Source organism: Kitasatospora sp. DSM 101779 (assembly GCF_025655475.1).
GTDB lineage: Bacteria > Actinomycetota > Actinomycetes > Streptomycetales > Streptomycetaceae > Kitasatospora.
Genome location: NZ_JAHTIK010000001.1, coordinates 3497640 through 3541042, shown reverse-complemented (window position 1 = coordinate 3541042; position 43403 = coordinate 3497640). Strand labels below are relative to the sequence as shown.

Genomic DNA, 43403 nt, shown 5'->3' with positions numbered 1-43403 from the left:
CGGCTGTTCGTCCCGGCCGCGCCGCCGCCGACCCCGGTGCCCGGCAACCCGTACGCCGCCGGCGGCTGAGCCCGGACGGGCCCGCACGCCCGTCCCGGCGGCGGGGGTCTGGGCAACGCGCGGACGGCTCCCTATTGTTCACTCCAGTCAGGAGAACCACCGGGCGCCGGCCGCGCCCCACGCACCGGACCCGCACAGCCCCACCCACCGCACGGGAGGCACCACGTGATCCGCACCCGCTCCGTCCCCCGCCCGGCCCGGACGGCCGCCGGGATCCTGCTCGCGGCCGCCGTGCTGACCGCGTGCGGCGGCTCGCCGGCCCACCAGGGCGCCGCGGCCGTGGTCGGCGGCGAGCGGATCGAGATCGCCTCGGTGCAGGCCAAGGTCGGCGCACTGCGCGATGCGACGGCCGCGGCCGCCCCGGGCGGCACCGGCACCGAGCAGGCCGGGCTGGTCCGGCGGACGGTCGCCGAGCTCGTCCTCGACCGGGTGATCGCCCGTGCCCTCGCCGACCGCGGCCTGACCGTCTCCGAGGGCGAGATCGCCCGGGCCCGGCAGACCGACGCCCAGATGCTCGGCGGCGACGCGGCGCTGGAGCGCCAGCTGCTGCTCCGCCAGGGCGTCGCCCCCGCCGACGTCCCCGGCTTCTACCGGCAGCAGATCGGCATCAAGAAGATCGCCTCGGCAGCCGGTCAGGACGCCCGGACCGAGCAGGGCGACACCGTGGTCCGCAAGGCCCTCGCCGACGCCGGCCGGGAGCTCAAGGTCGACGTCAACCCCCGCTACGGCCGCTGGGACCCACAGAAGATCGCCCTGGTCGACAGCACCACCGACTGGCTGCCGCAGCGCGCGCCGTCCGCCTGACCGGCCCGACCGCGACGCCACGGGGACGCCCCGGGGCCCCGCCGCGGGACGGTAGGTTCGGGGTGTGGAGACTCCGAAGCTGATCCTGCTGACCACCACCCACCGGGTCGCCCCCGGCCTGCTGTCCTGGCCGGCCTGGGAGGCCCTGCGCTCGGCCAGCCGGGTGCTGGCCGCCGACCCGGAGCACCCGCAGCTGCCGGCGCTGCGGCAGGCCGGCGTCGAGGTGGAGACGGTCGAGCGGACGTCCGCCCCGGCGCTCGCCCGGATGCTGACCGAGGCCGCCCCGGTGGTCTGGCTGGGCAGCCCGGACGGCGACCCGGGCCTCACCGACGCCCTGGCCCGGCTCGCGGTGGAGGAGGCGGGCAGCGCCCCCGAGATCGAGCTGCTGCCCGGCTCGTACGACCTGCCGGGGGCGCGGCTGCTCGACCTGGCCTCGGTGATGGACCGGCTGCGCTCGCCCGGCGGCTGCCCCTGGGACGCCGAGCAGACCCACGAGTCGCTGGTGAAGTACCTGGTCGAGGAGGCGTACGAGCTCGTCGAGGCGATCGAGGAGGGCGACCGGGAGACGCTGCGCGAGGAGCTCGGCGACGTCCTGCTGCAGGTCTTCTTCCATGCGCGGATCGCCGAGGAGCACCCGGAGGACCCGTTCTCCGTCGACGACGTGGCCGGCGACATCGTCGAGAAGCTCATGTACCGCCACCCGCACGTCTTCGGCGACGTGGAGGCGACCGGCTCCGCGCAGGTCGAGGCCAACTGGGAGCAGCTCAAGGCCGCCGAGAAGCAGCGCGAGTCGGTGCTCGACGGCGTCCCGGCGGGCCTGCCCGCACTGGCGTACGCGGCGAAGCTGGTGTCCCGGGTGCGCCGGGCCGGCTTCACCGCCGTGCCGGACGCCCCGTACGAGCTGCCGCAGGAGCTGACCGCCGAGAACGCCGGTGAGCTGCTGCTGGCGGTGGCGCAGCGCGCCTACGACGCCGACGTGGACGTCGACGCGGCGCTGCGCGGGGCGGCGCGGCGCTACCGGACGGCCGTGCGGACGGCCGAGGGGCTGTCGGACTGACGCTGCGGCGGGACGACCTCGCTGATCGCCTCGCCGACCAGCGCGAGCAGTTCGGCCAGCGGGGCGAGGTTGTCGTCGAGGTCGGCGAAGGAGACGATCCGCTCGCCGTGCGGACCGGCGACGGCGAAGAGGTCGATCCGGCCGAGGTGCTTGCTCGCCGTGTCGACCAGGGCGGCGACGTCGCTGGGCTGGTGGACGTCGCCGCTGACGCCGACGACCGGGCAGCCGGGGCGGTCGAGCTCGGTGGCGAGGTCCTCCGCGACGCCCGGGCGCAGATCGGCGACGAGCATGCCGGCGGCGCCCGCGGCGGCGAAGCGGCGGGCCAGATCCGCCCCCTCGCCCCCGCTGAGTACGGCGATGACGACCACTGCCCCGGCTACTCGCACGGCCTGCTCCTCTCTGAGCACGACACCCCGCGGGCGGCTCCGCACGTCCGCCCTCACGGTTATCGGAGGATCGTAGGCACCTCGCGACCCTCCGCAACAGGGATTACCCCCCAGGTGACCAGGCTCACGCCCGTCCGGGCCGATCGGATCCGGCCGTCCCGCACGGCCGCTGTGCACGGCCCCTCCGCGCGGCGTCCCGGCGGCCGGAGCGGGCCGGTCCGAGGGGCGCCCGCCAGCGGATACGGTCGGGGCATGCCGGAGACCCCCCGACCCGACGACCGACCCGAACTCTTCACCTGGGAGTTCGCCGCCGACCCCTACCCCGCGTACGCCTGGCTGCGCGAGCACGCGCCGGTGCACCGCACCACGCTGCCCAGCGGGGTGGACGCCTGGCTGGTGACCCGGTATGCGGACGCCCGGCAGGCCCTCGCGGACTCCCGGCTCTCCAAGAACCCGGTGCACCACAGCGAGCAGGCGCACCGCTCCGGCCGGGTCGGCATCCCGGGCGAGCGGCAGGCCGACCTGATGACCCACCTGCTGAACATCGACCCGCCGGACCACACCCGGCTGCGCCGGCTGGTCTCCAAGGCGTTCACCCCGCGCCGGGTGGCGGAGTTCGAGCCGCGGGTGCAGCAGCTCACCGACCGGCTGATCGACGAATTCGCCGGGCGCGGTACGGCCGACCTGATCCACGAGTTCGCCTTCCCGCTGCCGATCTACGCGATCTGCGACCTGCTCGGCGTGCCGCCCGAGGACCAGGACGACTTCCGGGACTGGGCCGGGATGATGCTGCGACACACAAAGCCGGGGCACCCCGGCGGGCAGCGCGGCGGCGTCGGCCGGGCCGTGAAGCGGATGCGCAGCTACCTGGCGGAGCTCATCCACCGCAAGCGGGCCGACCTCGGCGACGACCTGATCTCCGGGCTGATCCGGGCAAGCGACCACGGCGAGCACCTCACCGAGAACGAGGCCGCGGCGATGGCCTTCATCCTGCTGTTCGCCGGCTTCGAGACCACCGTCAACCTGATCGGCAACGGCTTGTACGCGCTGCTGCGCAACCCCGGGCAGCGGGCGCTGCTGCAGGAGTCGGTGGCGCGCGGCGAGAGCGGCCTGCTGGAGACCGGGATCGAGGAGCTGCTGCGCTACGACGGCCCGGTGGAGCTGGCCACCTGGCGGTTCGCCACCCGGCCGCTGGCGATCGGCGGGGTGGATATCCCGGTCGGCGACCCGGTGCTGGTGGTGCTGGCGGCGGCCGACCGCGACCCGGCCCGGTTCCCGGACGAGAACACCCTCGACCTCGCCCGCACCGACAACCCGCACCTGGGCTTCGGCCACGGCATCCACTACTGCATCGGCGCCCCGCTGGCCCGGCTCGAGGGCCGGACGGCGCTGGCGACCCTGCTGACCCGGCTGCCGGACCTCGCTCTCGACGCGGACCCGGCCGACCTGCGCTGGCGCGGCGGCCTCATCATGCGGGGGCTGCGCGAGCTGCCGGTCACCTTCACCCCGGTGGGGCCGTCCGGGCGGCGCGACACGGTCTGACGGTGTGTCGTACCGATCGAAATCGGCCGGATCTGAACACTCGTCAATCAGGGCTCACCTGCATCGTTCGTGCGCGATAATCGGTTCTCCGTAATTCCTCCGTGATACCCGCGATATGAGCTTGTGATCGCTCGTTCGATCTGCTTACTCTCCCGAACAGTCCGCAGCAGCGGACCCCGGCACGGCAACGCCGAATCCTGTCCGCCGTGCCCGGGCCTCACGACCGAGACCAAGGACAGGGGCGGGGGAACCACGTTCGTCGCCGTCCCCACGGCTAGGGGTGAAGCCGCGTCAGCAGGGCCCCTCCTGCGGCCGCGGCCGGGCCAAGCCTCCCGGTCCGAACCCGACAGCTCACCTCGCAGGCGTTCGGAGAGGGACAACCCATGCTCTTCACCGGACCTGGCCGCCACCGCCGCAGGACGTCCGCCGAGAAGGCGGTCGCCGTCGCGGGTGTCACCGGAGTCGGCCTCGCCCTGCCGCTGCTCACCGCGGGCGGAGCCCATGCCGCCCCGGTCTCGATCTGGGACAAGGTCGCCCAGTGCGAGAGCGGCGGCAACTGGAAGATCAACACCGGCAACGGGTTCTACGGAGGACTGCAGTTCACCGCCCGCACCTGGAAGGGGTACGGCGGCGCCCGGTACGCCCCGCTCGCCCACCAGGCGAGCAAGGCCGAACAGATCGCCGTCGCCGAGAAGGTGCTGGCCTCCCAGGGGCCCGGCGCGTGGCCGGTGTGTTCCAAACGCGCCGGCCTGACCCGCGCGTCCGCCGCGAGTACCGGCGGGACGCGCAGCGGCACCGGGCAGGGCCCGGGTCCGTCGGCCCCCTCGTCTCCGGCGCCCCGGTTCCCCGGCCGCGGCGGCTTCGACGCCGACTCCGGCGTGTACTGGTACCAGAAGGACGACCAGTGGTACTGGACGGCGCACGAGGAGATCTACCAGCGCCATCTGCCGCCCGTGCCCACCGAGCCGGCCGGCGGTGACGACGGGGTCGCCGACGATGACGGGGCCGCCGCCGACGACGGCGAGCGCACCCTGCAGGCCGTCCCGGTGCCCGCCCTCGGCCGCGAGCCGTACACCGTGCAGGCCGGCGACACGCTGTCCGGCATCGCCGCCGCGCACGAGCTGCCCGGCGGCTGGGAGCAGCTGTACGCGAACAACCGGCAGGTCGTCGGCGCCGATCCGGACCTGATCCTGCCCGGCCAGCAGCTGCGCCTGGCCTGACGGGCCGGCACGGTACGAACGATCCGTCCGCCCGTGGGGCGACACCCGCGGGCGGACGGCCGGTTCTGTGGTCCTTCAGGTGAACTACCGGCGAGTAGTCCGGTCACACGGTGAGACAGGGCCATGCGCGGCACGGCCCGGCGGGCCCGTGCGGTTAGGCTCTGGTCGTAACGACCCTCATCCGCTTCCGCTAGGAGATGCCTCGTGCCGTCCATTGATGTCGTCGTAGCCCGCGAAATCCTCGACTCCCGCGGCAACCCCACGGTCGAGGTCGAGGTCGGCCTCGACGACGGCAGCACCGGTCGTGCCGCTGTCCCGTCCGGTGCCTCCACCGGTGCCTTCGAGGCCCTGGAGCTTCGTGACGGCGACAAGAACCGCTACTTCGGCAAGGGCGTGGAGAAGGCCGTCCTCGCCGTCATCGAGCAGATCGGCCCCGAGCTGGTCGGCTACGACGCCACCGAGCAGCGCCTGATCGACCAGGCCATGCTCGACCTGGACGCCACCCCGGACAAGTCCTCGCTCGGCGCCAACGCGATCCTCGGCGTCTCCCTCGCCGTCGCGCACGCCGCCTCCGAGGCCAGCGACCTGCCGCTGTTCCGCTACCTCGGCGGCCCGAACGCCCACGTCCTGCCCGTCCCGATGATGAACATCCTCAACGGCGGCTCCCACGCGGACTCCAACGTCGACATCCAGGAGTTCATGATCGCCCCGATCGGCGCGGAGTCCTTCTCCGAGGCCGTCCGCTGGGGCGTCGAGGTCTACCACACCCTCAAGGGCGTGCTGAAGGAGCGCGGCCTGTCCACCGGCCTCGGCGACGAGGGCGGCTTCGCGCCGAACCTGGACTCCAACCGCGAGGCGCTCGACCTGATCGTCGAGGCCATCAAGAAGGCCGGCTACACCCCGGGCAAGGACGTCGCGCTCGCCCTGGACGTCGCCTCCTCCGAGTTCCACAAGGACGGCGCCTACACCTTCGAGGGCAAGGCGATCTCCTCCGCCGAGCTCATCGACTACTACGCCGAGCTGGTCGCCGCGTACCCGCTGGTCTCCATCGAGGACCCGCTGGACGAGTCGGACTGGGACGGCTGGAAGGCCATGACCGACAAGCTGGGCGACAAGGTCCAGCTGGTCGGCGACGACCTGTTCGTCACCAACCCGGAGCGCCTGCGCCGCGGCATCGAGACCGGCACCGCCAACGCGCTGCTGGTGAAGGTCAACCAGATCGGCTCGCTCACCGAGACCCTGGACGCCGTCGAGCTGGCCCAGCGCAACGGCTACCGCTGCATGATGTCGCACCGCTCCGGCGAGACCGAGGACGTCACCATCGCCGACCTCGCCGTCGCCACCAACTGCGGCCAGATCAAGACCGGCGCCCCGGCCCGCTCCGAGCGCGTCGCCAAGTACAACCAGCTGCTGCGCATCGAGGAGATCCTCGACGACGCCGCCGAGTACGCCGGCCGGGGGGCCTTCCCCCGCTACAAGTACGAGGGCTGAGGGCTGACACCCGCGGGCTGACACACGGCCGCTGGACCGGTGCCCCGGCAACCACCCCGTAGGGTGGGGGCCGGGGCACCGGCGTGAGCAGGAGGGGTACGAGCGATGTGGAAGATCCCGGGACTGGCGGGGCGTCCGCGCTTCACCAGCCGCGCGACCGTGCTCGTGCTCGTCCTGTGCTCGCTGGTGGCGATACTCGCCTACCCCACCCGGCAGTTCCTGACGCAGCGCTCGGAGATCGCCGACCAGCGGGCCCGGGCGGAGAACGCCCGGCAGCAGGTCGACGAGCTCCGGCGGGCGAAGGCCCGCTGGCAGGACCCGGAGTACGTGAAGGCCCAGGCCCGCGAGCGGCTGCACTTCGCGATGCCCGGCGAGACTCCGTTCGTCTCGGTCGACCCCTCCGCGCCCCCCGGCCCGGCCTCCGCCGACGCGCTGCCCACCGGCCCGGTCAGGGCGGCCAAGCCCTGGTACACCACCGTCCTCGAGTCGGTCGACCTGGCCGATTCGACGCCCGCTCCTCACGAAGACAGCACGCCATGACCTCTGAACAGCACCCCGCCACCGACGGCACCGTGTCGGACGCCGACGTCGCCGCCATCGCCGCCCAGCTCGGCCGGGTCCCGCGCGGGCTGCGCGGGGTGGCCCACCGCTGCCCCTGCGGCAACCCCGACGTGGTCGAGACGGCACCCCGGCTGCCCGACGGCACGCCCTTCCCGACGCTCTACTACCTGACCTGCCCCAAGGCGGCCTCGTTGATCGGCACCCTGGAGGCCGACGGCGTGATGAAGGATCAGAGCGCCCGCCTCGCCGAGGATCCGGAGCTCGCCGCCGCCTACCGCGCGGCCCACGAGGACTACATCGCCCGCCGCGACGCCATCGAGGTGCTGGAGGGCTTCCCGAGCGCCGGCGGCATGCCCGACCGGGTCAAGTGCCTGCACGTGCTGGTCGGCCACTCGCTGGCGGCCGGCCCGGGCGTCAACCCGCTCGGCGACGAGGCCATCGGCATGCTGGAGGACTGGTGGGCCAAGGGCCCGTGCGTCTCCCCGGCCGAGGTCGAGGCGGCCGGCGAGCGGGTCGTCCGCAACCGGGCCAAGGACCAGGACCACGCCGCGGTCATCGCGGCCAAGGAGCAGAAGACGGCGGAGCGCGCGGCCAAGCGCGCCCGCGCCGAGGAGGAGGGCCAGTGACCGTCACCCGGGTCGCCGCGATCGACTGCGGCACCAACTCGATCCGGCTGCTGATCGCCGACCTCGACCCGGCCACCGGGGAGATCGCCGACCTCGACCGTCGGATGATCATCAACCGGCTCGGCCAGGGCGTCGACTCCACCGGCCGACTCCACCCGGACGCCCTGGAGCGCACCTTCGCCGCCTGCCGCGAGTACGCGGAGATCATCGCGGCGCACGGCGTCGGCCCGGAGCGGATCCGCTTCGTCGCCACCAGCGCCTCCCGGGACGCCGAGAACGCCGCCGAGTTCACCGAGGGCGTGCGCGGCATCCTCGGCGTCACCCCCGAGGTGGTCAGCGGCGACGAGGAGGCCCGGCTCTCCTTCACCGGTGCCACCAAGGAGCTCACCGGCGGCTCCCTCAAGCCGCCGTACCTGGTCTTCGACCTCGGCGGCGGCTCCACCGAGTTCGTGCTCGGCGGCGAGGAGGTGCAGGCCGCCCGCTCGGTCGACATCGGCTGCGTCCGGATGACCGAGCGGCACTTCGGCGGCGCCGAACTGCCGACCGAGGATCAGATCGCCCGGGCCAAGGCCGACATCCTCTCCGCGCTGGACACCGCCGCCGAGGCGGTGCCGCTCACCGAGGCGGCCACCCTGGTCGGCCTGGCCGGCACCGTCACCACTGTGGCCGGCATCGTCCTCGGCCTCCCGGAGTACGACTCCGCGAAGATCCACCACGCCCGGCTGGGCGTCGAGCAGGTCCGCGAGACCGCGACCCGGCTGCTGCACTCCACCCACGCCGAGCGGGCGGCGATCCCGGTGATGCACCCGGGCCGCGCCGACGTGATCGGCGCCGGCGCCCTGGTGCTGCTGGAGATCATGGAGCGCACCGGCGCCGCCGAGGTGGTCGTCAGCGAGCACGACATCCTCGACGGCATCGCCTGGAGTATTGCCCGCTGAGGCATGCGGGGGCTTACCCGAGCGGCCCCGGAGCGCCGAGATGCCACCCGGCAGGCGCCCGGGGCCGCCCGCTGCGCGGCGTGTCGCCAGAACCTTCGTGAATTTCTTCACATGGCCGACCAGCCTTTCGACGCACTCCGGTGTCCGCTCCGTCCGTTATGTGGGACCGAAGGTCGCCCTCCGTGTTCGACCAGCGGATCGCAGGCAGGGCTCGCCGATGGGCGATGGATTCGAAATTTCACGCGGGAACTCCGGTGCCACCGGGATCGTTGCTGCTCAGCAGGGCCGTGACCGCCCACCGGCTCACCCCGCACCCCCCGCCGCCGTGAACGGACGGCCACACCCCCGAAATGCGGGCGCGCAGTGTAGCAGAGGGTGTCCAGAGGCTTGTGACGGGCCTCACGAAGTGCCCGTCAGATGGGGGTGGATACTTTCCGATATGAGCACCACGGAGCGTCCTCGCATCCTCATTGTCGGCGGTGGTTACGTCGGCCTGTATGCCGCGATGCGCATCCTCAAGAAGATGCGTTACGGCGAAGCGACCGTCACGGTCGTCGACCCGCGGTCGTACATGACGTACCTGCCCTTCCTTCCCGAGGCGGCCGGCGGCAACGTCGCGCCCCGCAACCTCGTCGCGCCGCTGCGCAGCGCCCTCAAGAAGGCGGAGGTGCTCACCGGTGCGGTCACCGGTGTGGACCACGCCCGCAAGGTCGCCACCATCCAGCCCGCGGCCGGCGACTCGTACGAGCTGCCCTTCGACTACCTGGTCGTCGCCACCGGCTCGGTCTCGCGCACCTTCCCGATCCCGGGTCTCGCCGAGCACGGCATCGGCATGAAGACGGTCGAGGAGGCGATCAGCCTCCGCAACCACGTCATGGCGCAGCTCGACAAGGCCGAGTCCACCACCGACGCGGACGTCCGCCGCAAGGCGCTGACCTTCGTGGTCGTCGGCGGCGGCTTCGCCGGTGTCGAGACGATCGCCGAGATCGAGGACATGGCGCGCGACGCGGCCAAGATCTACAAGACCGTCAGCCGCGACGACATGCGCTTCATCCTGGTCGAGGCGGCCAACCGCATCCTCCCGGAGATGGGCCCGGACCTCGGTCTGTGGACCAAGGAGAAGCTCGAAGAGCGCAACATCGAGATCTACATCGAGACCTCGATGGACTCCTGCGTCGACCAGCACGTCGTCCTGAAGAACGGTGTCGAGGCCGACGCCTCCACCATCGTCTGGACGGCCGGCGTCAAGCCGAACCCGGTGCTGGCCAACTTCGGCCTCCCGCTCGGCCCGCGCGGCCACGTGGACACCGCGCCGACCCTGCAGGTCCAGGGCTTCGACTACGTCTGGTCCGCCGGCGACAACGCCCAGGTGCCGGACCTCGCCGTCGGCGAGGGTGCCTGGTGCCCGCCGAACGCCCAGCACGCGGTGCGTCAGGCGCTCGTCCTCGCCGACAACGTGGTCTCCGGCATGCGGGGCTTCCCGCAGAAGGAGTACAAGCACAAGAACCTCGGTGCGGTCGCCGGTCTCGGCCTGCACAAGGGCGTGGCGATCCTCTTCGGCAAGTACAAGCTGAAGGGCCGTCCGGCCTGGTGGTTCCACCGCCTGTACCACGGCAGCCGGGTGCCGACCATGAACCGCAAGATCCGCGTGTTCACCGACTGGACCCTCGCGATGTTCCTCAAGCGCGAGACCGTCGGCCTCGCCGAGATGGAGAAGCCGTTCGAGGCGTTCCAGGAGGCCGCCGGCCCCGCCAAGCCGATCCCGGCCCAGGCGAAGCCGGCCGCCGAGAAGGAGCTGGCGGCCAGCAAGTAAGCGACTGTGGCCCCGGCCGAGCAGGTCGGGGATGAGTCGGAGGCCCTCCGCCCGGCAACGTCGCCGGACCACGACCTCCGTGGTGCTCAGCCGGCCGTGCGAGCCGGGCGGAGTACAGAAGTGACCGAAGGCCCCCGCCGTAACCGGGCGGGGGCCTTCGGCGTGCCCGGGGCCGTCCGTGAGGCCTGCGGGGCGGCCCGGGGCAAGCCGCTCCGGGGAGGCGTCCGGGCTCCTCCAAAGGCCCCGGGAACACCGCAGGGCCCCCGGCACCGACGGGGTGCCGGGGGCCCTGCGGACGGTGCGTCAGTCCGTCTTGATGGCGCCCAGGATGTCCAGGCGGGCGGCCCGGCGGGCCGGCCAGATGGCCGCCACCATGCCCACCAGCCCGGCCAGCGCCAGGAAGACCAGCAGCTTGCCGTAGGGGAGGACCGTGGTGAGGCCCGGCAGGCTGGACTCCAGGGTGCCGTTGACCGCCCAGGCCAGGAAGCAGCCGAGCAGGACGCCGATCACCGCGCCGAACATCGAGATCACCACGGACTCCAGGCGGACCATCCGCTTGACGCCCCGGCGGTCCAGGCCGATCGCCCGCAGCATGCCGATCTCCCGCTTGCGCTCGAAGACCGACATCGCCAGCGTGTTCACCACGCCGAGCACCGCCACCAGCACCGACATCGCCAGCAGGCCGTACATCAGGTTCAGCATAAAGGTGATGATCTTGCTGAACTCGTCGCGGATGTCCTGCTTGGTCTTCACGTCGATCACCGGGTTGCTGCCGGTGGCGTCCTTGATGGCCTTGCGCAGGCCGTCGTTGGGGCCGTCGGCGGCCTTCACCAGGATCTGGGTGACGTACGGGTCCTCGCTGTGCTTGAAGACCTCGGTGTTGGCCATCACGACCGGGGAGAGCAGCTCGTTCTTCTTGAAGACGCCGCCGACGGTGACCTGGGCGGTGCTGCCGTCCGGGTACTCGACCGGCAGCACCGAGCCGACCGCCCAGTTGTTGCTCTTCGCCGTCTCCGCCTGGACGAGGACCTGCCCCTGGCCCAGCGCGGCCGTGGAGCCGCTGTCCAGGGTGAGCGCGACCACCTTGTCGACCGCGGCGGCGTCGACGCCGCTGATCGCCCGCTGGGAGCCGCCGAGCTTCCAGTAGACGTCCGACATCGGGCTGACTGCGGCGACCCCGGGGACCTTGGCGACCGCGGTGGCCAGCTTCGGGTCCGGCGAGATGCCGTTGGCGGTCTTGATGCTGTAGTCCGCCGTCATGCTGCTGGTGACCGACCGGTCGACGGCGTCGCCGACCGAGGCGCCCAGCACCGTCAGCGAGCTGACCAGGGAGAGGCCGATGGTGAGCGCGGCCGCGGTGGCGGCGGTGCGGCGCGGGTTGCGCACCGCGTTCTGCTGGGCCAGCCGGCCGGCGGTGCCCGCGGAGGCCCGCAGCAGCGGGCCGACCAGCGCGATCACCGGGCGGGACAGCAGCGGCAGCAGGATGAAGATGCCGATCAGGGCGAGGCCCGCGCCGGCCGCCACCGGCACCCGGCCGGAGGAGTTGCCGGACGCGGCGCCGAGCGCCACCAGGCCGAGGCCGCCGGCCGCGATCAGACCGCCGATGATGTTCCGGACGATCAGGCTCTTCTGCGCGGCGGGCTGGTCGCCGCTGCTCATCGCGGCCACCGGGGCGATCCGCGAGGCGCGGACGGCGGGAAGCAGCGCGGAGAGCGTCGTCACCACGACGCCGACCACCAGCGAGACCACCACCGTCGCGGGCGCGACCACCAGGGGGCCGGCCGGCAGGCCCGCGTCCAGCGCGTCGAGCACCGCCCGCATGCCGGCGCCGATCCCGATGCCGGTGGCGAGGCCGGCCGCCGAGGCGATGACGCCGATCAGCAGCGCCTCGATCAGCACCGAGCGGGTCACCTGGCCGCGGCCGGCGCCGACCGCGCGCAGCAGTGCCAGCTCACGGGTGCGCTGGGCGACCAGCATGGTGAAGGTGTTGGCGATGATGAAGATGCCGACGAAGAGCGAGATGCCGGCGAAGGCGAGCAGCGCCGTCTTCATGCCCGTGGTGCCGTCGGCGATCATCCTGGTCTGGCGGTCGGTCAGCTCCTGGCCGGTCTCGGCCTGCATCTGGTCCTTGCCGGGCAGCACGGCGGTGATCTTCTGCAGCAGCTCGTCCTGCGAGGTGCCGGGCTTCGCGGTGACCGCGACGGTGCTGTACTGGCCGGGCGCGAGGAGCAGCTTCTGCGCGGTGGCCCGGTCGAAGAGGGTCAGCGTGCCGCCGGACTCGACCTCGGGGTCGTCGGTGGTGAAGACGCCGACCAGGGTGCGCTCGGTGGCCGGGCCGTCGGAGGCGATCCGGACGGTGTCGCCCAGGTGGTAGCCGCCCTTGTCGGCGGTGCGGCGGTCGAGCGCGATCTCCCGCTCGGCCTGCGGGCCGCGACCCTCGGCCATCGGGTAGCGCGGGTCCTTGCCGGAGGCGTCCGGGGCGAAGTTGCCGCCGCGGGAGCTCCAGCCCTGGCCGATCAGGTCGCCCTTGCGGTCGGCCACTCCGACGAAGCCGCTGACGTTGCCGCGGGCCCGCTCGGTGCCGGGCAGCGCGGCGATCTTCGCGACGGTGTCGTCGGTCAGCTTGCCCCGGTTGGGGCCGCTGCGGTCCTTGGCACGGAAGGGGGAGTCCGCCACCGGGTCGGTGACCAGGACGGAGATGTCCGAGTAGCTCTTGGAGAGGCTGTTCTTCATGGCCTCGCCGAGCGTGTCGGAGAAGACCATGGTGCCGGCCACGAAGGCCGTGCCGAGCAGGACGGCGAGCGCCGTCATCAGCAGTCGGCCCTTGTGGGCCAGCACGTTGCGCAGTGCGGTGCGGTACATGGCTGTGTGAGTCCTGGAGGTGTGGGTGCGGGCGGGCGGCGGACGCCGTGTCAGCTGGTGCGGCCCTTGGCGTCGAAGCGGCGCATGCGGTCCAGGACGGAGTCGGCGGTCGGGGCGGTCAGCTCGTCGACGATCCGGCCGTCGGCGAGGAACACCACGCGGTCGGCGTACGAGGCCGCGACCGGGTCGTGCGTCACCATCACGACCGTCTGGCCGAGCTCGCGCACCGAGTTGCGCAGGAAGGAGAGGATCTCCGCGCCGGAGCGGGAGTCGAGGTTGCCGGTCGGCTCGTCGGCGAAGATGATCTCCGGCTTGGAGGCCAGGGCGCGGGCGCAGGCCACGCGCTGCTGCTGGCCGCCGGAGAGCTGGGACGGACGGTGCGAGAGCCGGCCGGAGAGGCCGACGGTGTCGACCACGCGGTCCAGCCACTGACGGTCCGCCTTGGTGCCGGCGATGTCCATCGGCAGGGTGATGTTCTCCAGCGCGGTCAGCGTGGGCAGCAGGTTGAACGCCTGGAAGATGAAGCCGATCTTGTCCCGGCGGAGCTTGGTCAGCTGCTTGTCGCGCAGCCCGACGAGCTCCGTCCCGCCGATCGTGGCGGAGCCCGAGGAGACCGTGTCGAGGCCCGCCATGCAGTGCATCAGGGTCGACTTGCCGGAGCCGGAGGGGCCCATGATCGCGGTGAACTCGCCCTGCCCGAAGGCCACGCTCACGCCGTCGAGGGCGACCACGCGGGTCTCGCCCTCCCCGTAGACCTTGCTCAGACCGGTGGCGCGGGCGGCCGCCTGGCCGGTGCGGGCGGCGGGTGCGGTCGTCGTGGTCACGGGGGACTCCTGTCGGGAGGGTACGGGCTCGTCCACTCGATCCTCCCGTGCGTGATCATGGAATCTGTCGCCCCGTCGAACGGTTGCACCCACCACCGCCAGACGTATCCGGAGGTCACCGTTCTCCTCCTGCGGTATGACACCGACCCTGAGGGCCGGTGGCCGGATATCGCTGCGCCGATGGCCGAATCACGGACTGTTCGTCAGATGGCAAGGAAACATGACAACTTCCGGGGGTCGGAACATGCGAAACCGGGACCTCGGCGACTAGGCTCGGGGGCAGCCCGCACGAGGGCGCGCGGTTCACGCCCGGGTGGTGGAACGCAGACACGGGCAGCTTAAAACTGCTTGGCCGCGAGGCCGTGCCGGTTCGAGTCCGGCCCCGGGCACCAGCGCCACCTCGGCGCCGCAGGAGATCCTCCTTACGGCGTACGCGCATTCCTTTGCCAAACCATTACCCTGGTCCCGTGGGCAGCGCCGTGCCGCCCCGGAGGGAATGAGATGAGAAGCAGCAACCCGGTCTTCTCGCGGGAGGGGTCCTTCACCCGCGAGGCCGGATACGCGGGGTTCGACACCACCCGGCAGCCCCACGCCGCCGACCCGTACGCCAACAACCCCTACGCGGCCAACCCCTACGGCGCCAACCCGTACGCGCGTCCCGAGGGCGCCCAGCTGACGGACGACCAGCTCGTCGAGATGTACCGGGCCCCGTCCGCGGGCCCGGCGCAGACCGGCCGGATGACCATGGACGACGTGGTCGCCCGGACGACGCTCACCCTGCTCGCCCTGGTCGGCGCCGGCGCCGTCGCCTGGTTCGCGCTGCCCGACGAGGGCTACGCCTTCGCCGCCGGCGCCGCGTTCGCCGCCTTCGTCGTCGGCCTGGTCATCACCTTCAAGCGCAGCGTCAGCCCGCCGCTGATCCTCGCCTACGCCGCCCTGGAAGGCTTCTTCCTCGGCGCGATGACCAAGGTCTTCAACACGATCTGGCCCGGCATCGCCGTCCAGGCCGTGCTCGGCACCGCCGTGGTCTTCGGGGCCATGCTGATCGCCTACAAGAGCGGCCGGATCCGGGTCACCCCCCGGTACACCCGGATCGGCCTCGCCATCGCGATGGGCTTCCTCGGCCTGCTCCTGGTCAACATGATCGCCTCGATGTTCGGCGCCGACTTCGGCCTGCGCTCCGGCCCGCTCGGCATCGCGGTCGGCCTGGTCGGCATCGCCCTCGGCGCGTTCTTCCTCTCGCTGGACTTCGCCGAGATCGAGAACGCGATCCGGTACGGCGCCCCCGAGCGGGAGGCCTGGCGTGCGGCCTTCGGCCTCACCCTGTCGCTGGTCTGGATCTACCTGGAGATGCTGCGCCTGATCGCCATCCTCCGCGGCGACGACTGACCCCGTCGCCCCCGCGCGCCGCAGCCCCCGGAAGCACCGCTCCCGGGGGCTGCCGCACGTCCGGGCGGCCCGGCCCGGCCGGGTGGACCGGCAGTGCCCGATACCCTCGCTGCATGTCCGAAGCACCCCCGCTGTCCGCCGCCGCCCTGGTCGAGGCCGTCGACCGCCTCGCGGACCGGTTCCGCTCGATGCCGCAGAGCCGGCTGCTCGCCGGGGTGCCCGGCCACCCGTCCCGGGCAGGGGCCGGTCTGGCGCTGGCCCGCAGCCTGGCCGCGGCCGCCCTGGAACTGGAGGGCGAGCCGCCGCGCGAGGTCCCGGACGCCGGCCCGTTCGCGGTCGGCGACCAGCTTGCCGTCGCCGGGCACGACCTGGTGATCGCCGCGCATGACCGCCCGGAGGCCGTGGCCGCCGCACTGGCCGCCGTCCGCGAGACGGAGCGGCTCACCAACTGAGGCACGGAGAACGCCGAGGGCCGGTCGCACGGCCCGGAGGCCGTACGACCGGCCCTCGGCCGGTGTCCCGTCGTCAGGTGGCTCAGATGCTCGCGACCACGCGGTCGGCCAGCACGTACACCGCGTCGTCGTCGGTGGAGAAGGTCAGCGAGTACGAACCGGAGAACCGGGAGCCGCCGAGCAGCCGGACGTCCTCGCCGGCCTGGACGGCGTCGATCAGGCGGTAGGCCGCCTCGCGGTCGCCGGGGGCCACGCAGAGCGTGGTGCCGTCGGCGAAGGCGTACACGTCCAGCGTGCCGAGCGGGCCGGGACGGACGTCGGTGAGGGCGATCTTCTCGTCGGCCAGCACGGCGAGCCGGGTGTCCGTCCACTCGCGGGACGGGGTCTGGCTCGGCACGAAGTCGGGGTGCGAGGGGTGGCGGCGCGGGTCCGGCGCGACGGCCGGCTCGGCCTCGGCCTCGGCGTCCAGCAGGCCGGCCTCCAGGCCGGTCGCGATCAGGTCGGCCTCGCGGCGGGCGCGGGCGTCCGCACCGGCCTCGGCCGGCACCGGCGAGCCGCCCTGCGAGGGGTGTCCGGGGTGCACGCCGCCCTCCGGGCCGCCCTCGTTGATGATGTCCTCGAGCGCGCTGCGCAGCGCCTCGCCGAATCCCGGGTCCATCGTCCCGTTGTCCGGGGCGTTCTCCGGACCGGTCGGCCGCGGGAAGAACAGCGGCCATTCCTCGCCGACGCTCAGGAACGGACCCTCGAACATCGGGGCGTCCTCCGCGGCGCGCGCCTCCTGCTCGGCCCAGAACGCCCGGGCCTCGGTGATCTCCCGCTCCCGGTCCGCCGCGAGCGCCTCGGTGACCGCCCGGCGTATCGCCGCCTCGTCGAGGGCGGTGCCGGCCGGTGCGGTCCGCCGCTCCTCCAGCCGGCGTGAGAGCGCCCGGACCTGGAGCAGCACGACAGTGGCGACGACGATCAGGATCAGCAGCAGAGAGATGTAGACGACGCTCACGGAATGTACTCCTTGCGAGGAGTGGAACGGGGTTGCACGTCCACACTGCCGCATGAGGGGCGGTTACTGCAGTGGTGGATGTCCCATTAATGCTGAACTTCCGCTCTTGTCCCCAAATTGTTAGGTAGTACCTGTCGACGGAGCGGAGTCGAGCCATTCCGCTCCGTCGACGAAACGCCCCGGAAATGCAAAATCGAGGGCCGGACCACGTTTCGCGTGTGATCCGGCCCTCAATTACGGAGTGTCACTCCGAACGGGTGGTTCCCCACCCCTCGTACGGCGTGTCGCGCAGGGCGGACTCGCCTCGCGTGATCAGCTCAGCCGCTCGTGTCCGCGGTCGCGCTGAGCTTCGCCTCCGCTCCGGGCGGATGCCGCCTCCCTCGTTCCTCGGTCGGCGGCCTCCACCCTGCGCTGCGACTCAGCTCAGCCGCTCGATCACCATCGCCATGCCCTGGCCGCCGCCGACGCACATGGTCTCCAGACCGAACTGCTTGTCGTGCCACTGCAGGGAGTTGATCAGGGTGGTGGTGATGCGCGCGCCGGTCATGCCGAAGGGGTGGCCGACCGCGATGGCACCGCCGTTGACGTTCAGGCGGTCGATGTCGATGCCGAGGTCGCGGTAGGAGGGGATCACCTGGGCGGCGAAGGCCTCGTTGATCTCGACCAGGTCGATGTCGCCGATCGACATGCCGGCGCGGGCCAGGGCCTGCTTGGTGGCCTCGACCGGGCCGTAGCCCATGATCTCGGGGGAGAGGCCGCTGACGCCGGTGGAGACGACCCGGGCGAGCGGGGTGATGCCCAGCTCGCGGGCCTTGGTGTCGGACATGATCACCAGGGCGGCGGCGCCGTCGTTCAGCGGGCAGCAGTTGCCGGCGGTCACCGTGCCGTCGGGGCGGAAGACCGGCTTGAGGCCGGAGACGGCGTCCACGGTGACGCCGGCGCGCGGGCCGTCGTCCTGGGAGACGACGGTGCCGTCCGGGGTGGTGACCGGGGTGATCTCGCGCTGCCAGAAGCCGGCCGCGATGGCCTGCTCGGCGAGGTTCTGCGAGCGGACGCCGAACTCGTCCTGCTCGGCGCGGCTGATGCCCTTGAGCGCGGCCAGGTTCTCCGCGGTCTGGCCCATCGCGATGTAGGCGTCCGGCAGCAGGCCGTCCTCGCGCGGGTCGTGCCACTCGCCGCCGCCCTCGGCGGCGCGCTTGGCGGTGCGGGCCTGGGCGTCGCCGAAGAGCGGGTTGGGGGTGTTCGGCATGCCGTCCGAGGTGCCGTTGATGCTCCGCGAGACGGTCTCGACGCCGGCCGAGATGAAGATGTCGCCCTCGCCGGCCTTGATCGCGTGCAGCGCCATGCGGGTGGTCTGCAGGGAGGAGGCGCAGTAGCGGGTGATGGTGGTGCCGGGCAGGTAGTCCATGCCCATCTGCACCGCGACGATCCGGCCGAGGTTGTGGCCCTGCTCGCCGCCGGGCAGGCCGCAGCCGAGCATCAGGTCGTCGATCTGCCGCGGGTCGAGCTCGGGCACCTTGGCGAGGGCGGCGCCGATGATCTGGGCGGTGAGGTCGTCCGGGCGGACGTCCTTCAACGAGCCCTTGAAGGCCCGGCCGATCGGCGAACGGGCGGCGCTGACGATGACGGCTTCGGGCATGGTGGGCTCCTCGCAGATCGGCCGGCTAGCGCGCATTCACTTGAGGGCGCGTATCGGCTCCCGATGACACTCGGGAGGAAAATTACCGCTTAGTAGCCCCGGCGTCACCCGATCCCGGGTGTGAGCTGGCCGACGCCGCCTCGGGCTCCGGCGTGCCCGGCAGGCCGAGCCGCAGCCGGTGCCGCATCAGCGCCCAGCGCCGCGCCGCGGGCCCGGTGCCGGCCGCCGCGACCTCGGTGCCGGAGCGGCCCGCCGCCGCCGCGGCCGCGACCTCGACCGGCAGCACCGCCTGCGCGGCCGGTGCCTCGCCCGAGGTGTCGTCCTCCTCCTCGGGCCACAGGTCCAGCGTCGCGCACAGCGAGGGCAGCATCGCCATCGCCGCCGTCGCGTAGCCCTGCGCCGAGGGGTGGTAGCGGTCGGCCGCGAAGAGCTCCGGCCGGGTCGCGAACTCCGGCCCGAGCAGCGAACCCAGCGACACCGTCCGCCCGCCGGCCTCCACCACCGCGATCGTCTGCGCCGCGGCCAGCTGTCGGCTCAGACGCCGGGCCACCCAGCGCAGCGGCGGCCGCACCGGCTTGATGGTGCCGAGATCCGGGCAGGTGCCGACCACCACCTCGCACCCGGCCGACCGCAGGATCCGCACCGCATCGCCCAGCTGTCGCACGCACTGCGCCGCCGGGCTGTGCCGGGTCACGTCGTTGGCGCCGATCATGATCACCGCGAGGGCCGGGCGGTGCGGCAGGGCCAGCGCCGCCTGGTCCACCAGGTCCTCCGAGCGCGCCCCCGACTTGGCCACGTTCACCAGCCGCACCCGGCGCTCGGCCACCGAGGCCAGGCCCGAGGCCAGCAGCGCGCCCGGGGTCTCCCGGCCGCGGTTCACGCCGAGGCCCGCCGCGGTCGAGTCGCCGAGGAAGGCGAGCACCAGCGGCGGTTCGCCGGAGGCCGGGGCGATCGTCCCGGCATCGGTGAAGGCGTCGCCGTACACGCCGTCCGCGCGCGGCGGATCGCCCTCCAGCAGCCCGATCGCCCGGATCGCCATCCTGCTCTCGGTCAGCAGCAGTCCGGCGAGCCCCACGCCCAGCAGTCCGATCCCGCCGCCGCCGTACGCCGCCGCGGTCGCGATCCGGCGGGCCACCCTGGCCCTCGACGCCTGTGCCCCTGGCATCCTGCACCCCCTTGTGCGGTCTTCCAGAGTCCTCGTAACCCCGTAGTACCCCTCCCGGCCGTGCCGCTATCGGCGGCCGTCGGCCATCCGTGGCCATACCCTTTAGACACCCACAGTCACACGCGCCACTACCGGGAGGACCCCCGTGCGGTACAGCAATTCGATCATCGAGCTGGTCGGCGACACGCCGCTGGTGAAGCTGAACAAGGTCACCGAGGGCATCAGCGCCACCGTGCTCGCGAAGGTCGAGTACTTCAACCCGGGCGGCAGCGTGAAGGACCGGATCGCGCTGCGCATGATCGAGGCCGCCGAGGCCTCGGGCGCGCTCAAGCCCGGCGGCACCATCGTCGAGCCCACATCCGGCAACACCGGCGTCGGCCTGGCGATCGTGGCCCAGCAGAAGGGCTACAAGTGCATCTTCGTCTGCCCTGACAAGGTGTCCACCGACAAGATCAACACGCTGCGCGCCTATGGCGCCGAGGTGGTCGTCTGCCCGACCGCCGTCGCGCCCGAGCACCCGGACTCCTACTACAACGTCTCCGACCGGCTGGTGCGCGAGACCCCGAACGCCTGGAAGCCGGACCAGTACTCCAACCCGGACAACCCGGCCTCGCACTACCACTCCACCGGCCCGGAGCTGTGGGAGCAGACCGACGGGAAGATCACCCACTTCGTCGCCGGCGTCGGTACCGGCGGCACCATCTCCGGCACCGGCCGGTACCTCAAGGACGTCTCCGGCGGCAAGGTCCAGGTCGTCGGCGCCGACCCGGAGGGCTCGGTGTACTCCGGCGGCACCGGCCGCCCCTACCTGGTCGAGGGCGTCGGCGAGGACTTCTGGCCGACCGCCTACGACCGCACCGTCGCGGACGAGATCGTGGCCGTGTCCGACAAGGACTCCTTCCAGATGACCCGCCGCCTCGCCAAGGAGGAGGGCCTGCTGGTCGGCGGCTCCTGCGGCATGGCCGTGGTCGCCGCGCTGGAGGTCGCCAAGCGGCTCGGTCCGGACGACGTGGTCGTCGTGCTGCTGCCGGACGGCGGCCGCGGCTACCTCTCCAAGATCTTCAACGACGACTGGATGGCCGACTACGGCTTCCTGCCCACCGCCACCGACGAGGCGCACATCGGCGAGGTGCTGGCCCGCAAGGACGCGCTGGAGCACGAGGGCATCCCGCAGTTCGTCCACATGCACCCCAACGAGACCGTCGCCGAGGCCGTCCAGGTGCTGCGCGACTTCGGCGTCTCCCAGATGCCGATCGTGTCGCCGGGCGCCGGCCACCCCGACGTGATGGCCGGCGAAGTGATCGGCTCGATCGTCGAGCGGGAGCTGCTGGAGGGCCTGTTCTCGCAGCAGATCAAGCTGACCGACAGCCTCGACAAGGTGATGTCCAAGCCGCTGCCGGTGGTCGGCTCCGGCGAGTCGGTGACCAACCTGATGACGGTGCTGGAGAAGGCCGACGCGGTGGTCGTGCTGGTCGAGGGCAAGCCGCAGGGCATCGTCACCCGGCAGGACCTGCTGGCCTTCCTCACCAGCCGGGCCGGCCACTGACCCTCGGTCACCGGGCGCGGCGGGCCGATCGGGTGAAGGTGCGCCGTCCCACCAGTTGGTACACCGACGTCACCTCGGCGCATCAGGCCGTTAACAACGGTCGTGCATCGTATTGGTCAACGGCAAGACGCCGAGCATGGTGACAGCGGAGGTCGGGAGCGGCTCCCCGGTCCCGCAGTCACCACGGACACGTCGGTCGGCCCTGACCCGGCCCTCCGTGTCCCGCCCGCGGGGGTTGCCGTCGTCCCGCCCCTGTTCGGTTCCGACCGATCAACAGGGTGCGGCGGCCCCCGCGGCACCCATCGCGCCGAAAGGCGCGTCTCCGCGGCTCCCGGGTGGGGGAGTCCCGGCGGAGGCGGAAGGGCCGGTCCCCGGTACGGGGGCCGGCCCTTCCGTGTTTCCCCGCCGACCGTCGCGCGTGCCGGCACCGGCCTGCGCGCGTTCCGGCGCACCGGTTTGGGTCCGCCCGCCCGCTGACCTAGGCTCGCCGCCATGACCAGCACTGACCTGCCCGCGCAGGACGCACCGCGTTACGTACGGCTCAAGATCGAGCTCATTGCCGAGATCACCGACGAGCAGGCCCTCAAGACCGCCGCCCTTGCCCAGGTCGAGAACGACGAGTACCTCGACGACGAGGAGCGCGCCCAGTCCGTCGAGGCCATCGAGGTGGACCCGTCCGGCTCGCTCGCCCACTTCATCGACCCGGTGGCACTGCTCGGCGACGTCCCCGGCATCGAGCTGACCTCGGCCACCTGGGAGTCGGCGCACACCGACTTCGACCCGGACGAGGAGAGCTGGGACGAGTACAGCGTCGAGTAGCCCTCGTCGCGCCCGCGCGGCACCGCCGCACGGCGGCAAGGCCCGGTCCGGATCCCTCCGGACCGGGCCTTTTGTCCGATATGGAGGTATGGCAAGTACTCTCGTACGATCTGGAACATGTGCGCCGAACGGGTGTATTCGCCCCGTTGTGCCGTGCTCACGATCCGTACCGGGCGCCGGGCGCCCCGCCGAGCAGCAGGGAGAACCACGTGACCGCACCCGAGAACCAGCAGGCCGGGAGCAGCAACTGGACCCGGCGCGGCGTCCTGGGCGGCCTGCTCGCCGCCCCCGCCCTGCTGGTCGCGGCCTGCAACGGCGACACCGGCGGCGGGAACGGCAACGCGGCCGGCAAGGCCGGCGCAGCGCCCTCCGGAGCGGCCACCACCAAGGGGGTCGACACCCCGAAGACCTCGGCCGCCCGAATAACCGTCACCCCGGCAGACGGCGCCACCGCGGCCCCCTTCACCCGGCCGATCAAGGTCGCCGTCACCGGGGGCACCCTGACCTCCGTCACCGCCACCGACGAGAAGGGCCGGGCGGTCGCCGGCACCCTCTCCGCCGACCGGCTCGGCTGGGCCTCCACCGACCCGCTCAGCAGCGGCACCCGCTACACCGTGGCCGCCGTCGCCACCGACCCGGACGACCTGGAGGCCGACGCGCACGCGGCCTTCGCCACCGCCGCCCCCGCCAACACCTTCGTCGGCCACTTCACCCCGGAGAACGGCGCCACCGTCGGCGTCGGCATGCCCGTCTCGATCAACTTCAGCCGGCCGATCACCAACCGGAAGGCCGTCCAGGAGGCGATCACCGTCACCGCGCGGCCCGGTGTCGAGATCGTCGGCCACTGGGTCTCCAGCACCCGGCTCGACTTCCGTCCGCAGGAGTACTGGGCCAAGGGCACCGCCGTCACCCTCAGCCTGCGGCTCAAGGACGTCGAAGGCGCCAAGGGCGTCTACGGCACGCAGTCCAAGGACGTCGGCTTCACCGTCGGCCGCAGCCGCACCAGTGTCGCCGACCTCTCCGCCGACACACTCACCGTCACCACCGACGGCGTGGTCACCGCCACGTACCCGATCATCGGCGGCGCGCCCGCCACCCGGACCTGGGGCGGCAAGCTCGTCATCGCCGAGCAGTACCTGCAGACCAAGATGGACTCCCAGACCGTCGGCCTCGGCGACGAGTACAACATCCCCGACGTGCCGCACGCCCAGCGCCTCACCACCTCGGGCACCTTCATCCACGGCAACTACTGGTCGCCCGAGAGCGCCTTCGGGGCGCAGAACCTCAGCCACGGCTGCATCGCCCTGCGCGACGTCAAGGGTGCGGGCGACCCGCAGACCGACGCCGCCGTCTTCTTCAAGGACTCCCTGGTCGGGGACGTGGTCGAGGTGGTCAACTCCGGCGACCGGCCGGTCGACCCGGCCAACGGCCTGAACGGCTGGAACATGAGCTGGGCCGACTGGAAGGCCGGCAGCGCCGTCTGACGGGCCGACGGCGTCCCACGGGGCCCACGGAGCCCGGTGGGGCGGGGCTCCGTGGGACTGCTCTGCCCGTCAGGACCGCTTGGCGTAGTCGGCGAAGCCCTGCCAGTCGATCGCCACGAACGCCTCGTCGCCGAGCACCCACGCGTCGTGCCCCGGCGGGCAGATCATGAAGTCACCCGGGCCGAACTCGTCCTCCTGGCCGTCGTCCATCACGATCTTCATCCGGCCGGAGATGACGTACCCCATGTGGGAGGCCTGGCAGCTCTCCGTGCCGGCGATCGGCTTGACGTGCTTCGACCACTGCCAGCCGGGTTCGAAGGTGCCGCGGCCCACCGCGCCGCCCTCCAGGTTGACCAACTCCACCTGGCCGCGGCCGTCCTCGAAGGGGCGGACCTCCTCGGGCGAGTCCAGGCTCATGCGGACAAGACCGGCCATCGCGCATCTCCTCCGAACGGGGGCGACCACCCGGTCCACCGCCCCTTGCGGCCTCCGGGCCACCCTGCCGACACCATCAGTCTCCGCCGCCCACCCGCCCCCCGCCACGGAGCCGGAGGCGGCCACGGGCCCGGGACGAACCGCGAGGGCGGTGCCGCCGCGCGGCACCGCCCTCATCGGTCGCTCAGCCGTTGGTCCTCGCGACGCCGATCGGGCAGGAGGCGCCGGTGCCGCCGAGGCCGCAGTAGCCGTTGGGGTTCTTGGCCTCGGAGAGGTACTGCTGGTGGTAGGGCTCGGCCGGGTAGAAGGCGGCGGCGGGGGCGATCTCGGTGGTGATCGCGCCGAAGCCGAGGGCGGTGAGCTCGGGCTGGAAGGCGTCCCGGGAGGCCTCGGCGGCGGCCTGCTGGGCCGGCGAGTGGGTGTATACCGCCGAGCGGTACTGGGTGCCGACGTCGTTGCCCTGCCGGAAGCCCTGGGTCGGGTCGTGGGCCTCCCAGAAGGTCTTCAGCAGCGTCTCGTAGGAGATCCGGGCCGGGTCGAAGACGACGCGGACGGCCTCGGTGTGCCCCGTGAGGCCGCTGCAGACCTCCTCGTAGGTCGGGTTCTCGGTGTGGCCGCCCTGGTAGCCGACCAGCGTCGTCCAGACGCCCGGCAGCTGCCAGAAGGCGCGCTCGGCGCCCCAGAAACAGCCGAGGCCGAAGTCGGCGACCTCCAGGCCCTCCGGGTAGGGGCCGGTGAGCGGGGTGCCGAGGACGGTGTGCAGGTCGGAGACGGTGAACAGCGGAGTCGTGCGGCCGGGCAGCGCCTGGTCGGCGGTGACGAGAGCGCTCTTGTGGCGGTTGAACAGCAAGGCCTGCTCCAGGGGTCCGGCGGGTCGGGTTGCGGTGGGTTCAACGCGCGCCGGGGCCGTCGGATTCCGTGGTGGACGCCGGCGGCAGCCACACCGCGCGGAGCTCCTCCTCGCTGCGGCCGCCGAAGGTCGGGGCGAGGGCGGCGAGCAGCCGCTCGCCGTACTCCTCGGCGGTGCCGACCTGCGGGTGCTCCTTGAGGAACTCGTCCCACTCGACGCGCTCCAGCGGCTCGGCGACGTCATCGGTGACCAGCGGCCGGGTGGCCCACCACGGGTGGGACGTGAGGAAGACGTCCCGCAGCAGCTCGTAGCGGAGCGGGGCGGACTCGGCGAGCAGGACGGCGTCGTACAGGTCCTTGCCCTGGGCGAAGCCGTCGCTGACCAGCCAGAGGATCTTCCAGGCGAGCGAGAGCTCGCGGTCGGCGGTGCGCAGTTCGGCGGGCGTGCCGGAGCCGGAGAGCGGAGGCACGGCGGTGCGGACGGGCTCGGTGGCCAGCGGCTCGGTGAAGACGAAGTCCAGCTGGACGGTGCCCTCGGGCAGGCCGTCGGCGCTCCACGGCAGGACGAGGCGGCGGCCCGGGACGCGGTCGTACGTCCAGATCTCGTCCCGGACGGCTCGGTCGGCGTGCAGCCGGACGGTGCCGGAGAGCCGTTCGGCGGCGGCCGCCAGTCCGGTGAGCAGGCCGTCGGTGCGCGGGTCGTCGAGCTCCCAGTCGGTCGGCGTCACGACGAAGTCGAGGTCGCCGGGCTCGCGGGCGTCCGCCCCGAACCAGGCGGTGAGCAGCACCGATCCGCGCAGCACCAGGTGCCCGGCCCAGGGTGAGGCGGCGACGGCGGCGAGCACGGTGTCCAGGGCCTCCCGCCGGGCGGCGTACCAGCGGGCGCCGGTGGCCGGGTCGGCGAACTCCGGGTCGCCGGCCCGCATCGCCTTGACGTAGCCCCGCAGCGAGGGGTCGAAGACCGCCCGCTGGACGACGCCCTCGCCGGCCACCGGGCGGATCGAGCGCGGGAGTTCGAGCTCGGTGAGTTCGCTGTCGGTGGGGCGCGTGTGCGGCAGGCTGAGCTGCTCGCTCCAGGGGCCGTAGCCGAGGTTCTGCCAGGAGGAGTCGGTCATCGGGCGGTCCTTTCACCGGTGTCCGGGGAGGGCTGGGCTTCCGCGGGGCGGGCTTCCGCGATCCAGCCGGCGTCGAGTGCCTCGGCGGTGTCGAGCACAGCGAACTCCCGCTCGACGGAGGTGATCCGGTGGCCGGCGAGGGCGGCGAGCAGCGCGTCCAGGCGGCGGCCGGCGGTGTCGGCGCCGACCAGGCGGCAGCGCTGGGTGACGAAGAACTCGGTCCGGCCGTCCGGCCGGGTGCGGCGCGCGTTGCGGGACAGGTGGGCGTCGTGGCGCTCGGCGGCGGCGGCCAGCTCGGGCCCGGGCGGTGCGTCCAGCAGCAGTTTGACGTGGTGTTCGAAGTAGTAGGCGGGGCCGAGGGCCCGGGCCCGGCCGTCGGTGGCGGGGACGCCGGCCGTCCAGGGCGCGGCCTCGATCTTGGTGCGGAGCACGGGGAACCCGGCGGCGCCCGCTTCCGCACCCGTCCGGGCGGCGAGTTCCTCGGCTTCGGCGAGCGTGCCGGAGACAGTCAGGGTGAGCATCGGCTGCCGGGGGACGGCCCCCCGGGCGAGCTCGATGTCGACGACCTTGAGACCGCGCCCCGCGGCCCAGGCCGCGAGCGCCGGGCCCTGCTGCGGGGCGACGGTCAGGTGGATCTCGAAGTCGCCCCGGAAGTCGGGGCGGACGGGTGTACGGGTGTCGGGCACCCGCGCATCCTGTCAGGCGGCTCCGACAGCGCCGCCGCGGGCCTCGGCGGCGGGTGCGGCCGGTCGGCCGGCCTTCTCCCAGCCGACCAGGGCGCGGTTGCGGACCTCGCAGAACCGGGCGACCGGGTCACCGCTGTAGGACCACGGCTGGCAGCCGATGTGCCGGCCGGCCAGCCGGAACTGCTCGACGGCCTCGGCGTACCGCTCGTCGAAGGTCAGTGCGTAGGCGAGGAGGTGCCGCATCTTCGGGACGCGGCGGTCGTCGGCGGGCACCGTCTCCAGGGCGGCGAGCAGCCGGTCGGCGGCGGCCCGGGCCGCGGGGGTGCGCCAGGCCGCGTAGGTGTCCTGGGTGAGCTCCAGCTCGTGCACGGCGAGCAGCGGCAGGCCGGCGAGCAGGCTCTCCGGGGGCGCCGCGGCGGCGGCGCGCTCGGCGAAGCCGGTCATCAGCTCGTGGGAGCCGCGCCACTTGGCGCACCAGTACTGCAGGGCGTTGAGGTGCGCGGTGAACAGGTGCGGCGAGCGCCGGACGACCTCCTGCCAGATCTGCCCGAACCGCTCGTGGTCCCAGCCGAGGCCCATCGCGACCGGGATCCGCTCCGCCCACGGGGCCGGGTCCTCGGGGGCGAGCCGGGCGGCCCGGTCGAAGGCCTCCTCGGCCTCGGCCAGGATCCGGTGGAAGGCGGCGAACTGCTCGCGGCTGACCTCCGAGGCCCGCAGCGAGCTGCGGACGTTCCAGGCGAGCGCGACCAGGGCGGTGGCGTGCACGACCGCGGCGTCCGGGGAGTCGGGCTGCTCGGTGCGCCAGGCGCGCAGCCAGCCGTCCTCCTCGGCGGCGTGCTCGGCGAGCGTGCGGATGCGCACGTGCCGCAGTTCGTGGTCGTCGCCGGCCTCCGCCAGGTGGGCCGCGAACGGGCGCCAGTCCCCGCCGTCGGCGGCGGCCGAGGCCCGGGCGGCGGCCTCGTCCGCAGCGTCGGGGGCGGTGCTCCGGGAGGCGTCGAGCTCGGAGCGGGCGGGCAGCCCGTAGGCGGCCGGGTCGAGGTGGGCGGCGCCGTTGCGGGCGTCGGCGATCCTCCGGTTCAGCTCGGCGGTGCGCCGGTTGGTGTACCAGGTGACCAGCTTGGCGGCGACGAAGATCAGCACCGGGATCAGCAGGATGAGGCGGGCCATGGGGCGGGGGCGGTCCTTGCGGTCGAATCGGATCGGGGCACGGGCGGCGGCGCTCGCGCCGCGCTACTTCCGCAGCGGGCCGTCGGCCGGTGCGGCGGAGGCGGGGACGAGGCCGGCCGCGGCGAGCAGGGCGCGCAGCGGGCCGGTCTCCGGGGTGTCGGCGACGGCGGCGTCCAGGGCGGCGGGGAGTTCGTCCTCCAGACCGTCGGGCAGCCGCAGCTCGGCCGGGACGGACCAGGAGAACTCCCAGTGGGCGAGGCCGGCCTCGGCGAGTTCGAGCACGGCCGCCCGGGAGAGCGCGGCGCGCAGCACCGGGCGGAGGAACTCGCGGGCGGCCCGGCCGGTCGCGGCGGCGGACTGCTCGCTGCGCGGCAGCCGGCCGGCGATCTCGAAGCCGCGGCCCGCGTCGACGGCGTCGAGCAGGGCCTGCAGGGTGGGCGGCAGGCCGCTGTCGGTGAGTGCCTGCCGCACCGGGCGGGCGGCCTCCCGGGAGCCGGCCAGCCCGGCGGCCTGGAGGAGCTCGGGCCAGTCGAGGTGCTGCTTGGTGGCGGCCTCGGGCACCAGGGTGGCGGCTTCCAGGGCGGCGAGGGTGCGCTCGGGGTCGCGCAGCAGGGCGAGGGCGGGTCCACCCTCGCCGGCGGTGCGGCCGTCGTCGGGCAGCGCCTCGACCGCGGCGATCCGCCGGTCGATCGGCGGGTGCGAGTCGTACGGGTCGGCGTCGCCCTCGGGCAGGCCGAGTTCCTCGAGTTCGCGGCGGCGTGCCGGGTCGGCGAGGAGGTGGGCGAGGCCGCCGTAGAACTGGCCGGGCAGCGGCAGCGCCCCGGCGTCCCAGCCGAGGGTGGCGTAGCGGTCGAGGTAGAAGCCCTGGGCGGCGTCGAGGGCGGGGATGCGCCGCAGCGCGGAGGCGGTGGCGGCGCGGCCGGCGACGGTCGCGGCCGTCCGGTCGGCGGCGTACTCCTGACGGCGGCTCACCGCCTCGGAGACCCGGAAGTAGAGCTTGGCGTAGAGCGTGAAGACCTTGGCCAGCGCGCGCTGGACGCCGCCGTCGGCCTCCTCCCCGGTGGACTTCCTGTCCTTGGCGAGACGCGCGGCGTCCTTGGCGGCGATCTCGGCGGCCTTCTCGGCCTGGTGCCGGTCGGCCCGCCGGTGGAGGGTGCCGACGGTGTGCAGGATCGCGCTGCGGCCGGCCACGGTGACGCCCGCCAGGCGGACGTCGCGGTTGCTGTAGTGCCCGAACTCGTGGGCGAGGACGGAGTCCAGTTCGCCCTCGGTGAGGCCGATCAGCAGCGGGGCGCCGATCACCAGGTGGCGCTTGCCGGGGATCAGGCCGAGCAGCCGGGTGTCCTCGCGGACGCCGGCGTTGACGTCGGGGACGAGCCGGATCTCGGCCGGGCCGCGGACTCCGGTGAGTTCGGCGATCCGGTCGACCCGGGCCCACAGTCCGGGCTGCTGCTCACGGGTGAGGAGCAGCCCGCCGTCGGCGTCCCCGCGCGGACGGCGGGTCAGGAAGACCACGCGCAGCACCGGGTAGGCGACGACGGCGGTGAGGGCCCAGATCTTCAGCAGGCCGAGGTTGACGTGGCCGAGCGCGGCGTACAGCGCGACGTCGAGGCCGAGCAGGCCGAGCACGACGGCGGCGGCGAGCAGGTAGAAGCCGGCGAGCAGCGAGACGGCGAGGACGGCGCGTCCTGCGGTGCTGGCGGCGGGCGGCGGGGTCGTGCCCACGGTTTCGGTTCCCCCCCGGGGACGGCCGATCGGATCTCTCGATCGGATGTGCGGACGCGCGATCGTAGCGGTCGGACCGGCCGCGGACGAAGGGATTTACCAGGCCGGACCGGGTCCCCCGGGCGGCGGCGGAGGGGCCCGCCCCGACCGGCCGCGGCCGCACCGGCCGCCGGCGCGGCGCGGGACGTGGGCTCAGCCCGTGCGGCCGGGCCCCTGCGGACTAGGCTCAAGGGCATGACCGAGCACCAGCTTCCCCAGGGCTTCGAGACCCTCGCCATCCACGCGGGTCAGGAAGCAGACCCCCAGACCGGGGCCGTCGTCACGCCGATCTACCAGGTGTCCACGTACAAGCAGGACGGGGTGGGCGGCCTCCGGGGCGGGTACGAGTACAGCCGTTCCGCCAACCCGACCAGAACCGCGCTGGAGGAGTGCCTCGCCGCGATCGAGGGCGGCGCCCGCGGCCTCGCCTTCGCCTCCGGCCTCGCGGCCGAGGACACCCTGCTGCGCACGATCCTCAAGCCGGGCGACCACATCGTGATCCCGAACGACGCCTACGGCGGCACGTTCCGGCTGTTCGCGAAGGTCCTCACCCGGTGGGGCGTGGAGTTCTCCGTCGCCAACACCCAGGACCTCGCCGACGTCCGCGCCCAGCTCCGGCCGAACACCCGCGCGGTGTGGGTGGAGACCCCGTCCAACCCGCTGCTGGGCATCACCGACCTGACCGCGCTGGCCGAGGTGGCACACGGCGCGGGCGCCCTGCTGGTGGTGGACAACACCTTCGCCAGCCCGTACCTGCAGCAGCCGATCGCGCTCGGCGCCGACGCCGTGGTGCACTCCACCACCAAGTACATGGGCGGCCACTCGGACGTGGTCGGCGGTGCGCTGGTGCTGGCGGACGCCGGCCTCGGCGAGGAGGTCGCGTACCACCAGAACGCGATGGGCGCGGTCTCCGGCCCGTTCGACGCCTGGCTGGTGCTGCGCGGCATCAAGACGCTGGGCGTCCGGATGGACCGGCACAGCGCCAACGCCGAGAAGGTCGCCGAGCTGCTCCAGGGCCACCCTAAGGTGAGCCAGGTGCTCTACCCGGGCCTGCCCGAGCACCCCGGCCACGACATCGCGGCCAAGCAGATGAAGGCCTTCGGCGGCATGGTCTCGTTCCGCGTGCACGGCGGCGAGGAGGCGGCGGTCGAGGTCTGCAACCGGGCGCAGCTGTTCACCCTCGGCGAGTCGCTGGGCGGCGTGGAGTCGCTGATCGAGCACCCGGGCCGGATGACGCACGCCTCGGTGGCGGGTTCGGCGCTGGAGGTGCCGGCCGACCTGGTGCGCATCTCGGTCGGCATCGAGTCGGTCGACGATCTGCTCGCCGACCTGCGCCAGGCGCTGGGCTGAGCCGGCGCGGCCCGCTCAGGGCCGGCGGTCCGCCGAGTACGACTCCAGCGAGTCGTTGAAGCGGGCCAGCAGGGCGCAGAAGGCCCGCCGCTCGTCGGCGGGCCAGTCCGCTGTCAGGCGATGCATCAACTCCTCGCGCCCGGCCCGCACTTCGGCGAGCCGGCGGCCGCCGAGCGGGGTCAGCGCGAGGTGCACGGCGCGCCGGTCGGCCGGGTACGGGACCCGGCCGACCAGGTCCGCCTCGACGAGCGGCGCGGCCTGCCGGGTGACGGTGGAGGAGTCGACGCCGAGGGCCGCGGCCAGGGTCTTCACGCTGGCCGGGCCGCGGCGCTGCAGCTCGTCCAGCAGCAGGTAGGCGGCGCGGTCCAGCGAGCCGACCGCGCCGTACCGGGCCTGCTCCAGTCGACGGGCGAACACCGCCACCTGGTAGTGGAGTTGGGTGTGGAGGGGGTCGTTGCCGGGGGCGGCCGGGGGCGAGGGGGTCGTCATCGCGGCTCACGTTCCAGAGGCGGTACGGGTGCTCGGAGCCAGCAGCGTACGCGCGACGGACCGGCCCGGGAACAGGCCCGGCGCTGCCGGTCGGGGGCCGTCCGCGGCCGTACGCTGATCCGCATGCAGAGCTGGCCGATCACCCTCGACGACGTCCGCGGCGCCCAGAAGATGCTGGCCGGGATCGCCCGGGTGACGCCGATGGAGACGAGCCGGTACCTGTCCGCGCTGGTGGGCTCGCCCGTCCACCTCAAGTGCGAGAACCTGCAGCGCACCGGCTCGTTCAAGCTGCGCGGGGCGTACGTGCGGATCGCCGGGCTGACCCCGGTGCAGAAGGCCGGCGGGGTGGTCGCCGCCAGCGCCGGCAACCACGCCCAGGGCGTGGCGCTCGCCGCCTCGCTGCTCGGGGTGCCCGCCACCGTCTTCATGCCGACCGGCGCCCCGCTGCCCAAGGTGGCGGCGACCCGCGACTACGGCGCCGAGGTGCGGCTGCACGGCGCCACCGTCGACGAGGCGCTGCGGGCGGCGCAGCGCTGGGCAGAGGCGACCGGCGCGGTGTTCATCCACCCCTTCGACCACTGGGACGTGGTCACCGGCCAGGCCACGGTGGGCCTGGAGATCCTGGAGCAGTGCCCGGAGGTCCGCACGATCCTGGTCGGGGTCGGCGGCGGCGGGCTGATCGCCGGGATCGCGGCGGCCGTGAAGCCGCTGCGCCCGGACGTGCGGGTGATCGGGGTGCAGGCGGCGGGCGCCGCCGCGTACCCGCCGTCGCTGTCGGCCGGCCATCCGGTGACGCTGCCCCGGATCGCCACCATGGCGGACGGGATCATGGTCGGGCGGCCCGGCGACATCCCCTTCGAGGTGGTGAACACGCTGGCCGACGGTGTCCGCACGGTCTCCGAGGATGCGCTGTCGCGGGCCCTGCTGGTCGGCCTGGAGCGGCTCAAGCTGGTCGTGGAGCCGGCCGGGGCCAGCCCGATCGCGGCCCTGCTGGAGCGGCCGGACGGGTTCGAGGGCCCGGTGGTGGCGGTGCTGTCCGGCGGGAACATCGACCCTCAGCTGATGATGCGGGTGCTGCGGCACGGCCTGGCGGCGGCCGGCCGCTACCTGTCGCTGCGGGTGCGGCTGGCGGACCGTCCTGGGTCGCTGGCCGACCTGCTGTCCGTGCTCACCCGGGTGGACGCCAACGTGCTGGACGTGGCGCACGTGCGGATCGACCCCCGGCTCGGGCTGACCGAGGTCGAGGTGGACCTGCACCTGGAGACCAAGGGGCCGGAGCACTGCGCCGCGGTGACCGGTGAGCTGCGCGCCGCGGGGTACGTGGTCACCCAGTAGGACCGTTCAGCCGTGCGGGTGGCGCACCGCCACACCCCTTGACGCGATATATCGCAAGCTGTCATCCTCTCGCGATACATCGCGAGATTCGGGATTCGCCCGACCGGGCACCTGTGTGACGATCAGACGACATGCCGGACATATAGGAGATGAGGCAGGCCATGGCGCCAGCCATCCAAGCCGAGAACCTGGTCAAGACCTTCGGTGACGTCCGCGCCCTCGACGGGGTCAGCCTCGACGTCCCCGAGGGCACCGTCCTGGGCCTGCTGGGCCCGAACGGCGCCGGCAAGACCACCACCGTGCGAGTGCTCACCACCCTGCTCCGACCCGACTCCGGCCGAGCCACGGTGGCCGGACTGGATGTGCTCCAGCACCCCAACAAGGTGCGCAGCCTGATCGGCCTCTCCGGCCAGTACGCCGCCGTCGACGAGTACCTCACCGGCCGCGAGAACCTCCAGATGGTCGGCGAGCTCTACCAGATGAGCGCCCGCGACGCGAAGGCCCGCGCCCTGGAACTGCTGGAGTGGTTCAACCTCGCCGAGGCCGCCGACCGCACCGCCAAGACCTACTCCGGCGGCATGCGCCGCCGCCTCGACCTCGCCGCCGCCCTGGTCGTCCGACCCCCGGTGATGTTCATGGACGAGCCGACCACCGGCCTCGACCCGCGCAACCGCCTCGCCCTGTGGGAGGTCATCGAGAACCTCGTCGACCAGGGCACCACGCTGCTGCTCACCACCCAGTACCTGGAGGAGGCCGACCGCCTCGCGCACGACATCGCGGTGGTCGACCACGGCCGGGTGATCGCCCGCGGCACCGCCGACGAGCTCAAGGCGACGATCGGCGGCGAACGCATCGAACTCGTGGTGCACCGCCCTGACGAGGTCGCCGAGGCCGTCTCCGCCCTGGCCCCCTTCGCCAAGGGCGCTCCGGCGGTGGAGCGCAACACCCGCCGGATCACCGTGCCGGTCAGCGGCGGCTCCAAGGTGCTCGCCGACGTCATCCGCGAGCTCGACGCCCGCTCCATCGAGATCGACGACATCGGCCTGCGCCGCCCCACCCTCGACGACGTCTTCCTGTCGCTGACCGGCCACGCCACCGAGGCCGACGAGAACGGCGGGAACGGCGGGAACGGGCAGCAGAAGCAGGCCCGGGGCCGGCACGGCCACGGAAAGGAGTCCTGAGATGGCCACCACCGCCACCGAGCACGCCATCGGCCGCGCCGTACCGCGCCAGCGCACCGGGCTCGCCGCGATGGCGCACGACTCCTGGGTCGTCGCCCGCCGCAACCTGCGCCGGATGCTCCGCATCCCGGAGATCGTGGTCTTCGGTCTGATGCAGCCCGTGATGTTCGTGCTGCTCTTCTCGTACGTGATGGGCGGCGCGATCCAGATCCCGGGGACGCAGGCCAGCCAGGACGCCTACATCCAGTTCCTGATGGCCGGCATCTTCGCGCAGACCGTCACCTTCGCGACGGCCGGCGCCTCGGCCGGCATTGCGGAGGACATGACCAAGGGCCTGGTCGACCGCTTCCGCTCGCTGCCGATGACCCGCTCGGCCGTCCTGGTCGGCCGCACCCTCGCCGACCTGGTGCAGACCGCCTTCATCCTGCTGGTGCTCGCCCTGGTCGCGCTGCTGGTCGGCTGGCGGATCCACGAGGGCATCTGGAAGGCGTTCGGCGCGTTCGGGCTGCTGCTCCTGCTGGGCTACGCCTTCTCCTGGATCGGCGCGCTGATCGGTCTGTCCGTGCGCAGCCCGGAGGCGGCCACCTCGGCCGGCCTGATCTGGCTGTTCCCGCTGACCTTCGTCTCCAACGCCTTCGTGCCGATCAGCTCGATGCCGGGCTGGCTGCAGCCGATCGCCTACTGGAACCCGTTCTCGGCGACCGTGCAGGCCTGCCGCGACCTGTTCGGCAACCAGGTCGGCCCGGTCGACGACGCCTGGCCGATGCAGCACGCGGTGCCGGTGTCGATCGGCTGGTCGCTGGTGATCACGGCGGTCTTCTCCTGGCTGTCGGTCCGCAAGTACCGCTCCGCGGCCGGCTGACCGGCCGGCGCGGCACGAGGGGACAGCACGAGGGGCGGCCCCGGCTTCGCGCCGGGGCCGCCCCTCGTGGTGCGCGCGGACTCAGCCGGCGTGCGGCTTGGCCTCGATGATCTTCACGCTGGCCTGCTTGCCGTTCGGCAGCTCGTAGGTGGCGTCCTCGCCGACCTTCTTGCCGTTGATGGCGCGGCCGAGCGGCGACTGCGGCGAGTAGATGTCCAGGTCGTCGCCGGCGACCTCGCGCGAGCCGAGCAGGAAGCGCATGGTGTCGTCCTCGTCGCCGTCGAAGGCGACGGTCACCACCATGCCCGGGGCGACGATGCCGGAGTCCGCGGGGGCCTCGCCGACCTTGGCGCGCTCCAGCAGCTGGGTGAGCTGGCGGATCCGGGCCTCGTACTTGCCCTGCTCCTCCTTGGCCGCGTGGTAGCCGGCGTTCTCCTTGAGGTCACCCTCCTCGCGCGCCGCCTCGATCTTCTGGGCGATCTCGATGCGCCAGGGGCCGGTCAGGTGCTCCAGCTCGGCCTTGAGCTGGTCGTAGCCGGACTGAGTGAGCCAGGTCACGTCATCGCTGGTCTGGGTCACGGGTGCTCCTCGTCGGTACTGGGCTGTGCTGAGGGTTGTTCGTCAGCAGGTTCGGTCGTAACTACAAAGCAACGCCCGCTCCCGGGCACTGGGGCTCGGAAGGGGCGAAACCACGAGCCTAACAATTTCCGCCCCCCGGCGGGAGGGGAGCTCGCGGACACCGGCTCGGCCTGCTGCCGCAGGGCCGGCTGCACTCCGTACGGATGCCCGCCCGTACGCTCGAATATGCGCCCGGGAGGGCGCGATGTGCAAAGGGGAATTCCGCTCGGCAGGCTCACCCGGACGGGCCTCGGATCAACGGCGCGGGGTACAGCCCAGCAGCTCCGCGGTCACCCCGCGGGCGGTGGTGCGCAGCGTCACCACCTGCGACCAGGTGCTGCCCTCGGCCGGCACCGGGAAGTCGTACTGGCCCACCACGGCCTTGTCCGCCGCCATCGAGCGCACCGTGCAGACGCCCGCTGTGCCCGCTTCCTTGCGCACCGACAACTGCAGCTGCATCTCGTGGTCGGAGACCGCCTCGAAGGCCGGCACGCTGCCGCTCATCACGCTCTCGCGCAGGATGTACGAGGCGCCCAGCCACGCCACCACGCCCAGGAACAGCACGCCGCAGACCACCGCGGCGATCCGCAGCCGACGGTCCGCCTCGGCGTCGGAGCGGCGGCTGTACCGGCCCTCCGGCAGGGCGGTGGTCGTACGGCTGGGGTCCATGGCCGGCTCGGTCCTTTCGACGAGGCGCGCTCGGGCTGGGGAGGGAATGGAGCGGCTCCTCAGTCCGTCACTATAGAAGGGGCACGTCCGCGCCGGAGGCGGCGGGGGAGCCGACCCGACGAACCGGACATACCTGGAAGGGAACCAGGCGTTGAGCGAGCAGTTGCGACTGATGGCGGTGCACGCGCACCCGGACGACGAGTCCAGCAAGGGCGCCGCCACGATGGCGATGTACGTCTCCCAGGGGGTGGACGTGCTGGTGGCCACCTGCACCGGTGGCGAGCGGGGGTCGATCCTCAACCCGAAGCTGCAGGGCGACGCCTGGGTCGAGGAGAACATCCACGAGGTGCGCCGCAAGGAGATGGACGCCGCCCGGGAGATCCTCGGCGTGCAGCAGGCCTGGCTGGGCTACGTCGACTCCGGGCTGCCCGAGGGCGACCCGCTGCCGCCGCTCCCCGAGGGCTGCTTCGCCCTGGAGGACGTGGACACGGCGGCCGGCACCCTGGTGCGGCTGATCCGCGAGTTCCGCCCGCACGTGATCACCACATACGACGAGAACGGCGGGTACCCGCACCCCGACCACATCATGACCCACAAGATCACCATGGTGGCCTTCGACGCCGCCGGCGACCCGGACGCCTACCCGGAGGCCGGCGCGCCCTGGCAGCCGCAGAAGCTGTACTACAACCACGGCTTCCCGATGGGCCGGATCCGCGCCCTGCACGCCTACCTCACCGAGAACGGGCACGACTCCCCGTACGGCGAGTGGATCGCCGGCTGGGAGAAGAGCGGCCGCAAGGAGCGCGAGATCACCACCCGGGTGGTCTGCGACGACTTCTTCGAGATCCGCGACAAGGCGCTGATCGCGCACGCCACCCAGATCGACCCCGACGGCCCCTGGTTCCGCGTCCCGCTGGACATCCAGCGCGAGGTGTGGCCCACCGAGGACTACGAGCTCGTCCGCTCGCACGTCGACACCGACCTGCCCGAGAACGACCTGTTCGCGGGCCTGCGCAAGTAACGCGCACCCCCTGCACCACCCCGGTGGCCCGGCCCGTGTAGGACCGGGCCACCATGGAGAGATGAGCACCCCCGTGAACCTCACCCACCTCGCCGCCGACCTCGCCCTCGACCAGAACAAGGTCACCCCGGGCCTGCTCGGCTTCGTCGTCTTCGCGGCCCTCGGCATCGCCACCTGGTTCCTGCTGAAGTCCATGAACAGCCGCTTCAAGAAGATCGACTTCGTCGAGGAGCCGGAGACCACCGAGGAGTAGTCACACCGGGAGCTGCCGCTCGCCGCCGTCGTCGAAGTACCGGTCGAGGTAGGCGTCGGGGTCCAGCGCGCTGTCCCGCAGCAGCGAGAACACCTCCGCCCCCGGCCCGGGCACGTCCACCGCCTCGTAGCACTGCGCGAGACCGGTGTACTCGACACCGGTGTCCTCGGCGTACCCGGCCGCCTCCGCCTCGGCCAGGGCGATCGCCCCGTCCGCCGAGGCCGCCCGCCACAGCGTGATCCGCTCCTCGTACGCGCCGCGGCCCGTCCACCGGAACACGCACCGCACCCCGTACCAGCCACTGCTGTCGATCAGTCGTCGCTCCACGACGCGGCAGTGTGTCACCCGGGCGGGGATGCGCGAGGATGGGCCCATGCCGAACCGTCTCGCCGACGCGACCTCGCCGTACCTGCTCCAGCACGCCGACAACCCGGTCGACTGGTGGCCCTGGGGGCCCGAGGCCTTCGCCGAGGCGGAGCGACGAGGGGTACCCGTCCTGCTGTCCGTCGGCTACGCGGCCTGCCACTGGTGCCACGTCATGGCGCACGAGTCCTTCGAGGACGAGGCGGTCGCCGCCTACGCCAACGAACACTTCGTGGCCGTCAAGGTCGACCGCGAGGAGCGCCCCGACGTCGACGCCGTCTACATGGAGGCCGTCCAGGCCGCCACCGGCCAGGGAGGCTGGCCCATGACGGTCTTCCTCACGCCGGCCAAGGAGCCGTTCTACTTCGGCACCTACTTCCCGCCCGAGCCCCGGCACGGCATGCCCGGCTTCCGGCAGGTCCTGGAGGGCGTCACTGCCGCCTGGCGCGACCGCCGCGAGGAGGTCGGCGAGGTCGCCGGCCGGATCCGCGCCGAACTGCAGGAGCGCGCCCGGGTCTACGGCGCCGGCGCCGGCGTGGTGCCCGCCCCCGGCGAGGCCGAGCTGCACGCCGCCCTGCTCGAACTCGGCCGCGGCTTCGACGAGCGCCGCGGCGGCTTCGGCGGCGCACCCAAGTTCCCGCCGTCCATGACCGTCGAGTGGCTGCTGCGCCACCACGCCCGCACCGGCTCCGCCGCCGCCCTGGAGATGGCCGCGCGCACCTGCGACGCGATGTCCCGCGGCGGCCTGTACGACCAGCTCGGCGGCGGCTTCGCCCGCTACTCCGTCGACGCCGACTGGGTCGTGCCGCACTTCGAGAAGATGCTGTACGACAACGCCCTGCTGCTTCGCACCTACCTGCACCTGTGGCGCGCCACCGGCGACGCCCGCGCCCGCCGCACCGCCCTGGACACCGCCGACTTCCTGCTCCGCGAACTGCGTACCCCCGAGGGCGGCTTCGCCTCCGCCCTGGACGCCGACTCGCCGGACCCGGCCACCGGCAAGCCCGCCGAGGGCGCCTACTACGCCTGGACCCCGGAGCAGCTCGCCGCCGCGCTCGGCCCCGAGGACGCCGCCCTCGCCGCCGAGACCTTCGAGGTCACCGGCACCTTCGAACACGGCAGCTCCGTCCTCCAGTTGCTCACCGACCCCGCCGACCCCGAGGCGTACGAGCGGATCCGCGCCCGACTCCTCGAGGCCCGCGCCGAGCGGCCCGCCCCCGCCCGCGACGACAAGGTCGTCGCCGCCTGGAACGGCCTCGCCATCGCCGCCCTCGCCGAGACCGGCGCCCTGCTGGAGCGCCCCGACCTCGTCGAGGCCGCCGAACGCGCCGCCGACCTGCTGCTCGCCGTCCACCTCACCGCCGACGGCCGCCTGCTGCGGACCTCCCGCGACGGTCGGGCCGGCGCCAACGCCGGCGTCCTGGAGGACTACGCCGACACCGCCGAGGGCTTCCTCGCCCTGTACGCCGTCACCGGCGAGGCCGAGTGGCTCGACCTCGCGGGCGGGCTCCTCGACACCGTCCTCGCCCACTTCACCGACGCCGCCTCAGGCGCCCTCTACGACACGGCCGACGACGCCGAGGAGCTGATCCGGCGTCCGCAGGACCCGACCGACAACGCCACCCCCTCCGGCTGGACGGCCGCCGCGGGCGCGCTGCTCGGCTACGCCGCCTACACCGGCTCCGAGCGCCACCGCACCGCCGCCGAGCGGGCCCTCGGCGTGGTCGGCGCGCTCGGCAGCCGGGCCCCCCGGTTCATTGGCTGGGGCCTCGCCGTCGCCGAGGCCCTGCTCGACGGCCCGCGCGAGGTCGCCGTCGTCGGCCCGGCCGGCGATCCCGCCACCGCCGAACTGCACCGCACCGCGCTGCTCGCCACCGCCCCCGGCGCGGTCGTCGCGGTCGGCGAGCCGGGCAGCAAGGAGGTCCCGCTGCTGGCCGACCGCCCGCTGCTCGGCGGCCGCCCCGCCGCCTACGTCTGCCGGCACTTCAGCTGCGACGCGCCCACCGCCGACGCCGCCGAACTCGCCGAGCGCCTCGGCTAATTCGAATGCGCACGGGTCGGGTGCGGCGCCAGGATGGGGCATGACCTGGACCCTGACCAACGACCCCGCGGCCTTCCGCGCCGAGGCCGGCGCCTTCCTCGCCGCCCACCCGGCCGACAACACCGTGCTGCTCACCCTGCTGGACCGGATCGCCAAGCTCGGCCCGCACGCCTTCGGCGACCGGGACCCGGTGTTCGGCCACTGGCGGGCCGCACCGGACGGCCCGGTCGAGGGCGTCTTCGCGCAGACCCCGCCCTTCCCGGTGCGGCTCGGCCGGATGCCGGCCGAGGCGGCCGCCGAGCTCGCCCGGGCCCTGCACGAGCACGGCAGGGAGGTGTCCGGGGTGGGGGGCGAACGCGCCGCCGCCGAGGCCTTCGCCGCAGCCTGGCCGCCCGCTTCCGCGGGCGCCGTCCGCGCCGGGACGGCCGTGGACGAGCGGCTCTACCGGCTCGCCGACCTGGCGGACCCCTCGCCGGTGCCCGCCGGCACCGCCAGGCCCGCCGGGCCCGCCGACCGGGAGCAGCTCGTCGAGTGGAGCGCCGCCTTCCTCGCCGAGATCGGCGAGACCAACCCGGTCGACCACGGTGCCTACGTCGACGGCCGGCTCGCCGAGGGCGGCCTGCACGTGTGGGAGGACGGCGGCCGCCCGGTCTCCTTCGCCGGCTCCAGCCCGGTGATCGCCGGGATGTCCCGGATCGGCCCGGTCTTCACCCCCGTCGCCCTGCGCGGCCGCGGCTACGCCAGCGGGGTCGTCGCCGCCGCCTCGGCGCACGCGCTGGCGGCCGGCGCCGCCGAGGTGCTGCTCTACACCGACCTCGCCAACCCGGTCAGCAACTCGATCTACCAGAAGCTCGGGTACCGGCCGGTGGCCGACCACGTGACCTTCGACTTCACGGCCGGCTGACGGGCGGTCAGTCCCAGGCCCAGCCGATGCCGAGCAGGCCGGGCGGCAGGCCGGTCGCCACCAGGTGCACGCTGTGGTGCCCGTCCAGGGTCAGCTCCTCCGTCTCGTGCGGCGGCTCGCCGGGGGCGCGGACGGCGAAGCGGTGGCAGCGGACGGGCAGCGCGGCCGGGTCGAAGGTGACCTGCAGGACGTACTGGCCGGCGCCGGCGTTGAAGCCGCGGACGTACTCGCAGCTCGGGGTCGGGGTCGGGGCGTCGTCGAAGCCGTAGCCGAGCAGGTGGGTGTCGCCGGCGCGGAGTCTGCGGTCCAGCAGCAGTTCGGCGACCAGCAGACCGTGCTCCGGGTCGCGGCGGATCCGGCCGGGCCGGCAGTTCTCCTCGGCGCGCAGCACCACCCGGTGCGGGTCCGCGCCCGGGTCGCCCTGGTGGATGGCGAGGTAACGGTCGACGCCGTCGCGGTGGGCGCGCAGCGCGTGCTGGGAGTCCCGCCGGGCCAGCCGGCGGCGGGCGTCGATCCGGATCCGCTCGATGTGCACCACCGTGTGCAGCCCGGAGTCGGGCGGGCCGGACACCGCCGCGATCAACTCGTCCACGGCGCGGCGCGGCCGGATCAGGGCTCGGTACGGCAGGGTGGCCGGCCCGGTGGGGCCGGCGGGTGCCCGGCGGGGTCCGAGCAGCCGGGTCAGCGAGTGCTCCGGCAGGTCGAGCACCTCCTCCAGCACCGCCACGGCGCGCAGCGACTCCGGACGTTCGGGCCGCCGCCTGCCCTGCTGCCAGTAGCTGAGGCTGGTGACGCCGACCCGGACACCGCGCCGGGCGAGGCGCTCCTGCACCCGCTGCAGGGCCAGGCCGCGCGCGGCGATGGCGGTGCGCAGGGCGAGCGGGAACGGTCCGGTGCGGAGCACGGCCGCGAGATCCGGCGGGACGGTCGGCTGCATGGCCACCTCCGGGGCTGGGGTGAATATTCACACCCCGTGCCCGTCGTGTCATCAGGTACGGACGTGGCGGGCTGGCCGCGTTCACATCCGGAGGGCGGCCGTTCACACCGCGGACGGCGCACCCCGGCCGCGCGTTGACCGCCGCCGGACGGCGCCCGATGCTCTTCGCACCGCGTCCGGACGCGCACCCCCACACCTCTTCCTACGCCCCACCGCAGGAGGAACCCCCATGCCGTCAACTCCCGTGCCGCCGGCACCGGGACGCCTGCGCCGTGCGGTCGCCGCACTCGCGCTGGGCGTGCTGGCCCCGGCCCTCACCGCGGCCGCAGCCTCCCCGGCGCAGGCCGCCCCCGTCCGGACCCCCGTCCCCGCCGCTCCGGCGTCCGCCGCCGGGCTGTCGGCGGCCCGCACCCTCGGCATCACCATGCAGCAACAGCAGCAGTCCAACTGGTGCTGGGCGGCGAGCGGCAACACCATCGCGACCTACTACGGCTACGGCTACAGCCAGAACCAGTTCTGCAACCTGGCCTTCGGCCGCGCCGTCGACTCCACCTGCCCGAACAGCCAGGCCACCCTGGGCGACGTCCAGAACGCCCTGTGGCGGATCGGCATCGGCCAGGGCCGCTACGTGAGCGGCTCGCTCTCCTACGCCACCGTCCAGGGCGAGATCGACGCCGGGCGGCCGGTGGAGACCCGCATCCAGTGGTCCTCCGGCGGCGGCCACATGCACGTCCTCTACGGCTACGACGCCGGCAGCAACTGGGTCTACTGGGGCGATCCCTGGCCGTCCAACTACCGCTACAACTGGGCGGACCACCGCTACTACACCGGCAACAGCAGCTTCAGCTGGACCCACTCCCTGTACCGGATCAGCGCGTGAGGAGACAGTCATGACCGGATACCCGAGACACCTCGCCGCGCTCGTCCTCGCCGGCTGCCTCGGCCTCGCCGCGGCGCCGCTCGCCTCGGCCGCGGACGGCCCCGCCGTCCCGGCGCCGATCGCCCCGGCGGAACTGGCCGCCGCCCGGTCCGCCGCCGCTGCCCCGGCCGCACTCGACCGGGTAGCGCTGTTCTTCGCCCGGGAGGGGCGTCCGGCCGGTGCGGCCGCGCTCTCCCCGGCGGCGGAGGCACAGGCCGCGGCGGCCGCCGCACCTCGCCTGACGGGGAGCGCGGTCGCCGTCTACGGCCTCAACGAGGGCTTCGTCGCAGGCGTGGCCGGCGCCCCGGTCGCGCGGGTGGAGTTCGTCGCCGGCCGGGCGGTCGCCGCGGACGGGCGGACCGCCTCGGTCTGGACGATCCGCGACTCCGGCGGCTGGCGGGTGGTCAACATCGCCTCCGGCGGCGACGAGACCGACTACCCGGCGCAGGCCGCCGCCACCGGCGGCGGCACCGCCTTCCGGGAGCCGCAGATCGACGCCTGGTACGTGCTGCGCGGCGACCGGGTGCTGCCGCTCGACAAGGACGCCCGCCGCTCGGTCGGCGCCGGCGGTACGACCCTCGCCGGCTACCGGAAGCTGGTGCAGCAGCGGTACGGCGGCCGGCTGCCGGGCTCGGCCTACGACCGGGCGGGCGCGGGCGGCGGCTGGGCGGACGCCGCCCCGTCCGCAGGGCCGACGCAGCCGTCCGGGAGAGGGCCGGCGGTGGCGGCGGGCGCGGCGCTCGCGGTCACCGCGCTGACGGGGGCGGGGC

41 protein-coding genes, 1 tRNA gene and 1 riboswitch are annotated in these 43403 nt (G+C 73.4%); of the genes, 25 read left to right on the top strand and 17 right to left on the bottom strand.

Going from position 1 to position 43403, the window contains the following annotated elements:
• Nucleotides 1-225 precede the first annotated feature (225 nt).
• Both KSNIM_RS16075 and KSNIM_RS16070 read left to right on the top strand, forming a co-directional pair.
• Entirely contained in the window at nt 226-864 is a 639-nt protein-coding gene (locus tag KSNIM_RS16075) for a SurA N-terminal domain-containing protein (RefSeq protein WP_263103898.1), read from the top strand.
• Nucleotides 865-928: 64 nt separating this feature from the next.
• Nucleotides 929-1921, top strand: a complete 993-nt coding sequence (locus KSNIM_RS16070; RefSeq protein WP_263103897.1) for a MazG family protein — start codon at nt 929-931, stop codon at nt 1919-1921.
• Here KSNIM_RS16070 and KSNIM_RS16065 read toward each other — a convergent pair.
• The gene (locus tag KSNIM_RS16065; RefSeq protein WP_263103896.1) at nt 1879-2307 is read right to left on the bottom strand and encodes an SDR family NAD(P)-dependent oxidoreductase; all 429 of its coding nucleotides are present in this window, start codon (nt 2305-2307) and stop codon (nt 1879-1881) included. The two genes, KSNIM_RS16070 and KSNIM_RS16065, sit on opposite strands and share 43 nt — an antisense overlap.
• Before the next feature lie 252 nt (nt 2308-2559).
• Here KSNIM_RS16065 and KSNIM_RS16060 point away from each other — a divergent pair, with 252 nt between their 5' ends.
• From KSNIM_RS16060 to KSNIM_RS16030, 7 genes are all read left to right on the top strand, one after another.
• Nucleotides 2560-3849, top strand: a complete 1290-nt coding sequence (locus tag KSNIM_RS16060) for a cytochrome P450 family protein (RefSeq protein ID WP_263103895.1) — start codon at nt 2560-2562, stop codon at nt 3847-3849.
• A 192-nt stretch (nt 3850-4041) separates the two neighbouring features.
• A riboswitch (cyclic di-AMP (ydaO/yuaA leader) is annotated at nt 4042-4228 on the top strand.
• 4 nt (nt 4229-4232) lie between these two features.
• Nucleotides 4233-5069, top strand: a complete 837-nt coding sequence (locus KSNIM_RS16055) for a LysM peptidoglycan-binding domain-containing protein (RefSeq protein WP_263103894.1) — start codon at nt 4233-4235, stop codon at nt 5067-5069.
• A 204-nt stretch (nt 5070-5273) separates the two neighbouring features.
• A complete protein-coding gene (gene eno, locus KSNIM_RS16050) occupies nt 5274-6560 on the top strand; it encodes a phosphopyruvate hydratase (protein WP_263103893.1) in 1287 nt (428 codons plus the stop codon).
• A 105-nt stretch (nt 6561-6665) separates the two neighbouring features.
• Complete coding sequence (locus KSNIM_RS16045; protein WP_263103892.1) at nt 6666-7100, top strand: FtsB family cell division protein; 435 nt, start codon at nt 6666-6668, stop codon at nt 7098-7100.
• On the top strand, nt 7097-7747 hold the full coding sequence (locus KSNIM_RS16040) for a DUF501 domain-containing protein (RefSeq protein WP_263103891.1): 651 nt from the start codon (nt 7097-7099) through the stop codon (nt 7745-7747). Before KSNIM_RS16045 ends, KSNIM_RS16040 begins: the two co-directional genes overlap by 4 nt.
• Nucleotides 7744-8685, top strand: a complete 942-nt coding sequence (locus KSNIM_RS16035) for a Ppx/GppA phosphatase family protein (RefSeq protein ID WP_263103890.1) — start codon at nt 7744-7746, stop codon at nt 8683-8685. Before KSNIM_RS16040 ends, KSNIM_RS16035 begins: the two co-directional genes overlap by 4 nt.
• 439 nt (nt 8686-9124) lie before the next feature.
• Nucleotides 9125-10498 carry an NAD(P)/FAD-dependent oxidoreductase gene (locus tag KSNIM_RS16030; protein WP_263103889.1) on the top strand — a complete coding sequence of 458 codons (1374 nt, stop codon included), beginning with the start codon at nt 9125-9127 and terminating at the stop codon, nt 10496-10498.
• Between the two features lie 303 nt (nt 10499-10801).
• On the opposite strand, the gene KSNIM_RS16025 is transcribed toward KSNIM_RS16030, so the two are convergent.
• Both KSNIM_RS16025 and KSNIM_RS16020 read right to left on the bottom strand, forming a co-directional pair.
• The gene (locus tag KSNIM_RS16025; RefSeq protein WP_263103888.1) at nt 10802-13360 is read right to left on the bottom strand and encodes an ABC transporter permease; all 2559 of its coding nucleotides are present in this window, start codon (nt 13358-13360) and stop codon (nt 10802-10804) included.
• 50 nt (nt 13361-13410) lie between these two features.
• Nucleotides 13411-14184 carry an ABC transporter ATP-binding protein gene (locus KSNIM_RS16020; RefSeq protein ID WP_263103887.1) on the bottom strand — a complete coding sequence of 258 codons (774 nt, stop codon included), beginning with the start codon at nt 14182-14184 and terminating at the stop codon, nt 13411-13413.
• Nucleotides 14185-14491: 307 nt separating this feature from the next.
• On the opposite strand from KSNIM_RS16020, the gene KSNIM_RS16015 reads away from it, so the two are divergent.
• From KSNIM_RS16015 to KSNIM_RS16005, 3 genes are all read left to right on the top strand, one after another.
• Nucleotides 14492-14576: transfer RNA gene (locus KSNIM_RS16015), tRNA-Leu, on the top strand.
• Nucleotides 14577-14685: 109 nt separating this feature from the next.
• Nucleotides 14686-15573 (top strand): Bax inhibitor-1/YccA family protein, encoded by an 888-nt coding sequence (locus KSNIM_RS16010; RefSeq protein WP_263103886.1) that lies wholly within the window; start codon nt 14686-14688, stop codon nt 15571-15573.
• Nucleotides 15574-15686: 113 nt separating this feature from the next.
• The gene (locus KSNIM_RS16005) at nt 15687-16025 is read left to right on the top strand and encodes a hypothetical protein (RefSeq protein ID WP_263103885.1); all 339 of its coding nucleotides are present in this window, start codon (nt 15687-15689) and stop codon (nt 16023-16025) included.
• 82 nt (nt 16026-16107) lie between these two features.
• On the opposite strand, the gene KSNIM_RS16000 is transcribed toward KSNIM_RS16005, so the two are convergent.
• From KSNIM_RS16000 to KSNIM_RS15990, 3 genes are all read right to left on the bottom strand, one after another.
• A complete protein-coding gene (locus KSNIM_RS16000; protein WP_263103884.1) occupies nt 16108-17022 on the bottom strand; it encodes a hypothetical protein in 915 nt (304 codons plus the stop codon).
• Between the two features lie 418 nt (nt 17023-17440).
• A complete protein-coding gene (locus tag KSNIM_RS15995) occupies nt 17441-18661 on the bottom strand; it encodes an acetyl-CoA C-acetyltransferase (protein WP_263103883.1) in 1221 nt (406 codons plus the stop codon).
• A gap of 82 nt (nt 18662-18743) precedes the next feature.
• Nucleotides 18744-19826, bottom strand: a complete 1083-nt coding sequence (locus KSNIM_RS15990; protein WP_263103882.1) for an SGNH/GDSL hydrolase family protein — start codon at nt 19824-19826, stop codon at nt 18744-18746.
• 145 nt (nt 19827-19971) lie between these two features.
• Between KSNIM_RS15990 and KSNIM_RS15985 the strand changes: the two genes are divergently transcribed.
• The 3 genes from KSNIM_RS15985 (at nt 19972) to KSNIM_RS15975 (ending at nt 23675) form a co-directional block, all read left to right on the top strand.
• On the top strand, nt 19972-21372 hold the full coding sequence (locus KSNIM_RS15985) for a cystathionine beta-synthase (protein WP_263103881.1): 1401 nt from the start codon (nt 19972-19974) through the stop codon (nt 21370-21372).
• Nucleotides 21373-21864: 492 nt separating this feature from the next.
• A complete protein-coding gene (locus KSNIM_RS15980; RefSeq protein WP_263103880.1) occupies nt 21865-22191 on the top strand; it encodes a hypothetical protein in 327 nt (108 codons plus the stop codon).
• A 209-nt stretch (nt 22192-22400) separates the two neighbouring features.
• Nucleotides 22401-23675, top strand: a complete 1275-nt coding sequence (locus KSNIM_RS15975) for an Ig-like domain-containing protein (protein ID WP_263103879.1) — start codon at nt 22401-22403, stop codon at nt 23673-23675.
• A 69-nt stretch (nt 23676-23744) separates the two neighbouring features.
• Here the strand turns inward: KSNIM_RS15975 and KSNIM_RS15970 are convergent, their stop codons facing one another.
• The 6 genes from KSNIM_RS15970 to KSNIM_RS15945 form a co-directional block, all read right to left on the bottom strand.
• Nucleotides 23745-24110 (bottom strand): cupin domain-containing protein, encoded by a 366-nt coding sequence (locus KSNIM_RS15970; protein WP_263103878.1) that lies wholly within the window; start codon nt 24108-24110, stop codon nt 23745-23747.
• Nucleotides 24111-24294: 184 nt separating this feature from the next.
• Nucleotides 24295-24960 carry a peptide-methionine (S)-S-oxide reductase MsrA gene (gene msrA, locus KSNIM_RS15965; protein ID WP_263103877.1) on the bottom strand — a complete coding sequence of 222 codons (666 nt, stop codon included), beginning with the start codon at nt 24958-24960 and terminating at the stop codon, nt 24295-24297.
• Between the two features lie 40 nt (nt 24961-25000).
• The gene (locus KSNIM_RS15960) at nt 25001-26074 is read right to left on the bottom strand and encodes a nucleotidyl transferase AbiEii/AbiGii toxin family protein (RefSeq protein WP_263103876.1); all 1074 of its coding nucleotides are present in this window, start codon (nt 26072-26074) and stop codon (nt 25001-25003) included.
• Nucleotides 26071-26760 (bottom strand): hypothetical protein, encoded by a 690-nt coding sequence (locus KSNIM_RS15955; protein WP_263103875.1) that lies wholly within the window; start codon nt 26758-26760, stop codon nt 26071-26073. The genes KSNIM_RS15960 and KSNIM_RS15955 overlap by 4 nt, the downstream gene beginning before the upstream one ends.
• Before the next feature lie 12 nt (nt 26761-26772).
• The gene (locus KSNIM_RS15950) at nt 26773-27927 is read right to left on the bottom strand and encodes a DUF4034 domain-containing protein (protein WP_263103874.1); all 1155 of its coding nucleotides are present in this window, start codon (nt 27925-27927) and stop codon (nt 26773-26775) included.
• Nucleotides 27928-27990: 63 nt separating this feature from the next.
• Entirely contained in the window at nt 27991-29652 is a 1662-nt protein-coding gene (locus KSNIM_RS15945; RefSeq protein WP_263103873.1) for a M48 family metalloprotease, read from the bottom strand.
• A 234-nt stretch (nt 29653-29886) separates the two neighbouring features.
• On the opposite strand from KSNIM_RS15945, the gene KSNIM_RS15940 reads away from it, so the two are divergent.
• Entirely contained in the window at nt 29887-31041 is a 1155-nt protein-coding gene (locus KSNIM_RS15940; protein ID WP_263103872.1) for a cystathionine gamma-synthase, read from the top strand.
• A gap of 15 nt (nt 31042-31056) precedes the next feature.
• Here the strand turns inward: KSNIM_RS15940 and KSNIM_RS15935 are convergent, their stop codons facing one another.
• Nucleotides 31057-31530 carry a MarR family winged helix-turn-helix transcriptional regulator gene (locus KSNIM_RS15935; protein ID WP_263103871.1) on the bottom strand — a complete coding sequence of 158 codons (474 nt, stop codon included), beginning with the start codon at nt 31528-31530 and terminating at the stop codon, nt 31057-31059.
• A gap of 123 nt (nt 31531-31653) precedes the next feature.
• Between KSNIM_RS15935 and ilvA the strand changes: the two genes are divergently transcribed.
• The 3 genes from ilvA (at nt 31654) to KSNIM_RS15920 (ending at nt 34908) form a co-directional block, all read left to right on the top strand.
• A complete protein-coding gene (gene ilvA, locus KSNIM_RS15930; protein ID WP_263103870.1) occupies nt 31654-32865 on the top strand; it encodes a threonine ammonia-lyase in 1212 nt (403 codons plus the stop codon).
• Between the two features lie 161 nt (nt 32866-33026).
• Nucleotides 33027-34046 (top strand): ATP-binding cassette domain-containing protein, encoded by a 1020-nt coding sequence (locus KSNIM_RS15925; protein WP_263103869.1) that lies wholly within the window; start codon nt 33027-33029, stop codon nt 34044-34046.
• 1 nt (nt 34047) lies between these two features.
• On the top strand, nt 34048-34908 hold the full coding sequence (locus KSNIM_RS15920; protein ID WP_263103868.1) for an ABC transporter permease: 861 nt from the start codon (nt 34048-34050) through the stop codon (nt 34906-34908).
• Nucleotides 34909-34989: 81 nt separating this feature from the next.
• Here KSNIM_RS15920 and greA read toward each other — a convergent pair whose 3' ends face one another.
• Nucleotides 34990-35487: a transcription elongation factor GreA gene (gene greA, locus KSNIM_RS15915; protein ID WP_263103867.1), complete on the bottom strand. Its 498-nt coding sequence runs from the start codon at nt 35485-35487 to the stop codon at nt 34990-34992.
• Nucleotides 35488-35781: 294 nt separating this feature from the next.
• Nucleotides 35782-36195: a DUF4307 domain-containing protein gene (locus tag KSNIM_RS15910; protein ID WP_263103866.1), complete on the bottom strand. Its 414-nt coding sequence runs from the start codon at nt 36193-36195 to the stop codon at nt 35782-35784.
• Between the two features lie 151 nt (nt 36196-36346).
• On the opposite strand from KSNIM_RS15910, the gene mca reads away from it, so the two are divergent.
• Both mca and KSNIM_RS15900 read left to right on the top strand, forming a co-directional pair.
• Nucleotides 36347-37216, top strand: coding sequence for a mycothiol conjugate amidase Mca (gene mca / locus KSNIM_RS15905; protein WP_263103865.1), 870 nt, complete (start codon nt 36347-36349; stop codon nt 37214-37216).
• Nucleotides 37217-37277: 61 nt separating this feature from the next.
• On the top strand, nt 37278-37469 hold the full coding sequence (locus KSNIM_RS15900) for a hypothetical protein (protein ID WP_263103864.1): 192 nt from the start codon (nt 37278-37280) through the stop codon (nt 37467-37469).
• Here KSNIM_RS15900 and KSNIM_RS15895 read toward each other — a convergent pair whose 3' ends face one another.
• Nucleotides 37470-37796, bottom strand: coding sequence for a hypothetical protein (locus KSNIM_RS15895; protein ID WP_263103863.1), 327 nt, complete (start codon nt 37794-37796; stop codon nt 37470-37472).
• Between the two features lie 46 nt (nt 37797-37842).
• Here KSNIM_RS15895 and KSNIM_RS15890 point away from each other — a divergent pair, with 46 nt between their 5' ends.
• Complete coding sequence (locus KSNIM_RS15890; protein WP_263103862.1) at nt 37843-39873, top strand: thioredoxin domain-containing protein; 2031 nt, start codon at nt 37843-37845, stop codon at nt 39871-39873.
• 40 nt (nt 39874-39913) lie between these two features.
• Complete coding sequence (locus tag KSNIM_RS15885; protein ID WP_263103861.1) at nt 39914-40777, top strand: GNAT family N-acetyltransferase; 864 nt, start codon at nt 39914-39916, stop codon at nt 40775-40777.
• A gap of 7 nt (nt 40778-40784) precedes the next feature.
• Here KSNIM_RS15885 and KSNIM_RS15880 read toward each other — a convergent pair whose 3' ends face one another.
• Nucleotides 40785-41714 carry a hypothetical protein gene (locus KSNIM_RS15880; RefSeq protein WP_263103860.1) on the bottom strand — a complete coding sequence of 310 codons (930 nt, stop codon included), beginning with the start codon at nt 41712-41714 and terminating at the stop codon, nt 40785-40787.
• 229 nt (nt 41715-41943) lie between these two features.
• On the opposite strand from KSNIM_RS15880, the gene KSNIM_RS15875 reads away from it, so the two are divergent.
• Together KSNIM_RS15875 and KSNIM_RS15870 are read left to right on the top strand one after the other, a co-directional pair.
• A complete protein-coding gene (locus KSNIM_RS15875; RefSeq protein WP_263103859.1) occupies nt 41944-42594 on the top strand; it encodes a papain-like cysteine protease family protein in 651 nt (216 codons plus the stop codon).
• Nucleotides 42595-42604: 10 nt separating this feature from the next.
• Nucleotides 42605-43403 (top strand): hypothetical protein (locus KSNIM_RS15870; protein WP_263103858.1); only part of this gene is annotated, 799 nt, incomplete at its 3' end.

Excerpts from the sequence above, each read along its gene's own strand:
- KSNIM_RS15925 (WP_263103869.1), top strand. The coding sequence starts at position 33,027 with ATGGCGCCAGCCATCCAAGCCGAGAACCTGGTCAAGACCTTCGGTGAC.
- KSNIM_RS16010 (WP_263103886.1), top strand. The coding sequence starts at position 14,686 with ATGAGAAGCAGCAACCCGGTCTTCTCGCGGGAGGGGTCCTTCACCCGC.
- KSNIM_RS15950 (WP_263103874.1), bottom strand. The coding sequence starts at position 27,927 with ATGGCCCGCCTCATCCTGCTGATCCCGGTGCTGATCTTCGTCGCCGCC.
- KSNIM_RS15970 (WP_263103878.1), bottom strand. The coding sequence starts at position 24,110 with ATGGCCGGTCTTGTCCGCATGAGCCTGGACTCGCCCGAGGAGGTCCGC.
- KSNIM_RS16030 (WP_263103889.1), top strand. The coding sequence starts at position 9,125 with ATGAGCACCACGGAGCGTCCTCGCATCCTCATTGTCGGCGGTGGTTAC.
- KSNIM_RS15890 (WP_263103862.1), top strand. The coding sequence starts at position 37,843 with ATGCCGAACCGTCTCGCCGACGCGACCTCGCCGTACCTGCTCCAGCAC.
- KSNIM_RS15960 (WP_263103876.1), bottom strand. The coding sequence starts at position 26,074 with ATGACCGACTCCTCCTGGCAGAACCTCGGCTACGGCCCCTGGAGCGAG.
- KSNIM_RS15980 (WP_263103880.1), top strand. The coding sequence starts at position 21,865 with ATGACCAGCACTGACCTGCCCGCGCAGGACGCACCGCGTTACGTACGG.
- KSNIM_RS16060 (WP_263103895.1), top strand. The coding sequence starts at position 2,560 with ATGCCGGAGACCCCCCGACCCGACGACCGACCCGAACTCTTCACCTGG.
- ilvA (WP_263103870.1), top strand. The coding sequence starts at position 31,654 with ATGCAGAGCTGGCCGATCACCCTCGACGACGTCCGCGGCGCCCAGAAG.
- KSNIM_RS15990 (WP_263103882.1), bottom strand. The coding sequence starts at position 19,826 with ATGCCAGGGGCACAGGCGTCGAGGGCCAGGGTGGCCCGCCGGATCGCG.
- KSNIM_RS15940 (WP_263103872.1), top strand. The coding sequence starts at position 29,887 with ATGACCGAGCACCAGCTTCCCCAGGGCTTCGAGACCCTCGCCATCCAC.
- KSNIM_RS16045 (WP_263103892.1), top strand. The coding sequence starts at position 6,666 with ATGTGGAAGATCCCGGGACTGGCGGGGCGTCCGCGCTTCACCAGCCGC.
- KSNIM_RS15995 (WP_263103883.1), bottom strand. The coding sequence starts at position 18,661 with ATGCCCGAAGCCGTCATCGTCAGCGCCGCCCGTTCGCCGATCGGCCGG.
- KSNIM_RS15935 (WP_263103871.1), bottom strand. The coding sequence starts at position 31,530 with ATGACGACCCCCTCGCCCCCGGCCGCCCCCGGCAACGACCCCCTCCAC.
- KSNIM_RS15910 (WP_263103866.1), bottom strand. The coding sequence starts at position 36,195 with ATGGACCCCAGCCGTACGACCACCGCCCTGCCGGAGGGCCGGTACAGC.
- KSNIM_RS15900 (WP_263103864.1), top strand. The coding sequence starts at position 37,278 with ATGAGCACCCCCGTGAACCTCACCCACCTCGCCGCCGACCTCGCCCTC.
- KSNIM_RS15875 (WP_263103859.1), top strand. The coding sequence starts at position 41,944 with ATGCCGTCAACTCCCGTGCCGCCGGCACCGGGACGCCTGCGCCGTGCG.
- KSNIM_RS15920 (WP_263103868.1), top strand. The coding sequence starts at position 34,048 with ATGGCCACCACCGCCACCGAGCACGCCATCGGCCGCGCCGTACCGCGC.
- KSNIM_RS15885 (WP_263103861.1), top strand. The coding sequence starts at position 39,914 with ATGACCTGGACCCTGACCAACGACCCCGCGGCCTTCCGCGCCGAGGCC.
- KSNIM_RS15880 (WP_263103860.1), bottom strand. The coding sequence starts at position 41,714 with ATGCAGCCGACCGTCCCGCCGGATCTCGCGGCCGTGCTCCGCACCGGA.
- KSNIM_RS16005 (WP_263103885.1), top strand. The coding sequence starts at position 15,687 with ATGTCCGAAGCACCCCCGCTGTCCGCCGCCGCCCTGGTCGAGGCCGTC.
- KSNIM_RS16025 (WP_263103888.1), bottom strand. The coding sequence starts at position 13,360 with ATGTACCGCACCGCACTGCGCAACGTGCTGGCCCACAAGGGCCGACTG.
- KSNIM_RS16055 (WP_263103894.1), top strand. The coding sequence starts at position 4,233 with ATGCTCTTCACCGGACCTGGCCGCCACCGCCGCAGGACGTCCGCCGAG.
- KSNIM_RS16040 (WP_263103891.1), top strand. The coding sequence starts at position 7,097 with ATGACCTCTGAACAGCACCCCGCCACCGACGGCACCGTGTCGGACGCC.